The 55422-nt window shown below is 71.8% G+C and carries 52 protein-coding genes and 2 pseudogenes (2 of these 54 only partly in view); 20 read left to right on the top strand and 34 right to left on the bottom strand.

What is annotated here, in order from left to right:
* Together AB0N31_RS08965 and AB0N31_RS08970 are read right to left on the bottom strand one after the other, a co-directional pair.
* Nucleotides 1-588, bottom strand: partial view of an MAB_1171c family putative transporter gene (locus AB0N31_RS08965; RefSeq protein WP_366057787.1) — the 5' end (the start) only. It extends 705 nt beyond the left edge of the window; only the first 588 of its 1293 coding nucleotides appear in the window; it begins with the start codon at nucleotides 586-588; its stop codon lies off the left edge, out of view.
* A gap of 44 nt (nucleotides 589-632) precedes the next feature.
* Nucleotides 633-1241 (bottom strand): toxin-antitoxin system, toxin component family protein, encoded by a 609-nt coding sequence (locus AB0N31_RS08970; RefSeq protein WP_366057710.1) that lies wholly within the window; start codon nucleotides 1239-1241, stop codon nucleotides 633-635.
* A gap of 322 nt (nucleotides 1242-1563) precedes the next feature.
* Between AB0N31_RS08970 and AB0N31_RS08975 the strand changes: the two genes are divergently transcribed.
* The 4 genes from AB0N31_RS08975 to AB0N31_RS08990 are packed head-to-tail and all read left to right on the top strand — an operon-like array spanning nucleotide 1564 to nucleotide 6297.
* Complete coding sequence (locus tag AB0N31_RS08975; RefSeq protein WP_366057711.1) at nucleotides 1564-2922, top strand: extracellular solute-binding protein; 1359 nt, start codon at nucleotides 1564-1566, stop codon at nucleotides 2920-2922.
* Nucleotides 2919-3860 carry a sugar ABC transporter permease gene (locus AB0N31_RS08980; protein ID WP_366057712.1) on the top strand — a complete coding sequence of 314 codons (942 nt, stop codon included), beginning with the start codon at nucleotides 2919-2921 and terminating at the stop codon, nucleotides 3858-3860. Before AB0N31_RS08975 ends, AB0N31_RS08980 begins: the two co-directional genes overlap by 4 nt.
* Nucleotides 3857-4741, top strand: coding sequence for a carbohydrate ABC transporter permease (locus AB0N31_RS08985; protein WP_366057713.1), 885 nt, complete (start codon nucleotides 3857-3859; stop codon nucleotides 4739-4741). Before AB0N31_RS08980 ends, AB0N31_RS08985 begins: the two co-directional genes overlap by 4 nt.
* Before the next feature lie 41 nt (nucleotides 4742-4782).
* On the top strand, nucleotides 4783-6297 hold the full coding sequence (locus AB0N31_RS08990; RefSeq protein ID WP_366057714.1) for an alpha-N-arabinofuranosidase: 1515 nt from the start codon (nucleotides 4783-4785) through the stop codon (nucleotides 6295-6297).
* 62 nt (nucleotides 6298-6359) lie between these two features.
* Here AB0N31_RS08990 and chvE (AB0N31_RS08995) read toward each other — a convergent pair whose 3' ends face one another.
* Nucleotides 6360-7442 (bottom strand): multiple monosaccharide ABC transporter substrate-binding protein, encoded by a 1083-nt coding sequence (chvE, locus tag AB0N31_RS08995; protein WP_366057715.1) that lies wholly within the window; start codon nucleotides 7440-7442, stop codon nucleotides 6360-6362.
* Nucleotides 7443-7998: 556 nt separating this feature from the next.
* On the opposite strand from chvE (AB0N31_RS08995), the gene AB0N31_RS09000 reads away from it, so the two are divergent.
* On the top strand, nucleotides 7999-8658 hold the full coding sequence (locus AB0N31_RS09000) for a DUF4360 domain-containing protein (RefSeq protein WP_366057716.1): 660 nt from the start codon (nucleotides 7999-8001) through the stop codon (nucleotides 8656-8658).
* Nucleotides 8659-8698: 40 nt separating this feature from the next.
* Here the strand turns inward: AB0N31_RS09000 and AB0N31_RS09005 are convergent, their stop codons facing one another.
* Nucleotides 8699-8941, bottom strand: a complete 243-nt coding sequence (locus AB0N31_RS09005) for a DUF397 domain-containing protein (RefSeq protein WP_366057717.1) — start codon at nucleotides 8939-8941, stop codon at nucleotides 8699-8701.
* Nucleotides 8938-9780, bottom strand: coding sequence for a helix-turn-helix transcriptional regulator (locus AB0N31_RS09010; protein ID WP_366057788.1), 843 nt, complete (start codon nucleotides 9778-9780; stop codon nucleotides 8938-8940). The genes AB0N31_RS09005 and AB0N31_RS09010 overlap by 4 nt, the downstream gene beginning before the upstream one ends.
* A gap of 127 nt (nucleotides 9781-9907) precedes the next feature.
* Between AB0N31_RS09010 and AB0N31_RS09015 the strand changes: the two genes are divergently transcribed.
* Entirely contained in the window at nucleotides 9908-10387 is a 480-nt protein-coding gene (locus AB0N31_RS09015) for an ATP-binding protein (RefSeq protein WP_366057718.1), read from the top strand.
* A gap of 33 nt (nucleotides 10388-10420) precedes the next feature.
* Here the strand turns inward: AB0N31_RS09015 and AB0N31_RS09020 are convergent, their stop codons facing one another.
* Nucleotides 10421-11329 carry an NAD(P)-binding domain-containing protein gene (locus AB0N31_RS09020; protein ID WP_366057719.1) on the bottom strand — a complete coding sequence of 303 codons (909 nt, stop codon included), beginning with the start codon at nucleotides 11327-11329 and terminating at the stop codon, nucleotides 10421-10423.
* An 87-nt stretch (nucleotides 11330-11416) separates the two neighbouring features.
* Between AB0N31_RS09020 and AB0N31_RS09025 the strand changes: the two genes are divergently transcribed.
* Nucleotides 11417-11779, top strand: coding sequence for a helix-turn-helix domain-containing protein (locus AB0N31_RS09025; protein ID WP_366057720.1), 363 nt, complete (start codon nucleotides 11417-11419; stop codon nucleotides 11777-11779).
* A gap of 103 nt (nucleotides 11780-11882) precedes the next feature.
* Here AB0N31_RS09025 and AB0N31_RS09030 read toward each other — a convergent pair.
* Nucleotides 11883-12479: pseudogene (locus AB0N31_RS09030) on the bottom strand (DUF6058 family natural product biosynthesis protein); the annotation flags it as partial.
* 138 nt (nucleotides 12480-12617) lie between these two features.
* Here AB0N31_RS09030 and AB0N31_RS09035 point away from each other — a divergent pair.
* Entirely contained in the window at nucleotides 12618-13322 is a 705-nt protein-coding gene (locus AB0N31_RS09035; RefSeq protein ID WP_366057721.1) for an SMI1/KNR4 family protein, read from the top strand.
* 85 nt (nucleotides 13323-13407) lie between these two features.
* On the top strand, nucleotides 13408-13692 hold the full coding sequence (locus tag AB0N31_RS09040; protein ID WP_366057723.1) for a hypothetical protein: 285 nt from the start codon (nucleotides 13408-13410) through the stop codon (nucleotides 13690-13692).
* 140 nt (nucleotides 13693-13832) lie between these two features.
* Here the strand turns inward: AB0N31_RS09040 and AB0N31_RS09045 are convergent, their stop codons facing one another.
* The gene (locus tag AB0N31_RS09045) at nucleotides 13833-14630 is read right to left on the bottom strand and encodes an intradiol ring-cleavage dioxygenase (protein WP_366057724.1); all 798 of its coding nucleotides are present in this window, start codon (nucleotides 14628-14630) and stop codon (nucleotides 13833-13835) included.
* A gap of 242 nt (nucleotides 14631-14872) precedes the next feature.
* Between AB0N31_RS09045 and AB0N31_RS09050 the strand changes: the two genes are divergently transcribed.
* Complete coding sequence (locus AB0N31_RS09050; protein ID WP_366057725.1) at nucleotides 14873-15844, top strand: arabinan endo-1,5-alpha-L-arabinosidase; 972 nt, start codon at nucleotides 14873-14875, stop codon at nucleotides 15842-15844.
* 28 nt (nucleotides 15845-15872) lie between these two features.
* Here the strand turns inward: AB0N31_RS09050 and AB0N31_RS09055 are convergent, their stop codons facing one another.
* The 8 genes from AB0N31_RS09055 to AB0N31_RS09090 all read right to left on the bottom strand — a co-directional run bounded on the left by AB0N31_RS09055 (nucleotide 15873) and on the right by AB0N31_RS09090 (nucleotide 26306).
* Nucleotides 15873-17519, bottom strand: coding sequence for a histidinol-phosphate transaminase (locus AB0N31_RS09055; RefSeq protein ID WP_366057726.1), 1647 nt, complete (start codon nucleotides 17517-17519; stop codon nucleotides 15873-15875).
* Nucleotides 17520-17719: 200 nt separating this feature from the next.
* Nucleotides 17720-18868: an aldose epimerase family protein gene (locus AB0N31_RS09060; RefSeq protein WP_366057727.1), complete on the bottom strand. Its 1149-nt coding sequence runs from the start codon at nucleotides 18866-18868 to the stop codon at nucleotides 17720-17722.
* A 60-nt stretch (nucleotides 18869-18928) separates the two neighbouring features.
* Nucleotides 18929-20173: a multiple monosaccharide ABC transporter permease gene (gene mmsB / locus AB0N31_RS09065; protein ID WP_366057728.1), complete on the bottom strand. Its 1245-nt coding sequence runs from the start codon at nucleotides 20171-20173 to the stop codon at nucleotides 18929-18931.
* Nucleotides 20170-21720, bottom strand: coding sequence for a multiple monosaccharide ABC transporter ATP-binding protein (gene mmsA, locus AB0N31_RS09070; RefSeq protein WP_366057729.1), 1551 nt, complete (start codon nucleotides 21718-21720; stop codon nucleotides 20170-20172). The genes mmsB and mmsA overlap by 4 nt, the downstream gene beginning before the upstream one ends.
* 32 nt (nucleotides 21721-21752) lie before the next feature.
* Nucleotides 21753-22862 (bottom strand): multiple monosaccharide ABC transporter substrate-binding protein, encoded by a 1110-nt coding sequence (gene chvE / locus AB0N31_RS09075; RefSeq protein ID WP_366057730.1) that lies wholly within the window; start codon nucleotides 22860-22862, stop codon nucleotides 21753-21755.
* Between the two features lie 143 nt (nucleotides 22863-23005).
* Nucleotides 23006-23977, bottom strand: coding sequence for a hypothetical protein (locus AB0N31_RS09080; protein WP_366057731.1), 972 nt, complete (start codon nucleotides 23975-23977; stop codon nucleotides 23006-23008).
* 167 nt (nucleotides 23978-24144) lie between these two features.
* The gene (locus AB0N31_RS09085) at nucleotides 24145-25149 is read right to left on the bottom strand and encodes an alcohol dehydrogenase catalytic domain-containing protein (protein WP_366057732.1); all 1005 of its coding nucleotides are present in this window, start codon (nucleotides 25147-25149) and stop codon (nucleotides 24145-24147) included.
* A complete protein-coding gene (locus tag AB0N31_RS09090; RefSeq protein ID WP_366057733.1) occupies nucleotides 25146-26306 on the bottom strand; it encodes a mandelate racemase/muconate lactonizing enzyme family protein in 1161 nt (386 codons plus the stop codon). Before AB0N31_RS09090 ends, AB0N31_RS09085 begins: the two co-directional genes overlap by 4 nt.
* Nucleotides 26307-26575: 269 nt before the next feature.
* Here AB0N31_RS09090 and AB0N31_RS09095 point away from each other — a divergent pair, with 269 nt between their 5' ends.
* Nucleotides 26576-27457 (top strand): hypothetical protein, encoded by an 882-nt coding sequence (locus AB0N31_RS09095; protein WP_366057735.1) that lies wholly within the window; start codon nucleotides 26576-26578, stop codon nucleotides 27455-27457.
* A gap of 96 nt (nucleotides 27458-27553) precedes the next feature.
* Here the strand turns inward: AB0N31_RS09095 and AB0N31_RS09100 are convergent, their stop codons facing one another.
* Nucleotides 27554-28201 (bottom strand): NAD(P)-binding domain-containing protein, encoded by a 648-nt coding sequence (locus AB0N31_RS09100; RefSeq protein ID WP_366057736.1) that lies wholly within the window; start codon nucleotides 28199-28201, stop codon nucleotides 27554-27556.
* A 55-nt stretch (nucleotides 28202-28256) separates the two neighbouring features.
* Nucleotides 28257-29069 (bottom strand): inositol monophosphatase family protein, encoded by an 813-nt coding sequence (locus AB0N31_RS09105; protein ID WP_366057737.1) that lies wholly within the window; start codon nucleotides 29067-29069, stop codon nucleotides 28257-28259.
* Nucleotides 29070-29185: 116 nt separating this feature from the next.
* On the opposite strand from AB0N31_RS09105, the gene AB0N31_RS09110 reads away from it, so the two are divergent.
* Entirely contained in the window at nucleotides 29186-30130 is a 945-nt protein-coding gene (locus AB0N31_RS09110; protein ID WP_366057738.1) for a LysR family transcriptional regulator, read from the top strand.
* 140 nt (nucleotides 30131-30270) lie between these two features.
* Here the strand turns inward: AB0N31_RS09110 and AB0N31_RS09115 are convergent, their stop codons facing one another.
* The gene (locus AB0N31_RS09115; protein WP_366057739.1) at nucleotides 30271-30735 is read right to left on the bottom strand and encodes a MarR family transcriptional regulator; all 465 of its coding nucleotides are present in this window, start codon (nucleotides 30733-30735) and stop codon (nucleotides 30271-30273) included.
* Between the two features lie 143 nt (nucleotides 30736-30878).
* On the opposite strand from AB0N31_RS09115, the gene AB0N31_RS09120 reads away from it, so the two are divergent.
* Nucleotides 30879-31901 (top strand): NADP-dependent oxidoreductase, encoded by a 1023-nt coding sequence (locus AB0N31_RS09120; RefSeq protein WP_366057740.1) that lies wholly within the window; start codon nucleotides 30879-30881, stop codon nucleotides 31899-31901.
* Nucleotides 31902-32021: 120 nt separating this feature from the next.
* Here AB0N31_RS09120 and AB0N31_RS09125 read toward each other — a convergent pair whose 3' ends face one another.
* On the bottom strand, nucleotides 32022-33164 hold the full coding sequence (locus AB0N31_RS09125) for a serine hydrolase domain-containing protein (protein WP_366057741.1): 1143 nt from the start codon (nucleotides 33162-33164) through the stop codon (nucleotides 32022-32024).
* Between the two features lie 236 nt (nucleotides 33165-33400).
* Here AB0N31_RS09125 and AB0N31_RS09130 point away from each other — a divergent pair, with 236 nt between their 5' ends.
* Nucleotides 33401-34204, top strand: a complete 804-nt coding sequence (locus AB0N31_RS09130) for an EI24 domain-containing protein (RefSeq protein ID WP_366057742.1) — start codon at nucleotides 33401-33403, stop codon at nucleotides 34202-34204.
* 63 nt (nucleotides 34205-34267) lie between these two features.
* On the opposite strand, the pseudogene AB0N31_RS09135 reads toward AB0N31_RS09130, so the two are convergent.
* A pseudogene (locus tag AB0N31_RS09135) lies at nucleotides 34268-34853 on the bottom strand (TetR/AcrR family transcriptional regulator).
* Between the two features lie 116 nt (nucleotides 34854-34969).
* Here AB0N31_RS09135 and AB0N31_RS09140 point away from each other — a divergent pair.
* Entirely contained in the window at nucleotides 34970-37399 is a 2430-nt protein-coding gene (locus AB0N31_RS09140; RefSeq protein WP_366057743.1) for a glycoside hydrolase family 3 C-terminal domain-containing protein, read from the top strand.
* Between the two features lie 104 nt (nucleotides 37400-37503).
* Here AB0N31_RS09140 and AB0N31_RS09145 read toward each other — a convergent pair whose 3' ends face one another.
* Nucleotides 37504-38475 carry an aldose epimerase family protein gene (locus AB0N31_RS09145; RefSeq protein WP_366057744.1) on the bottom strand — a complete coding sequence of 324 codons (972 nt, stop codon included), beginning with the start codon at nucleotides 38473-38475 and terminating at the stop codon, nucleotides 37504-37506.
* Between the two features lie 15 nt (nucleotides 38476-38490).
* The gene (locus tag AB0N31_RS09150; RefSeq protein WP_366057745.1) at nucleotides 38491-39387 is read right to left on the bottom strand and encodes an SGNH/GDSL hydrolase family protein; all 897 of its coding nucleotides are present in this window, start codon (nucleotides 39385-39387) and stop codon (nucleotides 38491-38493) included.
* Between the two features lie 282 nt (nucleotides 39388-39669).
* Here AB0N31_RS09150 and AB0N31_RS09155 point away from each other — a divergent pair, with 282 nt between their 5' ends.
* Nucleotides 39670-40164: a DUF3145 domain-containing protein gene (locus tag AB0N31_RS09155; protein ID WP_366057746.1), complete on the top strand. Its 495-nt coding sequence runs from the start codon at nucleotides 39670-39672 to the stop codon at nucleotides 40162-40164.
* Nucleotides 40165-40260: 96 nt separating this feature from the next.
* Here the strand turns inward: AB0N31_RS09155 and AB0N31_RS09160 are convergent, their stop codons facing one another.
* The 5 genes from AB0N31_RS09160 to AB0N31_RS09180 form a co-directional block, all read right to left on the bottom strand.
* Nucleotides 40261-41553: a beta-ketoacyl-[acyl-carrier-protein] synthase family protein gene (locus AB0N31_RS09160; RefSeq protein ID WP_366057747.1), complete on the bottom strand. Its 1293-nt coding sequence runs from the start codon at nucleotides 41551-41553 to the stop codon at nucleotides 40261-40263.
* Between the two features lie 86 nt (nucleotides 41554-41639).
* A complete protein-coding gene (locus tag AB0N31_RS09165; protein ID WP_366057748.1) occupies nucleotides 41640-41888 on the bottom strand; it encodes an acyl carrier protein in 249 nt (82 codons plus the stop codon).
* A gap of 82 nt (nucleotides 41889-41970) precedes the next feature.
* Complete coding sequence (locus AB0N31_RS09170) at nucleotides 41971-42972, bottom strand: ketoacyl-ACP synthase III (RefSeq protein WP_366057749.1); 1002 nt, start codon at nucleotides 42970-42972, stop codon at nucleotides 41971-41973.
* Nucleotides 42973-42988: 16 nt separating this feature from the next.
* Nucleotides 42989-43903 carry an ACP S-malonyltransferase gene (locus AB0N31_RS09175; RefSeq protein WP_366057751.1) on the bottom strand — a complete coding sequence of 305 codons (915 nt, stop codon included), beginning with the start codon at nucleotides 43901-43903 and terminating at the stop codon, nucleotides 42989-42991.
* 89 nt (nucleotides 43904-43992) lie between these two features.
* Complete coding sequence (locus tag AB0N31_RS09180) at nucleotides 43993-45198, bottom strand: helix-turn-helix domain-containing protein (protein ID WP_366057752.1); 1206 nt, start codon at nucleotides 45196-45198, stop codon at nucleotides 43993-43995.
* A 93-nt stretch (nucleotides 45199-45291) separates the two neighbouring features.
* Here AB0N31_RS09180 and AB0N31_RS09185 point away from each other — a divergent pair, with 93 nt between their 5' ends.
* A complete protein-coding gene (locus AB0N31_RS09185; protein ID WP_366057753.1) occupies nucleotides 45292-45951 on the top strand; it encodes a pirin family protein in 660 nt (219 codons plus the stop codon).
* Between the two features lie 6 nt (nucleotides 45952-45957).
* On the opposite strand, the gene AB0N31_RS09190 is transcribed toward AB0N31_RS09185, so the two are convergent.
* The 3 genes from AB0N31_RS09190 to AB0N31_RS09200 are packed head-to-tail and all read right to left on the bottom strand — an operon-like array spanning nucleotide 45958 to nucleotide 49159.
* Nucleotides 45958-47772 (bottom strand): protein kinase, encoded by a 1815-nt coding sequence (locus AB0N31_RS09190; protein WP_366057754.1) that lies wholly within the window; start codon nucleotides 47770-47772, stop codon nucleotides 45958-45960.
* A gap of 60 nt (nucleotides 47773-47832) precedes the next feature.
* Nucleotides 47833-48669, bottom strand: a complete 837-nt coding sequence (locus tag AB0N31_RS09195) for a serine hydrolase domain-containing protein (protein ID WP_366057755.1) — start codon at nucleotides 48667-48669, stop codon at nucleotides 47833-47835.
* 19 nt (nucleotides 48670-48688) lie between these two features.
* A complete protein-coding gene (locus AB0N31_RS09200; RefSeq protein WP_366057756.1) occupies nucleotides 48689-49159 on the bottom strand; it encodes a GNAT family N-acetyltransferase in 471 nt (156 codons plus the stop codon).
* Between the two features lie 96 nt (nucleotides 49160-49255).
* On the opposite strand from AB0N31_RS09200, the gene AB0N31_RS09205 reads away from it, so the two are divergent.
* Entirely contained in the window at nucleotides 49256-49720 is a 465-nt protein-coding gene (locus AB0N31_RS09205; RefSeq protein ID WP_366057757.1) for a MerR family transcriptional regulator, read from the top strand.
* Entirely contained in the window at nucleotides 49717-50742 is a 1026-nt protein-coding gene (locus tag AB0N31_RS09210; RefSeq protein ID WP_366057758.1) for an aldo/keto reductase, read from the top strand. Before AB0N31_RS09205 ends, AB0N31_RS09210 begins: the two co-directional genes overlap by 4 nt.
* 27 nt (nucleotides 50743-50769) lie before the next feature.
* Here AB0N31_RS09210 and AB0N31_RS09215 read toward each other — a convergent pair whose 3' ends face one another.
* From AB0N31_RS09215 to AB0N31_RS09225, 3 genes are all read right to left on the bottom strand, one after another.
* Nucleotides 50770-51621: a DUF4429 domain-containing protein gene (locus AB0N31_RS09215; RefSeq protein WP_366057759.1), complete on the bottom strand. Its 852-nt coding sequence runs from the start codon at nucleotides 51619-51621 to the stop codon at nucleotides 50770-50772.
* A gap of 57 nt (nucleotides 51622-51678) precedes the next feature.
* On the bottom strand, nucleotides 51679-52896 hold the full coding sequence (locus tag AB0N31_RS09220) for an alpha/beta hydrolase (RefSeq protein WP_366057760.1): 1218 nt from the start codon (nucleotides 52894-52896) through the stop codon (nucleotides 51679-51681).
* Between the two features lie 185 nt (nucleotides 52897-53081).
* A complete protein-coding gene (locus tag AB0N31_RS09225) occupies nucleotides 53082-53729 on the bottom strand; it encodes a TetR family transcriptional regulator (RefSeq protein ID WP_366057761.1) in 648 nt (215 codons plus the stop codon).
* 112 nt (nucleotides 53730-53841) lie between these two features.
* Here AB0N31_RS09225 and AB0N31_RS09230 point away from each other — a divergent pair, with 112 nt between their 5' ends.
* Nucleotides 53842-55422, top strand: partial view of an MFS transporter gene (locus AB0N31_RS09230; protein ID WP_366057763.1) — the 5' portion only. 39 nt of this gene lie beyond the right edge of the window; the window shows 1581 of its 1620 coding nt (coding positions 1-1581); its start codon is at nucleotides 53842-53844; the stop codon falls past the right edge of the window.

Consider the following 55422-nt stretch of genomic DNA (forward strand, 5'->3'; position numbering starts at 1 on the left):
GAACTTCAGTCCCCAGCGCAGCAGGGCGTCGAGTCCGTCGGCGCGCACCCAGTTCCAGATCAGCGCGTTGGTGACCAGGGTGGCCGTGGTGTGCGCGAGCAGGTAGAGCACGATCAGTTCGCGGGCGTACGGCGTGTTCGCGTAGTACGTGTCGAGGTCCCGCAGCCGTTCCTCGGGCATCTCGGCGAGGGCGAACAGCACCCACAGCGCGGCGATGACGGCGGCGTAGGTGCCCAGGACCCAGCGCATGGCGGAGCGGGTGCGGGCGGAGCGGTCGGACAGGCCGTTGCGCCAGGTGATGATCAGCAGCAGGCACGAGCCGCAGAACGCGGTGAGCAGCGAGTACACCCAGGGCCCGGAGATGTTGGGCACGCCCGTGACCCGGTTGACCCAGGCGATCGTCGACGGCGCGACGAACACGAACACCGCGCAGGCGAGCAGCAGCAGGCCGCCGACCGCGCGCAGCAGCGGGTCGGTCCACAGCCGGATGATGCTGGGCAGTTTGATCGCCAGGGCGGCCGCGAGGATGCCGGCGGGGATCCACCAGAAGGAGGGGTAGAACTCGTTGACGAAGCTCGCCGGTGTCACGGCCAGCGGTTCGGTGAGCCGTGCCGCCGCGGGGGCCAGGTCGCTCAACGCCGGTCACCGCCCCCGCGTCCCCGGTAGCCCAGGGAGCGCTGCACGGGCTCCAGGGGAGGGGCGGTGCCGCCGCCGTTCAGCAGGGGCCGCAGCGTGGCGGCGAGCCGGTGGCCGAAGTCGTCGGCCTGGGACTCGTCCTGGGCGCGGGAGCCGTTGCGGGCGGCGACCGCGAGGGCCACGTCGCGCCACGCGGGCCGTACGGCGAGGGCGCGGGCGGCCGCCGTGCCGGCGGTGTGGTGGTGATCGTGTCCGGCGTGCAGGTGCCACAACTCGTGTCCGAGGATGACCAGTTGCTGTACCTCCTCGGCGCGTTCCTCCACGATGACGAGGTCGAAGTCCTCGAACTCGACCCACAGGCCGGTCACTTCGATCTCGTCGGGGAACCGCTCGAAGCGCAGCTCGACGGGCCGTCCGCCGCGCAGCGCGGCCATCTCCTCGCACAGCGCGCGGGCGATCTCGCGCACTCCGGCCGGCGTCCGGGGCCGGGCCCGCAGTGCGCCGGCCAGTTGGCCGGCCAGGTGGCGCATGGCGGGGCCGGTTCTCGCGCGCCGCAGCGTCGAGGTGATCCGGGCAGCCGTCGTGCGCACGCCCGCGATGTCCATCCGCTCCCCTTTCCCACCGCCCCGCGGCAGCCGCTCCCGAGGCTACGCGGCGGGACGTGTCCCCGTCACGGAGAACCGGGCGCGGAACGGGCGCGGGCCGGGAACGAGACGGGCGCGGAACAGGAACGAGGCGGGCGTGCGGCGGAGCCGGAGCGGGCGAAGGGCGGGACCGAAGCGCCGCCCCGGCAGAAAGCGCTGTCAGCTCCACGCTAGGAGGTTGCCGTGAGTCCTGTCAGAACCATTGACGCGGGGACACATCGAATTTACGGTCCCGTTCGAAGTTACGGGCACAATTCGAAATATCGAACAGTTAGGGCAGGGCATGGGACGACCTGGCCTCAGTCGCAGGCAACTTCTGTCCGCCGCCGGCGGGTTGACCGTCGCGGGCAGCTTCGGCTTCGCGGCGCTCGGCACCGGAGCCGACGCGCTCGCCTCCGGCGCCGACACCCGGGTGCGGTACTGGAACCTCTTCAGCGGCGGCGACGGATACAACATGATCGCGATGCTGGACGCCTTCCGCGCGGACCACCCCGGCATCGACGTGAAGGACTCCACCCTCCAGTGGGGCAGCCCCTTCTACACCAAGCTCGCCATGGCCGCGGCGGGCAACCGCGCACCGGACCTCGGCGTCATGCACATGGGCCGGGTCACCGGCTTCTCGCCCGGCCGCCTCCTGGACCCCTGGGACGTCGACCTGCTCGCCGAGCACGGCGTGCGCGAGGCGGACTTCAACCCCGCGCTGTGGAAGCGCGGCGTCATCGACGGCGAGCTCTACGCCCTCCCGCTCGACATCCACGTCCAGCTCTGCTTCTACCGCAAGGACGTGCTGAAGAAGGCGGGCCTGCTCGGCGCCGACGGGCGGATGGTGCCCGTGACGTCCACCGACGAGTGGTTCGACGTGCTGAAGGAGGCCAAGCGGGCCACGAAGAAGGGGCTCCAGACCATCGGCCTGTGGCTCAACGACCAGAACTTCCAGTGGTGGTTCTTCGTCGCCTTCTACACCCAGCTCGGCGGCACCTGGTTCGACGCCGCCCACACCCGGGTCACCTTCGACACCGACAAGGCGACCCAGGTCCTCCAGTTCCTGCGCCGGCACATCACCGACGGGTACGCGAACCCCGGTTTCGGCGGGGGCGCGGGCGCCGAACAGTTCGTCAACGGCGCCCCCTTCGCCTGGGAGGGCAACTGGTCGGTGCCGGTGTTCGACGCCGCGAAGCTCGACTACGGCGCCACCCCGCTGCCGCCCGTCTTCGGCAGGCAGGCCACCCACGCCGAGTCGCACGCCTTCGTCCTGCCGCACCGGTCCGGCCGCGGCGGTGCCACGAACGCGGCCGCGCACCGCCTCGCCGCGTACGTCGTCAAGCACGCCCGGCAGTGGGCGGCCGGCGGACACATCCCCGCCTACACACCGACCCTCTCCACGGCCGCGTACCGGGAGCTGAGCCCGCAGAACGAGTACGTCACGGCGATGAACCACCAGGCCACCGAGCCGAAGGTGTGGTTCGCCGGGTCCACCGGCATCCTCGCCCAGCGCGTCGGCCCCGTCGTCGTCTCCTCGACGACGGGCTCCGCCGAGCCGGCCGCCGCCGCCCGCCGCATGAAGAGCACGCTCACCGAACTCCTCGCCTCGAAGAACCCCATGGACGGCAGGACCGCCGCGCAGGGAGGTGCGGCCGCATGACGACGACCGGTGCCGGGACCGTCGTCCGCCCGGCGCGCGCGAGGACCGCCGCAGCGAGCGCCACCCTCCGCCGCAAGCAGGGATTCCAGCACGGCGGCTGGTTCGTCGCCCCCTTCCTGGCCCTCTTCGCGCTCTTCGTGATCTGGCCGCTGCTGCGCGGCGTGTACCTCAGCTTCACGGACGCCAACATCTCCGGCGACGGCACGGGCTTCGTCGGCCTCGACAACTACCGCGAGGCCCTCGACGACCCGCTGGTGTGGGAATCGCTCGGCCACAGCGCGTACTTCACGCTCCTGGTCGTGCCCTGCATCACGGTCCTCGCCTTCCTCCTCGCGATGCTCGCCCACCACATCGACCGCGCCAAGTGGCTGTGGCGGCTGTGCTTCTTCGCCCCGTTCCTGCTGCCGTCCACGGTCGCCGCCAACCTCTGGCAGTGGCTGTTCAACCCCGGCACCGGAATGGTCGACCACGTCCTCGGCATCGACACCCCGTGGCTGACCGACAAGTCGTACGCCCTGCTCGCCGTCGTCGTCTGCACCCTGTGGTGGACGGTCGGCTTCAGCTTCCTGCTCTACCTCGCCGCCCTCCAGGGCATCCCCGCCCACCTCTACGAGGCCGCCCGGCTGGACGGGGCGAACGCCTGGCACCGCATGGTCCACATCACGCTGCCGATGCTGCGCCACATCACCGGACTCGTCGTCGCCCTCCAGGTCCTCGCCTCGCTCCAGGTCTTCGACCAGGCGGTCGTGATGATGGACTTCGGCACCGGTCCCGAGGGATCGACCCGCACCTTCGTGCAGTACACCCTCGAAGAGGGCTTCACCAGCTACCGCGTGGGCTACGCCTCCGCGATCTCCGTCATCTTCTTCGTGCTCGTCGCGGCCGTCGCCCTCGCGCGGATGTGGCTGCTGCGCAACCGTGAGGAGGGCGGCCGATGACCACCGCCGCACAGACCCCCGCACCGGCCCCCGCACCGGTGCCGGGCCGGCCCCGCAGGGCCTGGTCGCCCGGCCAGATCGTGCTCACCGCGCTCGGCGCGGCCGTCTCCGCGGTGTTCCTCTCGCCGCTGGCCTGGGCGCTGTTCACCTCCCTGAAGTCGGAGACCGAGGCCGTCGAGGTGCCGCCGCACTGGCTGCCCGACGACTGGACCGGCCAGGCGTGGTCGGCCGTCTTCGGGACCGGCAACATCACCGACTGGTTCGTGAACTCCCTCGTCGTCTCGGTGTGCGTGACGGCCGTGGTGCTCGTGGTGGCCGCGCTCGCCGGATACGGCTTCGCCCGCACGGAGTTCCGCGGCAAGGGCGTCCTGATGGGCGTGGTGATGGCGGGCCTCATGGTGTCCCCGGCCGTCCTCGGCGTGCCGCTGTTCACCACCGTCCAGCAGATGGGCATGGTCGACACCTACTGGGGCATGATCCTGCCGCAGTGCGCGCCCGCCGCGATGGTCTACATCCTCTACAAGTTCTTCCAGGGCGTCCCGCGCGAACTGGAGGAGGCGGCGTTCATCGACGGCGCCGGCCGCTGGCGGGTCTTCCTCACCATCGTGGTCCCGCTCTCCCGCCCCGCGCTCGCGGCGGTCGGCATCTTCACCTTCATCGCCTCGTGGAACAACTTCCTGTGGCCGTACATGGTGACCAACAACCCCGACCTGATGACCATGCCGAACGGCATCGCGACCGTCATGAACTCCTACGGCATCCAGTGGGCCCAGCTCATGGCCGGCGGCCTCATGGCGGGCCTGCCGCTGATCGTCGTCTTCGTCTTCTTCCAGCGCCAGATCGTGGCCGGTGTCGCGCACACCGGACTCGCGGGCCAGTGAACCCCTCCCCGGACGAAACCGAACCCTTCCGAAAGGACACGATGCGCACCGCCCGCTTCACCCTCGACCCCGCCTTCACCGTCGGCCGGGTCGACCCCCGTATCTTCGGCTCCTTCGTGGAACACCTCGGCCGCTGCGTCTACACCGGAATCCACGAGCCCGGCCACGCCACCGCCGACGAGGCCGGCCTGCGGCAGGACGTCCTGGACCTCGTCCGCGAACTCGGCGTCACCACGATCCGCTATCCCGGCGGCAACTTCGTCTCCGGCTACAAGTGGGAGGACTCCGTCGGCCCGGCCGAGGACCGCCCCCGGCGCCTGGACCTGGCCTGGCACTCGACGGAGACCAACCGCTTCGGCCTCTCCGAGTACATCGCCTTCCTGAGGAAGATCGGCCCGCAGGCCGAGCCCATGATGGCGGTCAACCTCGGCACCCGCGGCGTGGCCGAGGCCCTCGAACTCCAGGAGTACGCCAACCACCCCTCCGGCACGGCGCTCTCGGACCTGCGCGCCGCCCACGGCGACAAGGACCCCTTCGGCATCCGGCTGTGGTGCCTCGGCAACGAGATGGACGGCCCCTGGCAGACCGGCCACAAGACGGCCGAGGAGTACGGCCGGATCGCCGCCGAGACCGCCCGCGCCATGCGCCAGCAGGACCCCGGCGTCGAACTCGTCGCCTGCGGCAGCTCGGGCCAGTCGATGCCGACGTTCGCCGAGTGGGAGGCGACGGTCCTCCAGGAGACGTACGACCTGGTCGACCACATCTCCCTGCACGCCTACTACGAGCCGCACGACGGCGACGTGGACTCCTTCCTCGCGTCCGCCGTCGACATGGAGTCCTTCATCGAGAACGTGGTGGCGACCTGCGACCACGTGGGCGCGCGGCTGAAGTCGAAGAAGAGGATCAACCTCTCCTTCGACGAGTGGAACGTCTGGTACATGTCCCGCTGGCAGGAGCAGGCGACGACGTTCGCGCAGGACGACTGGCCCGAGGCCCCCCGCCTGCTGGAGGACAACTACAGCGTCCTGGACGCCGTGGTCTTCGGCTCCCTCCTGATCGCCCTGCTGCGGCACGCCGACCGCGTCACCGTCGCCTGCCTGGCCCAGCTGGTCAACGTCATCGCGCCGATCATGACCGAGCCGGACGGCCCGGCGTGGCGCCAGACGACGTTCTTCCCGTTCGCGCAGGCGTCGCGGTACGGGCGGGGCGAGGTGCTCGACGTCCGGGTGGACTCACCGACGTACGAGACGCAGAAGTACGGCGAGACGTACCTGCTGCACGCGACCGCCGTCCGCGCGGAGGACGGCTCCGTGACCGTCTTCGCCGTCAACCGCAGCCGCACCGGGGCGCTCCCGCTGGACGTGACCCTGAACGGCCTCGGGGTCTCCCGCCTCGTCGAGCACAGCGCGCTCGCCGACGCCGACCCGGACGCCCGCAACACGCTCGACGACCCCGAGCGGGTCGTCCCGCACGCGGTGGACGGTACGGCGGTCACGGACGGGACGCTGCGGGCGACGCTGGAGCCGCTGTCCTGGAACGTGATCCGGCTGGCCTAGGGACCAACCGGCCCGGAGACGGTCTCCCCGGCCCGGCGGCCGGGGAGAACCGGTGACCGCCGCTACTTCAGCTCGTCGGCGGTGTAGTAACCGGCCAGGACGGAGCTGTAGTTGCTCTTGTCGACGCTCGCCGGCTGGAGCAGGTAGGCGGGCACGGGCTTCACGCCGTTCTCGTAGCCCCTTCGGTTGTTGATCCTCGGCGTCCTGCCCTTGAGGATGTCGTCGGCCATGTTCGCGGCGACCGTGGCCAGTTGGCGGAGGTCCTTGTAGACGGTCTGCGACTGCTCACCCGCGATGATCGACCGCACCGAGGCCAGTTCGGCGTCCTGACCGGTGACGATGGGCAGGCGCTTGCCGCCGGATCCGTAGCCGTACGACTTGAGCGCGGACAGGACGCCCAGGGAGATGCCGTCGTACGGCGACAGGACCGCGTCGACCCTCTCGCCGTTGTACGACGTGGACAGGATGCGCTTCATGCGCGACTCCGCGGTCGTCCCGTCCCAGCGCAGCGTGGTGATCTTGTCGAGCTTGGTCTCGCCGGACCGGACCACCAGCTGCTTGCCGTCCAGGTACGGCTGGAGGAGGTACATCGCCCCCTCGTAGAAGTACTTGGTGTTGTTGTCGTCGGGCGACCCGGCGAACAGCTCGATGGTGAACGGGCCCTTGCCGTCCTCCAGGCCGAGGTGGTCGATGATGTAGAGGGCCTGCTGCCGGCCGACCTGCTCGTTGTCGAAGGAGACGTAGTAGTCGACGTTCTTGCTGCCGAGGATGAGCCGGTCGTAGGAGATCACCGGAATGTCGGCGTCGGCGGCCTGCTGGAGCACGCCGGTCAGCGACTTGTTGTCGATGGCCGCGATGATCAGTGCGTCGACGCGCTGCTTGACCAGGTCCGCGATCTGTGTGACCTGGGCCTGCGGGTCGTCGTCCCCGTAGACCAGCTTGGTCCGGTACCCCTTGGCCTCGAGGTCCTTGACCATGCTCTTGCCGTCGGTGAGCCAGCGCTCGGAGGACTGGGTCGGCATGGCGATCCCGATGGTGCCGCCTTCGGAGCCGGAGCCGGCCGCGCTCTCCTCGCCGCACGCGGCCAGGGTGAGGGCGAGGGAGGCGCCGGTGATGAGGCCGAGAGCGGCTCTTCGAGTGCGCATGGTGATCGTTCCTTGTTCTTCTCGTCGTTGAGGGAGCCAGGTACGCAGGCGTCCTGCGGGGTCCGGGCGCGCTGGACGGACCGGACCGCGGGGAGAGGGCGCGGCGTGAGATCGGGAGACGTGCGGCGGTGTGGCCGGGCATCCGGGTCTGGTCGACGCTCGTGACGCCTCTGCCGGTGTGCACCTGTGGGTACGTGCGACCGCCGCGCTACGGCATTCCGGTCACACAGGTGCTGAGTCCGGTGGTGCTCAGGGTGCTTGCCTTCCGCCGTTCGAAATCTCGACACAGGGTCGGAATGTTTGCGTGACCTTAGGAGGGAGCGTGCGGAGTGTCAACGGTTTGAACAGGAACGGTCACAGAGAAGAAGGGGTTCCAGGCGCGCCGAAGGGCCGGTGTGAACGGCTCGAGGTGAATGGCCGGAGTTCGGCCTGGGCGCGCCCCAGGTGGCTCCCTACGCTGCGAACGCCCCGGCCCTTCACAGCAACTCCATTGACTATTCACAGAGTTGGTGCGGCGGGCGGGCGCAGCCACCCCCCCTCGACCCAGGGAGAGACCATGACAGGTGGGCTCCTTCTGAGCGGTGCCGTCGCCGCTCTCGTCACCTCCGCGCTTCCCGCGCACAACCCGTCCTCGGGGTTCGTCGACCCGCCCCCGGACAAGATCGTCATCAATGTCGCCACCGTGAACGGCTCCGGCTGCCCGGCCGGCACCGCGGCCGTCGCCGTGTCCGAGGACAACACCGCCTTCACCGTGACCTACAGCGACTACCTCGCCCAGGCCGGCGGCAACTCCGACCCCACGGCATTCCGCAAGAACTGCCAGCTCAACCTCGTCGTCCACGTCCCGCAGGGCTTCACCTACGCCATCGCCAGCGCGGACTACCGGGGCTTCGCCCTGCTCCAGCCCGGCGCGAGCGCCGTGCAGCGGGCCTCGTACTACTTCCAGGGCTCGTCCAGCACGGTGTACAAGAACCACACCGTCAGCGGCGCCTACGACGACAACTGGCAGGCGACCGACACCACCGACTGGGCGCAGCTCGTGTGGGCGCCCTGCGGGGTCCAGCGCAACTTCAACATCAACACCGAGCTGCGGGTCAACGCGGGCACCTCGGCGCCGGGCAAGGTCAGCTTCATGACCATGGACTCGACCGACGGCGACATCAGCACGGTGTACCACATGGCCTGGAAGGAGTGCCCGGGCAAGTCGGGCAAGTGAGGTGAGGGGCCGCCCGTGCGGGCGCGGGCGGCCCCCGTGCTCACCTGCCCGCGTGGGCGACGAACTCCGCCCAGGCGGCGGGGGAGAGGGCCAGTCGGGGGCCGTCCTTGTCCTTGGAGTCACGGACGTGGACGTGGTGGGGAAGGGTGGCGACCTCGACGCAGTCGCCAGAACCGCTGCTGCTGTAGCTGGACTTGCGCCAGTCCAGTGCGACCTCGACACAGTCGCCGTCGCCACTGCTGCTGTAACTGCTCTTGAACCAGGCCAGTTCGGACGTGTTCATAGGTCTCCTCGCATCTGCCGCAACAGGCTCGCGGAGTCTTCAATGGAGAGAGCCTGTGAACGCATCCTGGCATAGCGCATGTGCAAGATGCTGACCTCTGTCGGGTCGGAAACGAGCAGACCGCCTCGCTGACCCTCGCAGTAGGCGAAGCACTTGTTCGCCGGTGTTTCCAGCAACTGAATAGGGCCTGCGAGACCCGCATGCGACTCCCGGACCGTCGGCATGACCTGAATCTCGACGTTGCGCAGGTCGCTCAACTCCAGCATGTGCTCGATGAGCGTCCTCGTGATTTCCGCCCCGCCCGTGCATCGCCGAAACAGGTGCTCCTCCAGGATGAAGGTGAACGCTGTGTTCGGCCGGTTTCGCAGCAGCTTCTGCCGTTCCGCCCGTGCCGCCCACTGAATCTCGATCTCCTGGTCGTCCAGAGGTGGAAGCCGCGCATCGAACAGTGCCCGTGCGTACGCCTCCGTCTGCAGCAGTCCCGGGATCACTCGACTCTCGTAGGTATAGAGCGCGATGGCCGTCTTCTCCATCGCCGCCCACCGTCGAAACCATGCCGCCAAACCCGGCTGCCGCCCCAGGAACTCCGCCGCTCGCCGTAAAGCACCCGTGTTTCCCAGTGCCCCCTCCGCCGCCTCGACGAAGTCCACGTCCGGCATGCGCCTGCCCAACTCCACCGAGGCCACGGTGTGCTTGGAGAAGCCCACCAGCCCGCCGAACTCCTCCCGGCTCAGCCCGTTGAACTCGCGCAGGGCCTGGACCACTGCGCCGAACGTCCGCAGACTGTCCGACGACTCCGGCTCGCCGCTGCCCGTGCCCACCTGCCCGTCGACCACCATGGTCACCTCCCGCACCCCATGGTCACGCGCCGTGACGAGTACCGTCCACCCCGTGACCGCGTACGCTCGCGCAGCGTACACGCGTCGGACCTGGTGAACCCCCGGAGGGACCCGTCACATTGGCGGCATGACAGTACGTCCCACCCCCCAACCACTCGTTACCGTACGTGTGTTCACACAGCGGCTCAGTGCCACGCCGAGGGGCGCCCGCCTGGCCAGGCACCTCGCGCTGCACCAGCTGGAGCGCTGGGGCATCCCGCACGGCACGGACGTCTCCGACGCGGTCGCGGTGATCGTGGCGGAGCTGGCGGCGAACGCGGTGACGCACGGCCGCGTACCGGGAAGGGACTTCGAGCTGCGGCTCCTCCTGATCCCGGGGAGCGTCCGGATCGAGGTCACCGACACCCGCACGGGCCCGCGCCCGCCCGGCCCCGGCGCCGTACGCCCGCCGTGTCCGCTCGGCGGGGCGGGACGCGGGCTGCTGCTGGTGGACGCGGTCGCCGCCCGCTGGGAGGTGGTGGACCGCACGCCCGCGCCGGGCAAGACGGTCCGCGCGGAGGTGGACGTACCCGGCTGGCTCGGCATCGCACGGCGGGCGGGCGCCTGACCGGGGTCGAGAACCGGCCGGGCCCGCGTGCCGTCAGCGCGGGCCGCGGATGCTGTCGACGATGCGGGTCCAGTTGTCGCCGCCGTGGCCGTTCTCGATCGCGTGCCGGTAGTGCGCCTGCACGGCGAGGGGGAGCGCGAGGTCGAGTCCGAGGGAGGCGCTGGTCTCGACGATGTGGTCGGACGTCGCGCCCATCATGGTGACGGTGCTGAGGTCGCCGGGGTGCTCTCCGGCGTCCAGCGCGACGCCGGGGTTCTTCTCGCCGGCCCTCAGCATGGCGCCGATCGAGTCGGTGAAGGAGAGCAGTTCCGGCAGCGCCTCCGCGGCCTTCATCCCCGCGGTGCCGAGCATCGAGGTGGCGTGCATCAGGGCGGACAGGGTGGTCAGGAACACCGCGAGCTGGGCCTGGTACATCATCTGGGCGAGGCCCGGATCGTCGCCCAGATACCTGGGTGCGCCGAGCCGTGCCAACGTCGCCCGGTGGTTCTCCATCACCTCGGCGGGGCCGCTGTAGTAGACGTGGGCCGCCTCCGTGCCGACCATCGGCGCCGGAACCATGACGCCGCCGGTGAGGAAGGCGGCGTCGTGGCCCGCCGCCCAGGCCGCCGCCTCGCGGCTGCGGTCGGGCGTGTCCGAGCTGAGGTTGACCAGCGTGCGGCCGGCGAGTGCCGCGGTGGCGCCGTCGAGGATGTCGTACATCGCCCCGTAGTCGGTGAGACTGAGGATCACGAGGCCGCTCGCCTCGACCGCCTCGCCGGGGGTGGCCGCGAGCGTCGCCCCGTCGGCGACGACGCCGTCGGCCCGGGCGGCGGTGCGGTTCCAGACGGTGACGGGGTGGCCGGCGGTGAGGAGCGCGCGGGTCATGGCCCGGCCCATCGGGCCGAGCCCGATCACGGTGACAGGGCTGTTCTGGCTGGTGGGGCGGTGCTGTTGTCCGTTCACCGCTCCATGCTCGGACAGCGCCACTAGGCTCGGAAGTACCCACTATTTTCTGCGGTACTTACCTTTCAGTAAGGGAGGGGAGCGGCGATGGCCAAGGCGCCCAGACGCGGGCCGTACCTCTGCGGCATCGACGCCGCGCTCGACGTGGTGAGCGGCAAGTGGAAGGGGCTGATCCTGTGGGAGCTCGACACCCACGGCGTTCGCCGCTTCGCCGAGTTGCGCCGGGGGCTGGCCGGGGTGAGCGAGAAGATGCTGACCCAGCACCTGCGGGAGATGGAGGAGGACGGCCTCGTCCACCGGAAGGTCTACGCAGAGGTCCCACCACGCGTGGAGTACTCCCTGACCGAACACGGACGCACGCTCAACGAGGCGATCGGCCCGCTCTACGCCTGGGGAAGGGAACGGATACGCCGCGAGGGCTTCGAGGTGGCGACAGCCGAGGTCCCGTAGTGTCAGGCAGTTCCGTTCGGTCCGCCTGCCGGCCTGGGAAGCCTGTGACGGGCGGTGCCTGCAGGCCGCAGGGCACCGGCCCACCGTCCGCGGCCCCGGGCCACGGACGCGGGAAACGGGCGCGCACGGCGTCGACGCAGGTGTCCCGGGACGTGGGCCCGCCGAACCGGAGACGGTCGTAGGCCGTGAACGCCGGTTCCAGGGTGTCGAGTTCGTCGACCAGGGCGTGCAGCCGCCCGGACCACTGCACTGAACCGGCGTTCGGCTCGTTCACGGCGGCATCGATCGCGGCGGTCAGGTGGTCCTTGCGCTGGATGGTGGCCGGGGTCACCGAGCGCAGACAGACGTACTGTCCGCTGAGATACGCGTCCCACTCCGCCTTCCCGGTGACCGGGTCGGCCCAGTGGGCGGTGAACCACGCTTCGAGCAGGTCCACGCCGCCGGCCTCGTCGGCGAGGGCGAACAGGTCGGCCGGCACCATCTCGGCACCGTCGGAGCGCAGATATCCCGGAAGCGGCAGACGCCGCTCCAGCATCAGCCGGCGGACCGCATCGGCTTCGCGGCCGTGGACCGCGCACAGTTTCTCCAGGGCGACGAACTGCGCGCTGACGTACGCGTCGTCCGCACCGGTCATCGGATGGTCGCCGTTGACCTCCCGGAACCGCTCGGCGAGCTGCTGCTTCAGGTCCGTCTCCGGCACGGTGGGCCTCCGGCGTCATCGGCGCGGGCCTCTCCCGCGCAGGACTTCGGACGCTACGGGCCGGACGGTTCGGCACTCACCGAACCGTCGACGGAAAACCCCGTGCCGCTGCGGTGCGCGTCTCTCTAACGTGGGCCCATGAGCGAGTACACGTGGGCGGGAGTGCGGGAGCGGGTGCTTCGGCTCGCCGAACACCCCCGAGCGGGTGAGGTCTTCGGGGCGCGGGGGCACGGCTTTCGCCTCGGCCCGGTCATGGACGAGGAGCAACTCCGGTCGCTGGAGGCGGACCTGGGCGTCGCGCTGCCCGCGCAGTACCGCGGTTTCCTGCTCCATGTCGGGGCAGGGGGAGCCGGCCCCCACTACGGCCTGATGACACCGGTCCTGAACGACGGCGGGTGGCAGTGGCTCGGCGTCGGGCTCGCCTACCGGGGGCAGCCGACCACCGCCGAGTTCGCCGGACGGCCCTTCGTGGCCGAGGCGCTGCAGAGCGAGCTGGACGCGCTCGACACACAGGAGCCCGAGAGGGACGCCTTCACGACCGACGAGGCGTTCCGCCGCGCGCACGCGGCCTGGGACGCGCGCTACGAGGAGCTGTACGACGCCCAGGAGGCGGGCGCGGTGTTCCTCGGCGAGCAGGGCTGCGGCTACACGTCGCTGCTGGTCATGACCGGCCCGCACCGGGGTGCCGTCTGGGAGGACCTGCGACCGATGGACCGGGGGATCGAGCCGACCGGACACGACTTCGCCCGGTGGTACCGAAGCTGGCTCGAGCGCACCGAGCGGCAGCTCGGTGGTGCCGTCGGCCCGGGAGACGCTGATGGTGTCGCCGGCCTCGACCCGTGAGACGTTCTTCATGACGGCCGGACCCCTGGCGGTGTCGAAGTGACCGACGAGGACGGCGGGGCCGGTCTCTCCGGGTGTCACGCCCTTGTCGTACCAGCCGATGCGGTCCGCCTGGGCGACCGAGGGCACCTCGATCGCGCCGTCGGCGGTCGGCCCCAGCGCCGGTACGGGCTGGGTGCCGACGCCCGCGGAGGGGATCCGCACGCGCACGGGTCTGGACGCGGCCATGGGGCGCGGGCCGGCCGCCGACGACGCCGGCGCGGCGGTCGTGGGGCGGACGTTCGCCGGCGGACCGGACGGCTCCGGCCCGTGGCCGCTGCCGCAGCCGAGCGCCACGGCTCCGGCGAGGAGGGTGAAGCATGGCCGGTGACCGAGGACAGGCTGGTGCGCCGGTGGCCTAACCGGTGTCGAAAAACGGTTACCCGTCGCACGGGAAGCGATCTCGCAAGTCCCGGAACGGTGCGGGTCGACCGGGCGCCACCGCGGCCGCGGTGACGCCCGGCGCGGAGGTCAGCGTTCGACGCCCAGGGTGAGGGTTCCCGTGTAGCCCGCGGCGGGGGTGCTGCCCAGGGCGGTGAGGGTGAGCAGGCCCGAGGCGGCGCCTCCCTCGTCGTAGATGGAGTCCTGGGCGAGGGTGGTGCGGGTGACCTTGTTCGTCGAGTACGGCGAGACGCGCGCGACCGAGGCCGTGACCGTCTCGTCGAAGAAGAGCTGGCCGGTGTGGATCTCCTGGCCGCCGGTGAAGTGGCCGTCCGGGGTCACGGTGACGTTCGTGTGGACCTTGACGTGGATGTGGACGCAGCGGCCCCGGTACCAGCCCGGGTAGACGGTCGTGACGGCGGCGACGCCGCGGGCGTCGGTGAGCACGCCGCCGCGCAGGAAGGTGCCGTCGTCGGGCTCGTCGTGGCCGTTGTTGCCGACGAAGCCGGAGTACTCGCCGAGCGCGTCGGCGTGCCACAGCTCGACCAGGGCGCCCGCGAGCGGCACGCAGGTGTCGTCGTCGACGACGGTGAGGGCCAGCTTCAGCGGGATGCCCGCCTTGCCTTCGGTGATGTCGGCGCGGACGTACTGTCCGTCGAGGTGGTAGGGCCCTTCGGTCATCTCCTTCGTGAGGGTGCACACGGCCGCCGCGGCCACGGGGGCGGTGTCCGGCGCGGCCACCGCGGCCACGGGGGCGGTGTCCGGCGCGGCCGGCGCTCCGGGGGCGGCGGCCGCGCCCACGGCCAGGGTGGCCGCGGTGGCGCCGGTGGCGATCAGCACGGTCCGGCGCCCGACGGGGTGATGGGGTGTACCCGAGGTGTCTGTCATGGGCACGGCACCGTAGGGAGCGTTCCTGTCGGGGAGCTGTCGGTTGGGCAAAGTGACGAGTAGTCAAGTTGCTTGCCGGACAAGGGGATCACCGGACCCGTGGCGGCGCGGCGGTTTTCGCGAGGGTTTCGGCGACCGCGCGGACCATTGACGCGCAAGGGGTTCGATTCTACGGTCCCGTCCGACGACGCGACTGCCGTTCGACATCCCGGACGGTGTACCCCCACCGAAGGAGCGTCCGCATGAGCCGCATCCCCCGCAGGGCCACGCTGCTGGCCGTCCCGGCCGCAGTGATGCTCGCCCTGACCCCCACCACCGCCTCCGCCTACCCCGATCCCGGTACGGTCACCGGGTCCACGGTCGTCCACGATCCGACGATGATCCGCACCTCCGCCGGCCGCTACCTCCTCTACGCCACCGGCGGCGGCCTGTCCCACCGCACCTCCACCGACCGCATCGCCTTCGGCGCGGGCGGCGACGCCTTCGCCGTGAAGCCGAGCTGGTGGTCCTCGTACGGGGCGACCGAGGCCTGGGCGCCCGACATCTCCTACCAGGGCGGCAAGTACCTGATGTACTACGCCGTCTCCACCTTCGGCTCCAACAAGTCCGCCATCGGCCTGGCCGGCTCGACCACCGGACTGCCCGGCTCCTGGAGCGACTACGGAACCGTGTACACCTCCACCACCTCCAGCGACCACAACGCCATCGACCCCAACCTCCTCGTCGACGACGACGGCAAGTGGTGGCTTTCCTTCGGCAGTTGGTGGACGGGCCTGAAGATGATCCAGATCAACCCCGCCACGGGGAAGCAGCTGCCGGGCAACACCACCCGCTACTCCCTCGCCTCCCGCCCGACCGGGACCAAGGCCGTCGAGGCGCCGTACATCGTCAAGCGCAACGGCTACTACTACCTCTTCGCCTCCTACGACACCTGCTGCGCCGGCACCGCCTCCACCTACAAGGTCAAGGTCGGCCGCGCCACCAGCGTCACCGGGCCGTACCACGACAAGAACGGCGTCGCGCTCATGAACAACGGCGGCACACCGGTCCTGGAGTCGCACGGACGCTACATCGGCCCCGGCGGTCAGTCGATCATGAAGGACACCGACGGCGACCTGATCGTCTACCACTACTACGACGGCAACGACAACGGCACCCCGAAACTCGGCGTCAACCTCCTGAACTGGAGCAGCGGATGGCCCGTCGCCTACTGACCCGGTGAGGGGAGAACCGAGGGCCGGGTCAGCCCGCCTGGCCCATTCCGGCCGGGCTGGGCCAGCTCTGGGCGTTCGGCCACCCCGTCGTCGCCGCGGGCGACAATCCGTTCGTGCCCCGCACCTGCGCGGCCGTCAGGCCGCCGCGGGCCGGCACCCCCGGCGGGGTCGGCCCACCGGGGCCGCCCATCGGCCCGGCGGCCGGCGCGGTGGGCAGGGGCGCGGCCATGGGCGCCGGAGCCTGCGTCGGCGGCGGCACCGGTGCCATGGAGGCCGCCGCGGCCGCCGCGGGCACGGGCACGGGTGCGGGCATGGGCGCGGGCATCGGCGCCGGCGCCGGAACCGACTGCGGGAACACCTGCGCCGCCGCCGGCACCGGCATCTGCGCAGCGGGCGCGGCCGCCGGCATGGGCATCGGCGCCCCGCTCCCCAACGCCTGCGCCTGCGCCGCGAGCCCCTGCACGCCCGCCCCGTTCGTCGCTCCCACCAGCCGGTCCACCGCCGCCGTACCCGAGCTGTAGCCGCTTCCGTTGCCCGGCTCGGGTACGGCGGTTCCCCTCCTGGTCCCGTAGAGCACCTGTTCCAGGCCGGACACCAGGCGACGCACGTCCACCTGGGGGCGCACCACGAGCCGCAGGAAGCGACTGGAGGAACCGATCTTGTTGCCGCACTCGCGGACCAGGATCCGGTGCTCGGTGAGCAGCCGGTCGCGCACGACCGTCCCCTCGGCGCCCACGGGAAGGCGGACGAAGAGGAAGTTCCCCTGGGAGGGGTAGACGGTCAGACCGGGCAGCGCGGAGAGCTGGCCGGCCATGTCGAGGCGGTCGCTGCGTACCTGCATCAGGCTCTGCGCGTACTCGTGGCCGTGCTCCTTCAGCATGAACACCACGTGTTCGGCGAAGGAGTTGAGGTTCCACTTGGGCAGCATGGAGCGGACGCGGCCGGCCAGGGCCGGGTTGGCGACGAGGTAGCCGAAGCGGATGCCGTGCAGGCCGAAGTTCTTGCCGAGGCTGCGCAGGACGATGACGTTCGTGCGGAGCATCGCCTCCTGGACCACCGAGGGTTCGCTCTCCGCGTCGGCGAACTCCAGGAACGACTCGTCGATGACGATCAGGTCCAGGTCGGCCATCGCGTCCATGAACTGCACGATGGCGTGCTTGTGCAGGAACCCGCCGTCGGGGTTGTTGGGGTTGCAGATGACGGCGACGCGGGTGCCGCGCGCGCGGATGAACTCGGCGTACTGCGCGAGGTCCAGGGCGAAGCCGCTGGACTCCTGGAGCGGGAACATGTCGACCCGCTTGCCGGTCTCCATGGGCTGGTCGGTCCAGCGGCCGAAGGTCGGGACGGGGACGGCGAGGGACTCGCGCACCAGCAGGTGGTCGATCCAGGTGATCAGCTCGGTGGAGCCGTTGCCCATCGCGACGGCCTGCGGCGGGAGCTGGAGCAGGCTGCACAGCTCGGCGGTGATCGTGTCGGCGCTGCTCGGGTAGTACGTGATGATGTCCCGCAGCCGCGCCGACATGTCGTCGAACATCTGCGGCGTGGGGAAGTACGGGTTGCAGGGGATGCAGAAGTCCACCGGGCCGCCCCCGTCGCCACCCTCCCGCGTCAGCGCCGCCATCGACGGGCTGTGCGCGGCGGTGCTGCGGAACAACGAGGTGACGTTGTCGGCCATGGAACCTCCGTATGGGGCGGACCCGGCGGGGACGACCGGGTCCGTCGTCATGTGGGTGGCCCGCGCGGGGGAGCGCGGGCCACCTCTCCATACGGATACTGCGGTGGCGCTGTTCAACCGTCGGGGAATCGGTGAGAAGTCGTGCGCCGGCTGTGAGGGCGCGGTCACCGGTCGGGGGCGGACCGCCGGCGACGGGGGTGTCAGCGGTCGAACGAGTGGACCGTCGTCGTGCGGTACGTCTGCCCGGGGCGCAGCACCGTCGAGGGGAACGACGGCTTGTTCGGCGAGTCGGGGAAGTGCTGCGTCTCCAGGCAGAGCGCGTCGCCCTGGCGGTGGACGGTGCCGCCGCTGCCGACGAGCGTGCCGTCGAGGAAGTTGCCCGAGTAGAACTGGAGACCGGGCTCGGTGGTGGAGATCGTCATCGTGCGGCCCGAGGACGGGTCGCGCAGGGTGGCCACCGGCACGGGAGCGGCCGTGATCCCCTTGTCGAGGACCCAGTTGTGGTCGAAGCCCTGGCCGTACAGCAGCTGCTGGTGGGCGACGCGGATGTCCTCGCCCACGGCCTTGGCGCGGCGGAAGTCGAAGGGGGTGCCGGCCACCCTCGCCAGCTCGCCGGTGGGGATCAGCCCCGAGTCGACGGGCGTGTAGCGGGAGCCGGCGATCTTCAGCTCGTGGTCGTAGATCGAGCCGCTGTCCTCGCCGGCGAGGTTCCAGTAGACGTGGCTGGTCAGGTTGACGACGGTGGCCTTGTCGGTGGTGGCCTCGTAGTCGATGCGCCAGTCGCCGTGCCGGGTGAGGGTGTAGGTGACCTTCACCCGGAGCGTGCCGGGGTAGCCCATCTCCCCGTCGACGCTCGTGTAGTACAGGTGCAGGCCGACGTCCGAGCCCTTGGTGAACGGCTCGACGTCCCACACCCGCTTGTCGAAGCCCTGGGAGCCGCCGTGCAGGGTGTTCTCGCCGTCGTTGACGTCGATCTGGTAGGGCTTGCCGTCCAGTGTGAACCGGCCCTTGCCGATCCGGTTGCCGAAGCGGCCGATCAGCGCGCCGAAGTACGGCGACTTGGCGACGTAGTCCTCGATGTTGTCGAAGCCGAGGGAGACGTTCGCGTGGCGGCCGTGCCGGTCGGGGATCTCCAGCGACTGGACGATGCCGCCGTAGGAGAGGACCTTCAGGCGCGTGCCGCCGTTGGACAGGGACCAGCTGTGCACCTTGGTGCCGTCGGCGAGCGTGCCGAACGGCTTCCGCACCGGCGTCCTGCCGCCGGTGGCGTGTGCCGTTCCGCCGAGTGTGCTCGCGGCGATGCCCGCGGCCGCGGCTCCCGCGATGACCGTGCGTCGGTTCAGTTCCATGTGCGGCTCCCTTGATAAGGGCGGGCCCCGCCGGCTGCTCCGACGGGGCCCGAAACTGACTTACGAACCGGACTTGCGCTTGTTCCACACGTCGAACCCGACCGCGGCCAGCAGGGCGAGGCCCTTGATGACCTGTTGCCAGTCGGTGCCGACGCTCAGGAGGTTCATGCCGTTGTTCAGCACGCCGAGGACGAGACCGCCGATGATCGCGCCGAGGACGGTTCCGACACCGCCGCTCATGGACGCGCCACCGATGAACGCCGAGGCGATGGCCTCGAGTTCGTAGTTCAGGCCCGCCTTCGGAGAGGCCGCGTTGAGGCGGGCGGCGACCACCAGACCCGCCAGGGCCGCGAGCACGCCCATGTTCAGGAAGACGTAGAAGGTGACCTTCTTGTCCTTGACGCCGGACAGCTTCGCGGCCGGCAGGTTGCCGCCGATCGCGTAGATGTGCCGGCCGAAGATCGAGTTGCGCATCACGTAGCCGTAGCCGACCACCAGCAGGCCCAGGATGATCAGCACGATCGGCGCGCCCTTGTAGCTGGCGAGCAGCAGGGTCACGACGAGCAGCGCGGAGACGATCGCGACGAGCTTCAGCAGGAAGATGTTGCGCGGCAGGATCTCCAGCGAGAACTCCTGCTGGCGCTTGCGGTCCCGGATCTCCTGGAGGACCACGAACGCGATCAGGACGATGCCCAGCAGCAGGGTGAGGTTGTGGTAGTTGGTCTCGGGGCCGGTCTCCGGCAGGAACCCGTTGCCGATCTTCTGCAGACCCTGCGGGAACGGGCCGAGGGTCTGCCCCTCCAGCAGGATCTCCGTGACACCGCGGAAGGTCAGCATCCCGGCGAGGGTGACGATGAACGACGGTATGCCGAGGTAGGCGATGAAGAAGCCCTGGACCGAGCCCGCCACGGCGCCCACGACCAGGCACAGCACCACGGCGACGGGCCAGGAGACGTCGTGCTGCACCGTCAGTACGGCCGCGAAGGCGCCGACGAACGCGGTCAGCGAGCCGACCGACAGGTCGATGTGGCCCGCGATGATGACGAGCATCATGCCGATCGCGAGGATCAGGATGTAGCTGTTCTGCAGCACCAGGTTGGAGACGTTGCGCGGCAGCAGCAGGTCGCCGTCGGTCCACACCGCGAACAGCGCCACGATCAGGCCGAGGGCGATCAGCATGCCGTACTGCCGCATGTTGCGGCGCATGCCGTCCAGCACCAGCTGGAGCAGGCCCCCGCCCGCCGCGCCCCCGCTCTTGCCGGGCGGCGCGGGGGCCGGGCTCTTGGCGGTCACATCCGTGCTCATCGGGTTACCTCTTTGTCCTTCGTCATCTGACGCATCAGCGATTCCTGCGTAGCCTCGGCCCGCGGGAACTCACCCGTCAGCCGCCCCGCGGCCATCGTGTAGATGCGGTCGCACATGCCGAGCAGCTCCGGCAGCTCGGAGGAGATGAAGACGACCGCCTTGCCCTCGGCGGCCAGCTTGTCGATGACCGTGTAGATCTCGTACTTGGCGCCCACGTCGATGCCGCGCGTGGGCTCGTCCAGGATCAGCACGTCGGGACCCGCGAAGATCCACTTGCTGAGGACGACCTTCTGCTGGTTGCCGCCCGACAGCTTGCCCACCGGCTCGAAGACGGTCGGCGCCTTGATGTTCATGGACTTGCGGTACCGCTCGGCGACCTGCCGCTCCTCGTGCTCGTCGACCACACCGCGCTTGGCGACCTTGCCCAGCGCGCTGAGCGAGATGTTGCGGTTGATGGTGTCGATGAGGTTGAGGCCGTAGTGCTTGCGGTCCTCGGTGACGTACGCGATCCCGTGCTTGACCGCCTCGGGGACGGTCTTGGTGCGGATCTCCTCGCCGTCCTTGAGGACCGTGCCGGCGGCGTGCCGGCCGTACGTCCGCCCGAAGACGCTCATCGCGAGTTCGGTGCGGCCGGCGCCCATCAGGCCCGCGATGCCGACGATCTCCCCGCGCCGCACGTGGATCGACACGTCGTCGACCACCTTGCGCTGCTGGTCGATCGGGTGGTGCACGGTCCAGTTGCGGATCTCCAGGGCCGGGGCCGCGCCCTGCTCGGCCTCGTGCGGGGTCCGCTCGGGGAAGCGGTGGTCCAGGTCGCGGCCCACCATCCCGGAGATGATCCGGTCCTCGGTGGTGTCCGCGGCCTTCACGTCGAGGGTCTCGATGGACCGCCCGTCGCGGATGATCGTCACCGAGTCGGCGACCTTGCGGATCTCGTTCAGCTTGTGGGAGATGATGATCGAGGTGATGCCCTGATTCTTCAACTCCAGGATCAGGTCGAGGAGTTTGCCGCTGTCCTCGTCGTTGAGAGCCGCGGTCGGCTCGTCGAGGATGAGCAGCTTCACCTCCTTCGACAGCGCCTTCGCGATCTCCACCAGCTGTTGCTTGCCCACGCCGATGTCGGCGACGCGGGTCTCGGGGTGATCGTTCAGACCGACCCGGCGCAGCAGCTCGGAGGCGTGCCGCAGGGTCTGGTTCCAGTCGATCAGCCCGCGCTTGGCGTGCTCGTTGCCGAGGAAGATGTTCTCCGCCAGCGACAGGAACGGCACCAGCGCCAGCTCCTGGTGGATGATCACGATGCCGTGCTGCTCGCTCGCCCTGATGTCCTTGAAGTGGCAGACCTCTCCTTCGAAGAGGATCTCGCCCTCGTAACTTCCGTGCGGATGGACGCCGGAGAGCACCTTCATCAAGGTGGACTTGCCGGCGCCGTTCTCCCCGCAGATGGCGTGGACCTCGCCCTGACGGACGGTCAGTGAGACGTCCGACAGCGCCTTGACACCGGGAAAGGTCTTGACGATCGAGCGCATTTCCAGGACGGGTCCCGCCATGGTCGTGCCTTCCAATCCTTAGGGGGCGGGGCCTACTTGAGCTGGTCGGCCGTGTAGTAGCCGCCGTCGACCAGGACCTTCTGGTAGTTGGCCTTGTCCACGCTGACCGGCTCCAGCAGGTAGGCCGGGACGACCTTGGCGCCGTTGTTGTAGGTCTTGGTGTCGTTGACCTCGGGCTCCTTGTCGTTCAGGACCGCGTCGACCATGTTGGAGGCGACCTTGGCCAGCTCGCGCAGGTCCTTGTAGACGGTCTGCGTCTGCTCGCCGGCGATGATCGACTTCACCGAGGCCAGCTCGGCGTCCTGGCCGGTGAGGACCGGCAGCGGCTTGCTCGCGGAGCCGTAGTTGTCCGACTTCAGCGCCGACAGGATGCCGATGGAGATGCCGTCGTACGGCGACAGGACCGCGTCGACCTTCTCGGTCTTGTACGACTTGGTCAGGATGTCGTCCATGCGGCGCTGGGCGGTGGCGCCGTCCCAGCGCAGGGTGGTCACCTGGGTGAGCTGGGTCTGGCCCGACCGCACCACGAGCTTCTTGCTGTCGATGTACGGCTGGAGCACGCTCATCGCGCCGTTGAAGAAGTACTTGGTGTTGTTGTCGTCGTTGGAGCCGGCGAACAGCTCGATGTTGAAGGGGCCCTTGCCGCTCTTCAGGCCGAGCTTCTCGACGATGTAGTTCGCCTGCAGCTCGCCGACCTTGGAGTTGTCGAAGGAGGCGTAGTAGTCGACGTTCTCGCTGCCGAGGATCAGGCGGTCGTAGGAGATGACCGGGATGTCCGCGTCCTTGGCCTGCTGGAGCACGTTGTCGAGCGACTTGTTGTCGATCGCCGCGACGATCAGCGCCTTGACGCCCTGCGCGATGAGGTTCTCGATCTGCGAGACCTGCTGGTCGGGCTTGTCCTCGCCGTAGACCAGCTTGGTCTTGTAGCCCTTGGCCTGGAGGTCCTTCTCCACGTTCTTGCCGTCGGAGATCCAGCGCTCGGAGGACTTGGTCGGCATCGCGATGCCGATCGTGCCGCCCTTGGCGTCGCCGCTCTTGTTCTCCTCGCTGCCGCCCTCGCCGCTCTGGCCGCAGGCGGACAGGGTCAGGGCGAGGGAGGCGGCGCCGGCGATGGCGGCGAGTGCGGCTCTGCGGTTACCCATGATCATCATCCTTGATGTGTGTGCAGGGTTCGGTCGGTCTCGCGGTGCGACGGCGCTCCCGGCAGGTTCTCCGAAGACCGAGGAGAGGTGTGTGGGATTCTGCGCGCCTGTGTCGTCTTCTGTGAAGCAGGGTTTCCGTAACGTTATGACTGGATGTCGAACCTGTTGAGTTCGCCGGGCAGCCGGGAGCCGAGCGGGGCCATGTCCCCGTCCGCCCCGTGCCGCGCCAGCAGGTCGAGGGCCAGCCGGCCGCGCCGCACCCGCTCACGGGCCGTGGACAGCGTCACCTCGCGCAGGTGGTGGCCGTACGGATAGATGGCGGGGGCCTTGGAGAGGCCGAACTTCAGGTACAGCGGTGCGCCGCGCCGGATCAGCTCGGCGACCTCGTACATCCGGACGTACCCGCCGAGATCGTCGGGGGCCTCGATGTACATGTCCATGGGAGCGCCGGACACCCGCCGGATCTCGGTGAGGTGATCGAGCGTCAGGTCGCTGGGCACGTTGACCGAGTCGGCGCCCAGCCGCTCGTAGACCGCGTAGGCGGCCGGGTTGACGGGGCCGATCAGCGCCGAGACCTTGAGCGTGGTGTCGGCCGGGATGAGGCCGGCCGCCCGCGCCCGGTGCAGCGTCCACAGCACGCCCTCGTCGGCGACGAGGAGGCACTTGACGCCCAACTCCGTCGCCCGCACGGCGTCTTCGACGCATCCGGCGACCGCGTCGTGGCCGCGGGCCCGCAGGCCCCCGCCGCGCGAGTCGGTACGCGTCGAGCCCCCGATGTCCCACGTGCCGCGCGGCCCCGTGAACAGGCACAGTTCGATGTCGCGCTCGTTCGTCGCGTCGACCATCTCGGTGATCTCGGCGTCGGTCAGCATCCACGCGCCGCTGCCCTGGCTGATCCGGTGGATCGGCACGTCGAGCCGCGAGGCCTCCTTCAGGACGACGCCCAGTGCTTCGGGACCCTCGCACGAGGGGATCTCGGTGCGCCAGCGGCCGCCGCCCGGGAAGGAGTGGGTGGAGGTGTCGGCGGGGTCCGGGGCGGGCGCGCCCAGTCCGAGCGCGGTGAGCACCTGCTCACCGGGTCGACGGGCGGCCGTAGCGGAAGCGTCGGTCGTCACAAGCTGTCCTTCGTGTTCGGTATGTCGGACGAGGTTCGCGGCTCAAGGCGTGGGGGACGGGGGTGTACGCCGGTGCGAAGGCCGTCAGGTCGCCCCGCACCGGCGTACGGCTGGGGTCTTTCGTTCGGGCCGGGTTTGCGGGCCCGGCCGGGTCCGAACGGCAGACGCTAGGGGCGGAGCAGCACCTTGCCCACCTTCGGATCGCCGGAGCCGACCAGCCTGATCGCCTCGGAGAACTCGGCGAGCGGCAGCTCGTGGGTGACCAGCGGCAGCGGATCGAGCAGGCCGGCCCCGAACACCCGCACCGTGTGCGACCAGGCGTCGGGCGGCGCTCCGAAGACGGTGTGCACCTCCAGCTGCCGCACGACCAGGTCCGTCGGGTCCAGGCCGTCGGCGCCCGGACCGGGGATGCCCGTCAGGACCAGCCGGCCGCCGCGCCTCAGCAGGGAGGCGGCGGTGCGGGCGGCCGAGGCGGACCCGGCGGTCTCGATCACCACGTCGAAGTCGTCCGGCAGGTCCTGGTCCCTGGTGCGGAAGTCGGTGGCGCCGAACCGCCGGGACAGCGCCTCCCGGTCGCCCCGGGTGCCGACCACCAGCAGCTCGGCCGGCGAGCCCGCCCGCAGGAACTGCACGGCGAACATGCCCAGCGTCCCGGTGCCGACCACGGCGACCCGCTCGCCCGGCAGGGCGTGCGCCTTGATCGCGGCGGCCGCGATGCAGGCGGCCGGCTCCAGCAGGGCCGCCGCCGTGAGGTCGGCGTCCTGAGCCAGCACGTGCAGCAGCCGGGCCGGCAGGGTCAGCGTGGCCGCCATCGCGCCCGGCTGGGTGAAACCGGTCTCCTCGTACCCGTCCGAGCACAGCGTCGTCTCACCCGCGTGGCAACGGTCGCACACCTGGCAGTTGCGGAAGCCCTCTCCGACCACCTTGCGGCCGACGAGCGAGACCGGCACCCCGGCGCCCACCGCCTCGACCGTCCCGGACCACTCGTGGCCGGGCGTGAGCGGGTAACGGACGTACCCCTCGGGCCGGTTGCCCTGGTACACCTCGCGGTCGCTGCCGCAGATGCCCACGGCGTGCACCCGCACCAGCGCCTCACCGGGCTCCGGCCGGCGGGGCGTGTGCGCGGTGAGCCGGTGCTCGCCGGGCGCCTCGACGACGACGGCGGTGCTCACTGCCCGGTGCCCTTCGGCTTGCGCTGCTCCCAGCCGTCGGCCCACAGGTCGAAGCGGGCCTGCTGCTGGGGGAACTCGGCGGCGGCGTCCACGTCCAGCTCGACCCCGAGACCGGGGGCGTCGGAGAGGTGGAAGTAACCGTCGACGACCTGCGGGGCCCCCTTGACGACCTTCTTGATCTCCGAGTCCGCGAAGTCGTTGAAGTGCTCGAGGATCTTGAAGTTCGGGGAGCTGAACCCGACCTGGAGGGAGGCCGCGGTCAGCACCGGCCCGCCCACGTTGTGCGGGGCGACCAGCATGTAGTGCGTCTCGGCGGTCGCGGCGAGCTTGCGCGTCTCCCAGATGCCACCGATGTGGCCGACGTCCGGCTGGATGATGTCGACCGCCTGGCTCTCGAACAGCTCGCGGAACTCGATCCGGTCGTGGATGCGCTCACCGGTGGCCATGGGGATGTCCACCTTGGCGGCGACCTTCTCCAGCGCCTTGAGGTTCTCCGGCGGGACCGGCTCCTCCAGCCAGGCCGGCTTGAAGGGCGCCAGCTCGTTCGCCAGCCGGACCGCGGTCGACGGCGAGAACCTGCCGTGCATCTCCAGCATCAGCTCCGCGTCCGGCCCGATGGCGTCGCGCACGGCCTCGATGAGGGAGACGGCGTACAGGGTCTGCTCGTGGTCCAGCTCGAAGTGCCCGGTGCCGAAGGGGTCGATCTTCAGCGCCTTGTACCCGCGCTCCATGACCCCCTGGGCGGCCTTGTGGTACGCCTCCGGCGTGCGCTCGGTGGTGTACCAGCCGTTGGCGTACGCCTTGACCTTGTCGGTGACCTTGCCGCCGAGCAGCTGCCAGACGGGGACGCCGAGGGCCTTGCCCTTGATGTCCCAGCACGCCATCTCGACGACGGCGATACCGGACATCACGATCTCGCCCGCCCGGCCGTAGTCGCCGTACTTCATGCGGCGCACGAGGTCCTCGACAGCGAACGGGTCGGAGCCGAGAATGTGGTTGACCTCGGCCTCTTTCAGGTAACCGAGCAGCGCGTCGGTGTGGCCCAGCATGCGGGTCTCACCCACACCCGTGATGCCCTCGTCGGTGTGCACCTGGACGTAGGTCAGGTTGCGCCAAGGCGTCCCCACCACGTGGGTGCTGATTCCGGTGATGCGCACGGAAGTTGCCCTTCAGCTGTTCGAGATTTCGTCACACGTTCGAAATGCTGGCGTGACAGTAAGGACGCGGCGAGGGGGGTGTCAATGGGGTGGACGCAGAGAGGTTTCGACAGTTTCGGGCGGGACTTTCGATACGGGGCGCGGCGGGCGGCTCCGGCCGGTCGAGGGTGATAGCTCAAGGTAGCCGCACCGGAACGGTCGGTTTCCCACACAACCTTCACAGGCGGCCCTAGGAACGTCACGCGCCGGGAACTTAGTCTTCCCGCGTCATGGATTACTGCCACCCGTGCCGTCGGCACCTCAACGGCGCCCTCGCCTGCCCGGGATGCGGCACCCCTGCCGACCGGCTGCCCGCGCACCAGCAGGAGACGTACGAGCCGGAGCCGTACACGCCGCCGTACGCCGCTCAGGAGCCCGCACGGGAGGAACGCGACCCCGGTGCGGACCGAGGTGCCCCCGAGGCCGCCGAGGCGCCCGAGACCGGGCCCGAGTCCGGGGCCGGGCCCGACGCCGAGGGCGATTCCGCGACCCCCGCCGCCGGACGCGCCCGCCGCCGCCGTGAGCAGAGCCGCGGCCGGGGCGGCAGGGAACGCGGGCCGGCCGGTGAGGGCCCCGCCGAGGGCGAGGCGAGCCGTCGCGATCGCAAGGCCGCCGCGCACCGCCGTCGCCGTCGCCGCACGCTCCTCGTCACGGCCGGTTTCCTGCTCGCCGCGGGCGGCCTGAGCCTGGCCGAACTCGGCATCGACGCACCGGGGTTCGGCTCCTCCTCGAACCCGGCGGCGGCGGGCGGGGAGTCCGCGCGGATCGAGTCCGAGGAGTCGCCGGGCACCACGGTCGAGCCCGTCGGCGACGCGGAGGGAAGCGGCGAGGCGTCGGCCTCCCCGTCCGCCGACCCGTCCGCCTCGGCCTCCGCTTCGGCCTCCGCCTCGGCGTCACCGTCGGCATCGCCCGACGAGTCGGAGACGCCGCAGGGCGACGAGGAGCAGGATCCCCGGACGGCACCCGCCCCCGGCACGCCCCCCGCGGCCTCCACCCCGGCGGACTCCGGTCCCGGCACCCCCACGGCCGGCCCGACCACCTCCGCCCCGGAGCCGGCACCGTCACCGTCACCGTCGGAAACCTGCAACCGTTTCCTGTGGTGGTGCACCTAGGCGTGCTGTCCGGACAGCACACCTGGCCCCACCCGTTTCCGGGCCGGGGCCGGCCCCCGCTCCGCGGTGCGGACCGGTGGGTGGCGTCCTGCGGGGTCAGCGGGTCAGGGAGACGGCGAAGGGCCTGAAGCCGTGCCGACGCAGGACATGGGGCACCACCAGGATCATCGCCTCGGTGGCGCGTGCCGTGCCGATGTCCCCGAGGTCCTCGATCCACGCGGGTTGCCAGCCCAGGTCGCCGAGGAGCCTCGTGACGGCCCGCTTCGCGTGGGCGTCGTCGCCCGAGACGAAGACGGTCGGCGGGGTGGCCAGACTCTCCGGGGCGGTCATCACCGTGAACACCATGGTGTTGAGGGTCTTGACCACCCGGGTGTCGGGGAGGGCGGCCTGCAGTCGCTCGGCGAGGCTGCCGCCGGGATAACACAGCTCGCCGGGCAGACCGTCGGCGTCGCGGGTGGCGTTGGAGACGTCGACGAGGATCTTTCCGGCGAGTTCGGCGCGCAGGCCGCCGAGGCGTTCCAGGGAGCTGTCGCCGGGCGTCGCGTTGATCACGACGTCCGCGGTGCGGGCGGCGGTCTGCTGGTCGGCGTGGGAGATGCGGGGGGAGCCGACGTCTTCGGGGGGCGCCGCGGTCCGCTCCTGCGGACTCCGGCTGCCGAGGACGACCTGGTGTCCGGCCGCGGCGAGCCGGCCGGCGAGACGGGTGCCGACGCGGCCGGCGCCGAGGATGCCGATGCTGGTCATGGGGTGTTGCTCCTTGCGGTGAGGGGCGGAGGGCCGTGGGCCGTTCGGCCCGCGGTCAGGCGATCGGCGACAGCACGTCGAGGGCGGCGGCGTGGATGCCGGGGGCGGCGGCCAGGAAGTCCCGGCTGCCCGCGCGCCAGGGCTCGCCCGTCAGGTCGGTGACGGCGCCGCCGGCCTCGGAGACCAGCAGGGCACCGGCGACCAGGCCGGAGCGGACGTCGGAGAACTGCCAGAACGCGTCCATGCGTCCGGCGGCGACGTGGATGAGCTGCATCGTGGCGGGAACGGACACGCGCGTGACGAGTGCGCCGTCGAGCATGGCGGTGACCGACTCGCCGATCCGCCGGTGGGTGGCCTCGTCCTCGCCGGGCCTGGCCTGACCGGTGCCGACGAGCGCGGCACCCAGGTCGGTCTTGGCGGACACCTCCAGGGGGCGGCCGTCGAGACGGGCACCGCCGCCGACGACAGCGGTGTACGTGTCGCCGGTCAGCGGCAGGTGGACGACGGTGAGCACCGGCCGGTCGTCGCGGACCAGGGTCGCGGTGACGGCCCATTCCGACATGGCGTGGACGTGGTTGATGTTGCCCTCGACGGGGTCGACGACCCACCACTCCCCGGCCGGGAGCGGGCCGCCCTCCAGCTCGTCCTCGGCCCACCCCGATCCGGGCCGGGCCTTCAGCAGCGGTTCCCGCAGCACGGCCAGCGCCGCGGCGTCGTTGGCGTGGATCTCGTCGACGATCTCGCTCGCGCTCACGCCCCGGGCGTACGGCGTGCAGCGGTCGCGCAACGTGCGGCCGGCGGCCTCCACCGCGGCCGTCACCTCGGACAGGAGGGTGCCGTCGGTGGCGAAGGGCATGGCTGAACTCATTTCGGAATCCTTGGAGTCGGGGATCGCGGGGCGGCTCGTCCGGCTCCCGCACCTCGAACGTAGGCCGCTCGCCGATTAACAACAAGTGCATGCTTTTCACTCGTAGAGTTACTCGGATGCAATTGGATCTGAACCTGCTCACGGCGCTGGACGCCCTGCTCGAAGAGGGCAGCGTCGCCGGTGCCGCGGCCCGCCTGCACGTCACCCCGCCGGCGATGAGCCGCTCCCTGGGCCGCATCCGCAGGGCCACCGGGGACCAGATCCTGGTCCGCACCGGCCGCGGCATGGTCCCCACCCCCCGCGCGCTGGCCCTGCGCGCCCAGGTCCACGCGCTCGTGCAGCAGGCCCACCACCTCCTGTCCGCACAACAGGAACTGGACCTGGCGGCCCTGGAACGGGTGTTCACCGTGCGCTGGCACGACGCCCTGACCGCCGCCTGCGGGGCGGCCCTGATCGCCGCCGTCCATCGCCGGGCCCCCGGCGTCCAGCTGCGCCTGCCCGCCGAGTCCGGCACGGACACCCCCGAGCTACGGCGGGGCGAGGTGGACCTCGAGTCCAGCTCCAGCAGGCCGACGCTCCCCGACATCCGGCACCGGCTCGTCGGCCGCGACCGGCTCGTCGTCGCCGTCCGGCCCGGGCACCCGCTCACCGAAGGCCCGCTGACCGTCGAGCGCTACGCGGCCGCCGAACACCTCACCGTGTCGCGGCGCGGACGCCTGCGCGACCCGGTCGACGACGCCCTGGCCGCCCTCGGGCACGAACGCCGCGTCGTCGCCGCCGGGCCCACCGCCGCCTTCGCGCTGCAACTCGCCCCCGAAACCGACCTGGTGCTCACCCTGCCCGACGCGGTCACCCGCGACGCCCGGGAGAGGCTCGGCCTGATCGCCCTGCCCCTGCCCGTGCGGATGCCGGCCGTCCCGCTGTACCTGCTGTGGCACCGGCGCTACGACGACGACCGCGCCCATGCCTGGCTGCGCGACCTGGCCACCGAGACCGTCCGGGCACTCTCCGGCCCACCGGCTGCCGAAGGGGCCACCCCCGCCTCCCGAAGCGGACGGTGAGCGGGGAAATCCCGCGAAGCCCGCCTCCCGTCCGGAGCACGCCGACGCGGCGGCGGACCACCCTGTCCCGGCCGGGCGGCGGCCGGCCGCTCCCGCCCCGGACGGGCAGTGGCCGGCCACGCCGTCCCGGCCGGCAGCGGTCAGCCGGCCGCCCCCGGCCCGGCCTCGTCCGTGCCCAGCATGCCGCGCAGCAGGCCCCGCAGCGCCAGTCGCTCCTCCTCGGCCAGTCCGGCGAGCGGCTCGCGGGCGAACCGCAGGTTTTCCCGCAGGTGCTTGGCCGTCCGGCGCCCCTCGTCCGTCGCCGCGGCCAGCTTCACCCGGCGGTCGGCCGGGTCGGGCCGGCGTTCCACCAGGCCCCGGGCCTCCAGGCGGTCGACGATGCCCGTCACGTTGGACGGCTCGCACTTCAGCTTCACCGCCAGCTTCCGCATCGGCATCGGCTCCAGGGAGAGCAGGCTGAGCAGCCGGGCCTGCGCGCCGGTGAGGGAGTGCCCGGCGGCGGCCTCCTCGTAGTCCTGGTGGAACCGCGCCACGACCTCGCCGATCAACTCGACGACCTCCAGGGTCAGGGGGTCGGGCCGACGGGTCTTCTGGGGTGTGGACATGGTTTCCAGGGTACCCGCTTACTTGACATCATGAAATATCCAGGCGCATGGTTGTTTCAGGTACTGAAGTATTTGCGTCGTGTGCGCCCGCAGCGCCCGCGCCGCTCCGGCGCACGCCGCACCACCCCACAAGGAAGGGCTCCATGTCCGACACCCCCGCGCTCCCGTCCGTCAGCCGCGAATGGCGCCTGCTCAGCCGCCCCGTCGGCTGGCCCAAGGCCGAGGACTTCGAGCTGGCCGAGGCGGAGATCCGGCAGCCCGGCCCCGGCGAGGTGCTCGTCCGCAACGCCTACCTCTCCGTCGACCCGTACATGCGCGGCCGGATGAGCGCCGCCAAGTCCTACACGGCCCCCTACGAGCTGGGCAGGGCCATGCTGGGCGGCGCGGTCGGCGAGGTCGTCGTCTCGCACGCCGAGGGCATCGCCGCGGGCGACCACGTGCTGCACTTCGGCGGCTGGCGCGAGTACGCCACGTTCAACGCCGCGCAGGCCGTCAAGGTCGACCCCGAGGCCGCCCCGCTCTCCACCTACCTGGGCGTCCTCGGCATGACCGGCCTCACCGCCTACGCCGGCCTGCTGCGCACCGCCGCCCTCAAGGAGGGGGACGTGGTCTTCGTCTCCGGTGCGGCCGGCGCGGTCGGCAGCCAGGTCGGCCAGATCGCCAAGCTCAAGGGCGCCTCGCGGGTGATCGGCTCGGCCGGCTCCGACGACAAGGTCAAGCTCCTGGTCGAGGAGTACGGCTTCGACGCGGCGTTCAACTACAAGAACGGTTCCGTGAGCGAGCAGCTGCGCGAGGCCGCCCCGGACGGCATCGACGTCTACTTCGACAACGTCGGCGGCGACCACCTGGAGGCCGCGATCGGCTCCCTGAACGAGGGCGGCCGCATCGCCGTCTGCGGCATGATCTCGGTCTACAACAACACCGAGCCCGCCCCCGGCCCGCGCAACCTCGCCCGCCTCATCCAGACCCGCGGCCGCATCGAGGGCTTCCTCGTCGGCGACCACTACGACCTCCAGCCCCGGTTCGTCCAGGAGGTCGGCCCCTGGGTCGCCTCGGGCGCCCTGAAGTACCGCGAGACGGTCGTCGAGGGCATCGAGAACAACCTGGAGGCGTTCCTCGGAGTACTGCGGGGCGACAACACGGGCAAGATGATCGTCAAGCTGTAACCGTCCGCTCCGCCCCCGACCGGGTCGGACGGTGTGCGGACGAAGGACCGGGGGCCGGGGCGCGGCCCCCGGTCCGGGACGGGAAGGGGCGGCGGGGCGGACCGCCCCCACCCCGCCCCCTCAGCCCAGGGCCGTCGCGGCCCCGTGCACCGCGGCGACGAACCTCTCGTTCTCCGCCCCCGGCCCGCCCGGGAACGCGAACCGCCGCCGCGTGTAGCCGTAGGCGATCCCGCTCCGCGGATCCGCGAAGCCCTGGCTGCCCGCCGCCCCGCTGTGCCCGAAGGCCCCCGCCCCCAGCACCGGATACCAGGTGTCCGCGGTCGCCTGGAACCCCAGCCCGTACGACCTGTGCGCCCGCGCCACCAGGTCGTACCCCACGGAGTGGAACTGCGCGAACTCCGCCGCCGTGTCCTCCTTCAGCAGCGGCGCCTTCCCGCCGACCTCGCTGATCGCCGCCGCGTACATCGCGGCCAGCCCGCGCGCGGAGGCGACGCCGCCGACGGACGCCGGCCCCTTCGCCCGGACGAGCGGATCGTTCGGCAGCGTCCCGAGGCCGGTCGGCTCGGCGGCGTGCCGGTTGAAGGCGATGCCGGCAAGGGTGTGCGGCCCGTCCGGCAGCGCCCGCTGCTCCTCGGCCGGCGCCATGGCCTGCGCCGACCGGAACCGCGGCTCGTGCGCCCCTGGCAGTCCCAGGAAGAGGTCGAGTCCGTACGGCGCCCGCACCCGCTCCTCGTACACCTCCTGGAGCGTACGGCCGGTCGCCCGCCGTACGACCTCGCCGCTGAGCGCCCCGATGACCAGCGCGTGGTAGCCGAACGCGGTGCCCGGCCGCCAGAACGGCCGCTGGTCGGCGAGCCGTTCGGCGATCTGCCGGTCGTCCGCCAGTTCCTGCCGGGAGAACCCGGAGTCGGTGCCGACCACCCCGGCCCGGTGCGCGAGCAGGTCGCGCAGGGTCAGCGCGCCCTTGCCCTCGGACGCGAACTCGGGCCAGTAGTAGGTGACTTTGCGGTCCAGCTCCAGCGTCCCCTCCTGCACCAGGAGCGCCACCACCAGATGGGCGGCACCCTTGGACGACGAGAACACGCCGTAGAGGGAGTCGGCGTCCGCGTCCTCCCCGGCCCACAGGTCGACGACCCGCCGGCCGTGCACGTACACGCACAACTGGCCCTCGTAGTCGGACCGTTCGGTCGCCACGAACGCGACGAACTCGTCCCGTACCGTCTCGAAGCCCGCCGCGACGGTGCCATGGATCTCCTGGGTCATCCGCTCTCCTCCACCAGACCGCTGCTCGCGTGTGCCGTGGTCAACCGTGCTTCCGGGTGCTCCCGGGTGCTTCCGTCGATCGGTACGGCGAGGTCTACCCGTTCGACTCAACGGCGGCGGGCAGGTGTTTGGTGTCGTGGGTAGCCCGGACGGCGTAGGGGCGGCCGGGCGCGGGACCGGTGCGCGCGATCCTCGGCGGCTCTGATGTCATGCTCGCGCCCCGATAGAATCCGGCCATGCGCGATCTTGGGGCGGGATTCGGATACCTCCTGAAGGGCCACCGCTGGGTGGCCCGGAACGGGAAGCAGTACGGGTTCGGGCTCGTGCCCGGCCTGATCACCCTCGTCCTGTACGGGGGCGCGCTGGTGGCGCTCGGCGTGTGGGGCGAGGACTTCGTGGGCTGGGCGACCCCCTTCGCCGACGACTGGTCGAGCCCCTGGGGCGGACTGTTCCGCGGGTTCCTGACGGCCGTGCTGTTCGCGCTCGGCCTGCTGCTCGCCGTGGTGACCTTCACCGCGGTCACGCTGCTGATCGGCCAGCCCTTCTACGAGAGCCTCTCCGAGCGGGTCGACCGCGACGTCTCGCCCGACGGCTCGGCCCCGGTGTCCGGACTGCCGCTCTGGCGCGAGCTGTGGATCTCGGCCCGCGACAGCCTGTGGGTCCTGCTGCGCGCGCTGCTGTGGGGCGTGCTGCTCTTCGCGCTCGGCTTCGTCCCGTTCCTCGGCCAGACCGTCGTGCCGGTGATCGGCCTTTTCGTCACCGGCTTCTTCCTGACCGAGGAACTGACCTCCGTCGCCCTCCAGCGCCGGACCGTCGACGCCCGGTCCCGGCTGGCCCTGCTCCGCTCCCGCAGGACCCTCGTCTGGGGCTTCGGCACGCCCCTCGCGGTCGCGTTCCTGGTCCCCTTCGTCGCGGTGTTCCTGATGCCGGGCGCGGTGGCGGGCGCGACGCTCATGGCGCGGGACCTGCTGGGCGAGGAGACCGCGGGCGACGACGACCGCGAGGAGCCGGACGCCGCCGTGCCGCGGCCGCCGCACTGACCGCCGCAGCCGCAGCCGCAGCCGCAGCCCCGCAGCCTCAGCCGCGGCCGCCCGGACCGGCCGTCAGTCCACGTCCTCGCCCAGCAGGCGCAGGAAGTCGCGGAAGGCGCCCGGCATGTCCACCGCCTCCGGGTCCAGGAGCCACTGGTACTGGAGGCCGTCCATCACCGCCACCAGCAGCGGAGCGGTCCGCTCCGGGGTGAGCCCGTTGGGCAGGCGGTCGCCGTACTCGGCGCGCAGGACCGCCGCCGTGTTCGCCCGCACCTGCCGGTACCGGTCGGTGAAGTACTCCCGCGCGGGATGCCCCTCGGTGACGCTCTCGCCGAGGAGGGCGGAGAAGGTCTGGATGACGCCGGGCCGCATCGCGTTGTACTCGACCAGCGAGCACAGCAGGTCGATCCGCCACCGGGTGTGCGGCATCGCGTCCCACTGGTCGCGTTCCTCCAGCACCGCGACCAGCAGCGCGTCCTTCGTGGGGAAGTGGTGCAGCAGCCCCTGCTGGGTCAGCCCGACCCGCTCGGCCACCGCCGCCAGGCTCGCGCCCCGGTAACCGCGTTCGGCGATCACCTCCAGGGCCGCCCGCACGATCTCCGCGCGCCGCTCCTCACTCCTGGTCGTCCTGGCGTTCATGCCGGTCACCGTACGACATCACCGCCCGCGAAGGTAACGGCAGCGTCTCGAAACCTACCGCTCCACAGGCGGTCGATGCACGATGGGGAACAACACCGCACAGCACCGCACAGGAATTCAACGAGGAGGCCCGCGATGGCGGACATCGAGGCGGACATCGAGGCGGCCGTCGAGGCGGCCCTCGGCAAGCTCGACCTGGACGCGAAGACCCGGCTGCTGGCCGGCCAGGACATGTGGTCCCTGCCCGCCCTCCCCGAGATCGGCCTCGCGTCCCTCGTGATGTCCGACGGCCCGATCGGTGTCCGGGGCGTGCGCTGGACCGCCGACGACCCGTCCGTCGCGCTGCCGTCCCCGACCGCCCTCGCCGCCACCTGGGACCCCGGCCTCGCCCGCCGCGCCGGGGTGCTCCTCGCCCAGGAGGCCCGCCGCAAGGGCGTCCACGTCCTGCTCGCCCCGACCGTCAACCTGCACCGCTCCCCGCTCGGCGGCCGCCACTTCGAGGCCTACAGCGAGGACCCCCACCTGACGGGACGGATCGGGAGCGGGTACGTGACCGGCGTGCAGGAAGGCGGCGTCGGCACCACCGTCAAGCACTTCGTCGCCAACGACGCCGAGACCGACCGCTTCACCGTGAACAACCTGGTCGGCGAGCGCGCCCTGCGCGAGCTGTACCTGGCCCCCTTCGAGGCCATCGTCGCCGACGCCCGCCCGTGGGGCGTCATGACCGCCTACAACACGGTCAACGGCACCACGATGACCGAACACCACCACCTCGTGAACGAGGTCCTGCGCGGCGAATGGGGCTTCGACGGCTTCAACGTCTCCGACTGGACGGCCGCCCGTGACACCGTCGGCGCCCTCCGCGGCGGCCTCGACGTGGCGATGCCCGGCCCCGCGACCGTCTACGGCGAGGCCCTCGCCCGGGCGGTGCGCGACGGCCGCCTCGACGAGCCCGAGGTCGACGACGCCGTACGCCGCGTCCTGCGCCTCGCCGCCCGCGTGGGCGCCCTCGCGGACGTCGAACCCGCCGTCCCCGTGCCGCCCGCGCCCGTCCACGGCGAGTCCCTGGCCCGCGAACTCGCCCGCCGCTCCTTCGTCCTGGTCCGCAACGAGCGCGCCGTGCTGCCCCTGCGGCCCGGCCGCACCGTCGCCCTCATCGGCGCCGCCGCCCGCGACGCCCGCGTCCTCGGCGGCGGCTCCGCCACCGTCTTCCCCGCCCGCGTCGTCTCCCCGCTCGACGGCCTCACCGCCGCCCTCCCCGAGGGCGCCCTCAGCTACGCCGTCGGCGCCGACCCGACCACCGAACTCGCCTTCGCCGACAAGGGGTTCACGCTGCGGGCCGTCTGCCGCGACGCCGCCGGAACCGTCCTCGGCACCGGCTCGGCCCCGAGCGGGCAGATCCAGTGGATGGGCAACGACCTCCCGGACGGCGTCACCTCCGACACCCTTCACACCGTGGAGCTGACCGGCACCTTCACCCCGCGCGCGAGCGGCCGGCACACCTTCGGCGTCAAGGGCGTCGGCGCCTTCACCCTCACCGTCGCCGGCACCACGTACTTCGACGACACCCAGGAGCCGGCCGACGTCAGCGACCCCTTCGAGGCGGCCTTCGGCTCCCCGGTGCCCCGCGCCGAGACCGAACTGACCGCCGGGGAGACGGTCGACGTCTCCCTCACCTACGTCGTCCGCTTCCCCGAGCGCCTGCCGCTGAAGGTCGTCGCCTTCGCGCTCGCCCACCAGGAGCCCGCGCGGGACCCGGAAGCGCTGATCGCCGAGGCGGTCGCGGCAGCCCGCGCCGCCGACACCGCCGTGGTCGTCGTCGCCACCACCGAACGCGTCGAGTCCGAGGGCTTCGACCGCACCGACCTGCGCCTGCCCGGCCGCCAGGACGACCTGGTGCGGGCCGTGGCCGCCGCCAACCCGGACACCGTCGTGGTCGTCAACTCCGGCTCCCCGGTGGAACTCCCGTGGCGCGAGGACGTCGCCGCCGTGCTGCTGAGCTGGTTCCCCGGCCAGGAGGGCGGCGCCGCCCTCGCCGACGTCCTCACCGGCGCCCACGAGCCCGGCGGGCGTCTGCCCACCACCTGGGGCTCCCTCGCCGACGCCCCGGTCACCCGGGTCGTCCCGACCGACGGTGAACTCCCCTACGACGAGGGCGTCTTCATCGGCTACCGCGCCTGGGAGAAGGAAGGCCGCACCCCGGCCTACCCCTTCGGCCACGGCCTCGGCTACACCGACTGGACGTACGACTCGGTCGAGACGGACGGCACGAACGTCGCCGTCCGCCTGCGCAACACCGGCGGACGGGCGGGCCGCGAGGTCGTCCAGGTCTACCTCGCGCCCACCGAACCCGACGCCGGCCGCCCGGTCCGCTGGCTGGCCGGCTTCGCCGGCGTCGAGGCCGGCCCGGGGGAGAGTGCCGAGGCCGTCGTCACCCTCCCGCGCCGCGCGTTCGAGATCTGGGACGAGGCCGCCCGGCGGTGGTCCTTTGTGAAGGGTTCGTACGAAATCCAGGTGGGTAGGTCTCTCGCGGACCGCAGGATCACCGCGACGATTAACGTCTGACGCGGGCCCCGCGCCCCAAGAGCAGCCCCGGTCCGGGACCTGACCCCTGGACCGGGGCTATGCACGTCCCGACGCCGTGCCCGCCGGGCCGGGAACCCGTGCCCCTACCGCGCCGAGAACCCGTACACCGTCTCCGACCGGTACACCTCGCCCGGCCGCAGCTCGGTGCTCGGGAACTCCGGCCGGTTCGGGGAGTCCGGGAAGTGCTGGGTCTCCAGCGCGACGCCCTCGCCGGGCCCGAACGGCTCGCCCAGGTGGTCGGCGGTGTACACCTGGATGCCCGGCTCGGTCGTGGCCACCGTCAGCACCCGGCCGGACGCCGGGTCGTACAGCTCGGCCACCTCCACCGGCCCGTCCGTGACGCCCTTGTCGAGCACGAAGTTGTGGTCGAGGCCCCCGCCGACCGCGCGGGCCGTACGGAAGTCGAAGCGGGTGTCCGCCACGTCCGCCTGCTCACCGGTGGGGATCAGGCCGTCGTCGACCGGCGTGTACCGGGAGGCGGCCAGCCGCAGTTCGTGCCCGCCCGCGCTGCCCGAGCCGCTCAGGTTGAAGTAGCTGTGGTTGGTCAGGTTCACCACCGTCGGCTCGTCCGTGACCGCCTCGTACACCAGCCGCAGCGCCCCCGACGCGTCCAGCGTGTAGGTGGCCGTGACCTCCAGCCGGCCCGGGAAGCCCTCCTCGCCGTGCGGGCTGACCCGGCTCAGCCGCAGCCCGTGCTCGACCGGCTCCACGTCCCACACCCGCTTGTCGAAACCGTGCGCACCACCGTGCAGCGAGTTCGGCCCGTCGTTCGGCTCGAGGGCGTAGGTCACCTCGCCCAACGGGAAGCGGGCCCGGGCGATCCGGTTCGCGTACCGCCCGACCAGCGCGCCGAGAAAGGGCTCCGGATGCGTGACGTAGCCGTCCAGGTCCGCGAACCCCAGCACCACGTCCGCACCGCGCCCTTCCCGGTCCGGGACCTCCACCGACTGCACGATCCCGCCGTAGGACAGGACCCGCACCCGGACGCCCGCCCGCTCCAGGGTCCAGCGGTGTACGGGGGTGCCGTCGGAAAGTGTTCCGAAGTGTTCGCTCATGGGGGAAACCCTAAGTCACGCGCCGCGAGCGGTGATCCGACGGTAGGCGATCTCGGCCAGCCTGGCCTGCCCGTTCGTGCTCGGGTGGAACCAGTCCCAGTGGCTCAACTGGTCGGTCCCGAAGCGGAACGCGTGCACCGCGCCGCCGTCGAACCGGCACCGCGCGTCCTCGGCGCAGACCTCCTCCAGCACCGTGTTGTAGTCCTCCACCCGCTGCCGCACGGTCTCCCGCCGCAGATTCGCCGCCGAGTCCAGCGCGTCCGCGTCCCCCAGCATCGACGGACAGATCCCCAGCTTCCACACCTGCTTGCCCAGCACGTTCGTCCGCCCCTGCGACCACAGCCGCTTCAGGTCCGGCACGCTCGCCACGTACACCTGCGCCTTCGGCGCGGTCCGGCGCAGGGTGCGCAGGGCCTCCTCGAACCCCGCCCGGAAGTCGGCCACCGGCGTCATCGCCTCCGCCGTCACCCGGCAGGCGTCGTTGGCCCCCGCCATCACCGTCACCAGTGTGGGCCTGCGTGCCGCCGCCCGCGCCATCTGCGCCGGCAGATCCGCCATCCGCGCCCCGGTCACCGCGTAGTTCCAGCTGTGCGTGGCCGCCTTCGCCCCCAGCAGCCGCACGGCCACACTGTTCACCTCGCCGCTGTCGCCGGTCGCCCAGGACACCTCGGGGCAGTCCGTCAGCACCGAGCACGCGTCGAAGCCACGGGTGATGGAGTCGCCCACGGCGGCCAGCGAGGCGGGGCTGGTGTCCCACACCGGGGTCGGCGACGCCGAGGGCCTCGCCTTCCGCTCCCGCGCACCCGACCCGCCCGGCCCGTCCCCGCCCAGCGCGTCGCAGCCGGCCGCGCCCAGCACGACCGCGGCCGTCACCGCGGCCACGGCCCGCGAGCGGTGGCTTCGCTTCCGCATCCTTCGGTGTCCCCTCGGTCGTCCCGCTCGTCCGGCCGGTCCCCGGCCGGACGTTCCGCCGGCCCACCCATGACAACGTCCGGGGGTTCCCGAGCCGACCGGAAGCAACGGATCAGGCCCGTACAGGCGTCCTGCCGGGTGAATGGAGGCCTTTCGGCGGCCCGGGACCGACGGTACGTCACACTCCTTGCGCCGTCGCACGGTAGCCTCGCCATCAACGTGGCTGCCGCCACAGCCGCCATGCCAGCCAGCAAGACTGTCCCGCTCTGTCCGGAGGTACCGGTGACGACACGTGGAGTTCTGTACGTGCACTCCGCGCCGCGCGCGCTGTGCCCGCACGTCGAGTGGGCCGTCGCCGGGGTGCTCGGCACACGCGTCAGCCTCGACTGGATCCGGCAGCCCGCCGCGCCCGGCACCTGGCGCTCGGAGTTCTCCTGGCAGGGCGAGGCCGGCACCGCCTCCAAGCTCGCCTCCGCCCTGCGCGGCTGGCACCTGATGCGCTTCGAGGTCACCGCCGAGCCGTGCGCCACCGCCGAGGGCGAGCGCTACAGCTGCACCCCCGACCTCGGCATCTTCCACGCCGTCACCGGCATCCACGGTGACATCCTCATCCCCGAGGACCGCCTGCGCGCCGCCCTGACCCGCTCCCAGCGCGGCGAGACGGACCTGGAGGCGGAGGTCGCCAAGCTCCTGGGCAAGCCCTGGGACGACGAACTGGAGCCGTTCCGCTACGCCGGCGAGGGCGCCCCGGTGAGGTGGCTCCACCAGGTCGTGTGACACGCGACGCCCCGGGCCGGGGCACCGAGCGCGAAGAACGCGAAGAAGGGGCCCCACCTCTCGGGTGGGGCCCCTTCACACACGTACAGGCGGTTCTCAGACCGTCCGGAACGCCAGCACCACGTTGTGCCCGCCGAACCCGAACGAGTCGTTCAGCGCGGCGATACGGCCCTCCACGGGCAGCTTGCGCGCCTCGCCGCGGACGATGTCCGCGTTCGCCTCGGCCTCGGGGTCGAGGTTCTCGACGTTGATGGTCGGCGGAGCCACCCGGTGGTACAGCGCGAGGACCGTCGCCACCGACTCCACACCGCCGGCGCCGCCGAGCAGGTGACCGGTCATCGACTTCGTCGCCGAGACCGCCATGTGGTCGGCGTCGTCGCCGAACACCTTGCGCAGCGCCTTCAGTTCGGCCACGTCACCGGCGGGCGTCGACGTCGCGTGCGCGTTGACGTGCACGATCTCCGCCGGGTCGAGGTCGGTGCGGTCCAGCAGGTTCTGCAGGGCGTGCGCGATGCCGCGGCCCTCCGGCTCCGGCTGCACGATGTCGTGGGCGTCGGCGGAGATGCCCTGGCCGACCGCCTCGGCGTACACCCGCGCCCCGCGCTTGGCGGCGTGCTCGGCGGACTCCAGGACGATCACACCGGCGCCCTCACCGAGCACGAAGCCGTCGCGCGCGGTGTCGTAGGGACGCGAGGCGCCCTGCGGGTCGTCGTTGTTCTTGGACATCGCCATCATGTTGCCGAACGCGGCGATCGGCAGCGGGTGGATCGCCGCCTCCGTACCGCCGGCGACGACGACGTCGGCGCGGCCCGTACGGATCATCTCGATGGCGTAGCCGATGGCCTCGGCACCCGACGCGCACGCCGAGACCGGCGTGTGCACACCCGCGCGGGCGCCCACGAGCAGACCCACGTTGGCGGACGGGCTGTTCGGCATCAGCATGGGCACGGTGTGCGGGGAGACGCGGCGGACGCCCTTCTCCTTCAGCACGTCGTACTGGTCCAGCAGGGTCGTCACACCGCCGATGCCGGAGGCGATGACCGCGCCGAGCCGGTCCGGGTCCACGGTGGCACCCGACGCGGCGTCGGACGTCCCGTCGGCCGTCCTCGGCGCGAAACCGGCGTCCTTCCAGGCCTCCTGAGCCGCGATCAGCGCGAACTGCGCCGAGCGGTCCAGCTTGCGGGCCTGCGGCCGCGGGATGACCTCGGTGGGCTCCACGGCGATCTGCGCCGCGATACGGACGGCCTGGTCGGCCGCCCAGTCCTGCTCCAGGGGCGTGACGCCGGACTTGCCGGCGACCAGACCCTCCCAGGTAGAGGCTGCGTCGCCACCCAGCGGTGTGGTTGCGCCGATACCGGTGACGACCACGGTGCGATTGGTCGGGCTCACGGGAATTCTTTCTCCAACGATCGGGATTCAGCGGCGCCACCGCCGGGTGGCGGGGCAGGCCGGATCATCCGGCCCCAGCAGTGGCTCTAGTCCTGGTGCTTGAGGATGTAGTTCGTCGCGTCGCCGACCGTCTTGAGGTCCTTGACGTCCTCGTCGGGGATCTTGACGTCGAAGCGCTCCTCGGCGGCGACGACGACCTCGACCATGGACAGCGAGTCGACGTCCAGGTCGTCGGTGAAGGACTTGTCCAGCTGGACGTCCTCGACCGGGATACCGGCGATCTCGTTCACGATCTCCGCGAGACCGGCGACGATCTCTTCCTGAGTGGCGGCCATGTCGGCGCTCCTTCGTTGGTGTTCCAGAGGGTGTGGCATTGGGTGTCTTCCGTTCCGGACCGCATGATCCGGCACGGAGTGCCTAGGGGAGGGTAACGACCGTCGCGGCGTACACGAGACCCGCCCCGAATCCGATGACGAGCGCGGTGTCGCCGCTCTTGGCCTCGCCGGTCGCCAGGAGCCGCTCCATGGCGAGCGGGATCGAGGCGGCCGAGGTGTTTCCGGTGGTCCGCACGTCACGCGCGACCGTGACGGACTCCGGCAGCTTGAGGGTCTTCACCATCGAGTCGATGATCCGCTCGTTGGCCTGGTGCGGGATGAAGACGTCCAGGTCGGCGGAGCTTATCCCGGCGGCGTCCAGCGCCTGCTGGGCGACCTTCGCCATCTCGAACACGGCCCAGCGGAACACCGCCTGGCCTTCCTGGGTGATGGCCGGGAACTTCGCGACCTCGCCGTCGCGGTAGTCCGTCCACGGCACGGTCTGCTTGATGGTCTCCGACTTGTCGCCCTCGGAGCCCCACACCGTCGGGCCGATCGCCGGCTCCTTCGACGGGCCGACCACGACCGCGCCCGCGCCGTCACCGAACAGGAAGGCGGTGGCCCGGTCCTCCAGGTCGGTCAGGTCGGACAGCCGCTCCACGCCGATGACCAGGACGTACTCGGCGGAGCCCTCGACGATCATGCCCTTGGCGAGCGTCAGGCCGTAGCCGAAGCCCGCGCAGCCCGCCGAGATGTCGAAGGCGGCGGCCTTGTCCGTGCCGAGCTTGTCGGCGATCTCGGTGGCCACGGCCGGGGTCTGCTTGAAGTGCGACACGGTCGAGACGACCACGGCGCCGATCTGCGAGGCGGTGATCCCGGCGTCGGCGATCGCCTTGCCGGACGCCTCGACCGACATGGCGGCGACGGTCTCCTCGTCGTTCGCCCAGTGCCGCGTCTCGATGCCGGAGCGCGAGCGGATCCACTCGTCGGACGAGTCGATCGTCTCGAGGATCACCTCGTTGGGCACCACCCGGGTGGGCCGGTAGCCGCCCACGCCGAGGATGCGCGCGTACGGGGCGCCCTTGCTGGGCTTGATCTTCGCCATGCTCGTCGGCTCCTTGTCAGGCACTGTGCTCGGCGATGACCTCGCGGGCCGCGTCGAGATCGTCGGGGGTCTTCAGCGCCAGCGTCTTCACGCCGGGCAGGGCGCGCTTGGCCAGACCGGTGAGCGTACCGCCGGGGCACACCTCGATCAGCGCCGTCACGCCGAGCTGCCGGAAGGTATCCATGCACAGGTCCCAGCGGACCGGGTTGGCGACCTGGCCGACCAGCCGGTCGAGGACCTCGGCGCCGGTGGCCACCGTGCGCCCGTCCTTGTTGGAGACGTAGGCGGTCCTCGGGTCGGCGGGGGACAGCTCCTTGGCGGCGGCGGCCAGCGTCTCGACCGCGGGGGCCATGTGGTGCGTGTGGAACGCGCCCGCGACCTTCAGCGGAACGACCTTGCGGACGCCCTCCGGCTTGTCCTCGTTCAGCACGGCGAGCTGCTCCAGCGTGCCCGCGGCGACGATCTGGCCGGCGCCGTTGACGTTCGCCGGGGTCAGCCCCAGCTTCTCCAGGTGCGCCACGGAGACCTCGGGGTCGCCGCCGAGCAGCGCCGACATGCCGGTCGCGGTGATCGCGGCGGCCTCGGCCATGGCCAGGCCCCGCTTGCGGACGAGGGTCAGCGCCGCGGTGTCGTCGAGGACGCCCGCGAAGGTGGCGGCGGTGATCTCGCCGACGCTGTGACCCGCGACCGCGCCGGGGGCCACGTCGCCGAGCGCCGCGGCCGACAGGATTCCGGCCGCGACCAGCAGCGGCTGCGCCACGGCGGTGTCACGGATCTGGTCCGCGTCGGCCTGGGTGCCGTAGTGGGCGAGGTCCAGTCCGATGGCGTCCGACCACGCGCCGACACGGTCGGCGGCGCCGGGCAGTTCGAGCCAGGGGGTCAGGAAGCCGGGCGTCTGTGCGCCCTGGCCGGGAGCGACGAGTACGAGCACTCTCACACTCTCTCTTGGGGACGGGCACGGCCGCCCGTGGGGACAGGGACGAAGAACGGCAGGGGGTTTTGTGGGCCCCCGACAAAACGCTAGCTCTTGGGGTCTCCGTCGACGAGACGCCCCAGGATCAGCGCGATGCGCAAGGTGAACGCAGAGCGTACATCCGACGGTGACCAGCCGGTGACGTCAGTCACACGTCGAAGCCGGTAGCGCACGGTGTTGGGGTGGACGAACAGCATCCTCGCCGCGCCCTCCAGACTGGACGCCTGTTCCAGGTAGACGGCGAGCGTCTCCAGGAGCGCCGAGCCCGCCTCCTCCAGCGGTCTGTAGATCTCCTCCACCAACTGCTCGCGCGCGCCGGGATCACCGGCGATGGCGCGTTCCGGCAGCAGATCGTCCGCCAGCACCGGGCGCGGCGCGTCCTGCCAGGCGGAACACGCCTTGAGCCCCGCCGCGGCGGCCTGCGCGGACCGGGTCGCGGCCAGCAGGTCGGGCACCACGGGGCCCGCGACGACCGGCCCCGCCGCGAACGGCCCGATCAGGGACTTGGCCACGGCCATCGGATCGTCGCTGCCGCCGGCGATGACGACGAGACGGGAGCCGAGCACCCCGGTGAGCACCTGGAGCTTGGCGTGTCGCGAAGCCCGCCGGATCGCCTCCACCGTCAGCTCGGAGTCCCCGTCCGGCGCCGTTCCGAGGACCACGCACACGTGCTCGGGCGCGTTCCAGCCGAGGGCGGCGGCCCGGCTGACGGCACCCTCGTCGGCCTCCCCGCTGAGCACGGCGTTCACGACGAGCGACTCCAGCCGCGCGTCCCACGCGCCGCGCGCCTCGGCGGCCTGGGCGTAGACCTGGGCGGTGGCGAACGCGATCTCGCGGGCGTACACCAGGAGCGCCTCGCGCAGCACGTTCTCGTCGCCGGGGGCGGCGACCTCGTCGATCGCGCTCTCCATCACCTCGATGGTGGTGCGCACCATCTCGACGGTCTGACGCAGCGTGATGGCCCGGGTCAGCTCGCGCGGCGCGGTCCCGAACACGTCGGTGGAGATGGCCTGCGGGGCGTCGGGACGCCGGAACCACTCCGTGAACGCGGCGATGCCCGCCTGGGCCACCAGCCCGATCCAGGAACGGTTCTCCGGGGGCATGGCCCGGTACCACGGCAGCGTCTCGTCCATGCGCGTGATGGCCTGGGCGGCGAGGCTCCCGGAGGACTTCTCCAGCCGCTTCAGGGTCGCGAGGTGCGTGTGGGCTGCGGGTGCTGCGGCTCGGTTGTCGTGGATTTCGGGTTCGGGCACGTGCACAAGACTGCCTCATCGGGACCCGCGCGTGCGTGGGCGGGTCACGGGTGCGGTCACCGCCCGGCCGGCGGCGGGTCTACCGTGGTCGGCGTGATGGACGTACGCCGCGCCGACGAGCGCTACCCCGGCGGGGACCCGGCGGCCGGCATCGAGACCCGGCACGCCTTCTCCTTCGGCCCCCACTACGACCCCGGCAACCTCCGCTTCGGCGCCCTGATCGCCTGCAACGAGGAGCGTCTGGCGCCCGGCGCCGGCTTCGCCGAACACCCCCACAGCCACACCGAGATCGTGACGTGGGTGGTCGAGGGCGAGCTGACCCACCGCGACTCGGCCGGGCACGAGACGCGGGTGCGCCCCGGCGACGTGCAGCGGCTCAGCTCGGCGGCCGGGGTGCGGCACGTCGAACGCAACGACGGCACCGGGCCGCTGACCTTCGTGCAGATGTGGCTGGCCCCGTCGGCGCCGGGCGGCGAGCCGGCCTACGACCTCGTCCGCGGCATCGCCGACGCCACGCCGTACGCCGTCCCGGAGGCGGGCGCGATGCTGCACGTACGGCGGCTGGCGGCGGGGGAGCGGACCGCCGTGCCGGACGCGCCGCTGGTCCACGTCCACGTCGTCGGCGGCGCCGTCCGGCTCGGCCCGCACGAGCTGGGACCGGGGGACGCGGTGCGCGCCACCGACGAGAAGGACCTGGACCTGGTGGCCGGGGCGGGCCCGGCCGAGGTGCTGATCTGGGCGATGGAGGCCTGAGCGGGCCTACTCCTCGGCGCCGGGGTCCTCCGCGTTGCGCCACACCGTGATGTCCACCGACACGTAGTCGCTGGGGTCGTTCTCCGGTGCGCTGCCCTTGAAGGTGACCAGGGCGATGTGGCCGGAGGAGCTGTGCACGCACATCTGCGATCCCTTGGACACCTGGGAGAGCTTGATCTCCTTGGTGTACCGGGTCTCGGCGCGGCAGGTCGCCAGCGAGCCCTTCTGGGCGTTGTTCAGCAGGACGACCTTCTCGCCGCTGCTGCCCAGCAGGGGGTCGTTGTCCCAGCCGCCGGCGTCGTAGTAGTAGAGGTCGCTGTCCGACTCGTAGCGGGGGCTGCTGCCGTCGGGGGCCTCGAACGGCTTCGGCGGCGAGTCCGCGAACCGCACGGAGTAGCTCTCGGGGATGTTGACGCCCCGGTAGGTGACGGGAGTGGGGTCGGGCTGTGTCCGGGTGCTCTCCGAGCCGGTGCCGCTGCCGGTGCCTCTGCTGGTGCCGCCGCTGGTGGCGGAGCTGTCCCCGTAGGAATCCGACGAGTCTCCGAGGTCGCCGAGGGCCGACGCGCAGCTGCCGAGCCAGAACAGGCCCATCACCACCCCGGCGGCGATCGCGATCCACTTGCCGGCCTGGTTCCGCTTCGGCGGCAGCGGCAGCGGCCGCCAGGCGGGCTGCTGGTGGGCGAAGGGCGGCCGCGGCGCGGTCGGCGGGCCGTACGACGGCGGGAACGGGGCCTGCGGCCCGGGCAGCGGGACGACGGGGCCGAACGAGGGCGTCGCCGGCACCTGCGGGGCGGCGGTCGTGGGGGCCGCGTGCACGGGCGTGGACGCCGGGGTGTGCGTGGCCGGGTCGGCCCGGGTGACCGGCGCCGTGGGCACGGGCGCGGCCGGGGCGGCGGTCGGGGCCGACGCCAGCGCGGCCGACGCCGACACCCGCTGGGTGATCTGCGCGGCGATGGCCTCCGGCAGCCACGAGCCGGACTGGCGCAGCGGCGTCGGCGACGCCTCCTGGCACAGGGCGATGATCTCGGCGGGGGAAGGGCGTTCGGCCGGGTCCTTGGCCAGGCAGCGGGCGATGAAGCCGAGCTGCTCGGCGAGCCCGTCGAGATCGGGTTCCTCGTGGACGATCCGGTACAGCACCGCGTGCGAGGGCCCGTCCCCGTACGCCCCGGTGCCGCGCGCCGCGAACACGGCCACCTGACCGAGCGCGAACACGTCCGAGGCGGCCGTGACCTTCTTGCCGGCGGCCTGCTCGGGCGACATGAACGCGGGGGTGCCGATGGAGACGCCGGTACCGGTCAGCGCGGTGGCGTCGGCGGCGCGGGCGATGCCGAAGTCGATGACCCGCGGACCGTCCGAGGCGAGCAGCACGTTGGACGGCTTGAGGTCGCGGTGGACGATGCCCGCCCGGTGGATCACCGACAGCGCCTCGGCCATCCCCGCGAGCAGCAGCAAAACCGAGCCCGCCGGCAGCGGCCCGTGCTCGCCGACCGCCGAGGCCAGCGACGGCCCGGCCACGTAGGCGGTGGCCAGCCAGGGCCGGTCGCCCTCGGTGTCGTAGTCGATGACCGGTGCGGTGTAGAGGCCCTGCACGCGCTGCGCCGCCTGCACCTCCTGGCGGAACCGGCGGCGGAACTCGGGGTCCTCGCTCAGTTCCGGACGGATCGTCTTGAGCGCGATCGGGTGCCCGCCGGGCGTGTACGACAGGTACACCGTGCCCATGCCGCCCGCGCCGAGCCGTGCCGCCAGCCGGTAGCTCGCCACCGACGTCGGGTCACCGCTCTCCAACGGGCGGAAGTGACCGCCCGGTTGAACGCCTGTCATTGCTCTCCCCCGAGATCCGCGCAGTGGGTGCTGTCCGCAGAGGGAGGTTAGCGGAGGGGGTCAGCGTCCGGGACCGGAGCCCCGCACCTCGCCGAGCACCGCGTCGGTGAACGCGGGCCACGCCTGGACCGCCCACGGTCCGAACGCCCGGTCCGTCAACGCCACCGCGGCGGCCCGGACTTCGGGATCGACCCACAGGAACGTGCCGGACTGCCCGAAGTGCCCGAACGTCCTCGGTGAGGACGAACCACCGGTCCAGTGCGGCGACTTGGCGTCCCGGATCTCGAAGCCGAGTCCCCAGTCGTTGGGGTTCTGGTGGCCGTACCCCGGCAACACCCCCTTGGTGCCGGGGTATTGGACGGTCATCGCCGCCGCCACCGTCCGCGGGTCCAGCAGCCGCGGCGCCTGCACCTCGGCGGCGAACCGCAGCAGGTCCTCGACCGTCGACACGCCGTCCTTCGCGGGCGAGCCCTCCAGCGAGGTCGCGGTCATCCCCAGCGGCTCCAGCACCGCCTGCCGCAGGTACTCCGCGAACGGGATGTCCGTCGCCTCGGCGATGTGGTCCCCGAGCTGCTCGAAGCCGGCGTTGGAGTACAGCCGCCGGTCCCCGGGCGGCGCGGTCACCCGGTGCTCGTCGAAGGCCAGCCCGGAGGTGTGCGCGAGGAGGTGGCGGACGGTCGCCCCGGGCGGCCCGGCCGGCTCGTCCAGCTCGATCGCCCCCTCCTCGTACGCGACGAGGGCGGCGTACGCGGCCAGCGGCTTGGTCACGGAGGCCAGCGGGAAACGCCGGCCGACCGGGCCGTGTGTGCCCAGGACCGTACCGTCGGCCCGGACGACACCCGCCGCGGCGGTCTCCACCGGCCAGTTCTCGATCGACGCCAAGCTCTTCAAGGACATGACGTCGAGACTAAGCGGCTCACAGCGACAGCCGCATCGAGGGGTCGGTGTCCCGGGTGAACCCCAGGGACGCGTACAGCGGCTCGGCCGCGGGCGACGCGTTGAGCAGCACGTGGCCGGCGTCCCGCTCCCGGAACCACTCCAGCAGCGTCGCCATGCACGCGCGGGCGTACCCCCGGCGCCGGGCGTCCGGGTCGGTGGCGACGCTGAAGACGTAGCCGACCGCGCCGTGCGGATTGTCGGCCCGCCCGATCCGGTAGTCGATCGTCCCGGCCACCAGCGCGGCGAGCGCGCCCGGCCGCTCCGGGTGGTCGACGACGAACGCGGCGAAGTCCCCGTCGGGCTCGGCGAGCCGGGCCCGCACGGTGGGCAGGGACTCGGCGTGCCACCCGGCGGAGGTGGGCGCGGACGCCGTCGAGTCGATCATCACCTGGCGCAGCCGAAGCAGTTCCGGGGCGTCCTCGGGAAGGGCGCGGCGTACGGAGTCCATGCCCCGCACGATAACCACCGCGCCCCGGCGCGTCCTGTCGATTTCTCACCGGGTTCGCTTGCTTCGAGTGCGCTCCAAGGCCCTAGTTTTGAGGTCATGACGGTGATGGAGACCACGGGTACCAGGACCGACAGCTGCGCCGCCACGCCCCGGGCCGCCCGGCGCCCGGACGGCCGGGACAGCTACACGATCAGCGAGGTCGTCGCCTTCACCGGCCTGACGGCGCACACCCTGCGCTGGTACGAGCGGATCGGCCTGATGCCGCACGTCGACCGCTCCCACACCGGCCAGCGCCGCTACAGCAACCGCGACCTGAACTGGCTCGACCTCGTCGGGAAGCTCCGGCTCACCGGCATGCCGGTCGCCGACATGGTGCGGTACGCGGAACTGGTGCGCGAGGGCGACCACACGTTCACCGAGCGCTTCGAGCTTCTGGAGGCGACCCGCCGGGACGTGCGGGCGCGGATCGCCGAGCTCCAGGACACGCTCGCCGTACTCGACCGGAAGATCACGTTCTACTCGGACGCCACCCAGGCGTACGAAGCGGAGAGGACCCGATGACCGACAGCAGGATCCCCACGGCACGACTCGGCGACGCGGGCCCCCGGGTGGGCGTCCAGGGCCTGGGCTGCATGGGCATGAGCTTCGCCTACGGCCCCTCGGACGCGAAGGAGTCACGGGCCGCCCTGGACCGCGCCCTGGAGCTGGGCGTCACCCTGTACGACACCGCGGACGCGTACGGCGCCGGCTCCAACGAGGAGTTCCTCGCCCCGTTCTTCAGGGCGCACCGCGACGAGGTCGTCATCGCCACCAAGTTCGCCCTGTCGATCCCCGCGGACGACCCGACCCGCCGGGTCGTCCGCAACGACGCGCCCTACGTCCGCCGGGCCGTCGAGGCCAGCCTGAAGCGCCTGGACGTCGACGTCATCGACCTCTACTACATGCACCGGCGTGATCCGCGGGTGCCGATCGAGGACACCGTCGGCGTGATGGCCGAGCTGGTGAGCGAGGGCAAGGTCAGGCACCTGGGCCTGAGCGAGGTCACGGCCGACGAGCTGCGGGCCGCGCAGGGCGTGCACCCGATCGCCGCCGTGCAGTCGGAGTGGTCCCTGTTCAGCCGGGACATCGAGGACCGGGTGGTGCCGGCCGCCCGTGAGCTGGGCGTCGCGCTCGTGCCGTACTCCCCGCTCGGCCGGGGCTTCCTCACCGGCTCCTTCGCCGACGCCGACAAGGACCTCACCGCCGACGACTTCCGCCGTCAGCAGCCCCGCTTCACCGGCGAGAACGCGGCGGCCAACGCGGCCCTGCTGGAGCCGGTCCGCGCGGTCGCCCGGGCCCACGACGCCACCCCGGCCCAGATAGCGCTGGCCTGGGTCCAGCACCGGGCCGGCGTCCACGGCCTGCCGGTGATCCCGATCCCGGGGACGCGGAAGGCGGGCCGGGTGGAGGAGAACCTCCGGGCGACGGCCCTCGAACTGACCGCGGACGAGCTGGCGCTCCTGGAGCCGATCGCGGGCAAGGTCGCGGGCGACCGGTACGCGGACATGACGTTCACCTCGGCCGGCCGGGAGGCCCGCTCCTGACGGAGGCCCGCTCCTGACGGAGGCCCGTCACAGCTCCGCGAGCAGCTCCGCCTTCTTCGCGGAGAACTCCTCGTCGGTGACCAGCCCGGCCCGGTGGAGTTCGCCGAGGTGACGGATCCGCTCGGCCACGTCCGCCGGGCCGCGGCGCGGGCCCGGGGCCGCCACCGCGGCCCCGGGCCGGCGCTCGCGCACCGCGGCCAGCACGGCCGCCGCGAACGGCAGCGACTCGTGCACCGCGCCGTAGCCCAGCCCGAACACCACGGCGGCCGGGTCCTGGTCCGGCTGCGCCGGCGGGTCCTCCGCACGCAGCAGCCGCAGGTACCCCTCGAAGACCTCGGGGGAGCGCCACTCCACCCCGCTCAGCTCGGACGCGGCGAAACTCTGGTCGCCGGCCTTCCACTTCGCGGACGAGGCGCCCGTCCAGAACCAGCGGAACCGCACGGTCCGCCCGTCGAAGGACGCCTTCGCGTCGTACGCCTTGAACGACAGCGGCACCTCCGGCGCGGCCACCAGGAACCTCTCGGCCGGCCCGGACTCCGTCAGCCCCGCGCGCAGCTCGTCGGCGTAGTACTCCGCGAGCGCGTCCCGCTCGGCGGGCAGCACCAGCCGGTACGGGTCCGAAGGCTCCTTCAGCTGCCCCGCCGCGGCCTCGGTCAGCGGATCGGCGCCGGACCGCGGCGTGATGCGCAGCACCACCGTCCCGCGCTTCCCCGGTTCGAGCGTGACCGCCTCGACGGCCGCCAGCGGGATGCGGCGCTCGCCCAGCGCGGAGAACAGCTTGGGTGTGCGGATACCCCGTTCGTAGCGGATGAGGACGGAGTCGGACTCGAACTCCCAGGCGGCATGAAATCCGGCCAGTACGTCACCCATGCGGCTCATCGTATGCGGCACCCGCTCCTTCGTCCCCTCCCCGCGCGCACCGCAATTCCTGCGTCTCTACGCGCGTCCGGCCGTCGTCGTGCCGGACAGATCCTCCCGGCACGCGTCGTTCTCGTCGGCGCACCGCACCGCGTCGTAGGCGCCGGTGCCGATGTCCGCGAAGTTGCGCAGGCTGTCCGTGCCGGGCACGAAGTAGCCTCCGTGACCCTCGGCCTCGCGGGCCGACAGCACCCGCGCGCCGAACCCGGCCGCCACCGGATCCTCGCCGTGCCCCAGACCGCCGAGTTCCAGGTAGGGCACGTCCTGCACCCAGTCGTCGGAGTCCCGCATCGCCCACACCCGGGCGTCGGTGTCCAGCTGTGCGGCGTTCTCCACCCGCATCCCGGGGCTGCCGGCGACGGCGATGTCGGCCACCCGGCCCGGCAGGGTGCGCGCGGCGACCCCGCACACCACGGAGCCGTAGCTGTGGCAGAACAGGGAGACGGGGGAGCTGCCGGGCAGCCCGCGCACCAGGGCGTCCAGCCGTACGGCGCCGCGCTCGGCGCGCATCGCGGTGGCCGAGTCGATGCCGAGCCCGGCCGGCGAGGTGTAGTCGGCCCAGGCGATGACGGCCGTCCGCGTCGTGGGGCGCACCTCGCGCTCGGCCGCGTACAGCGCCTCGGCCATGCCGACGGGCGCCGAGTACCTGCGGTTGGTGCGCTGGAAGGTGAGCAGCGCCGTGTCCACGCCGGGGACGACGACGGAGATGCGTTCGGCGCGGTCGAGGTCGCCGAACACCTCGGCGACCCGGCCGGTGCCCTCCGGGTCGAAGGCGAGGATCTGGCGGTCGGCGTCGGTCATCGACTCGAAGCGGTGCATGCGCCGCCCGGCCTCGTACTGCCCGGCGGGCGAGAGCCGCGTGTCCCGCATCCGGGCCCGCTCCACCCCGATCTGCTCCTGGAGCGCGATGCGGTTGGCGCGGTAGCGCAGCCCGGCGGGGGCGCCGTTCATGTTGCCGACGGCGAGGGGGTAGCGCTCGGCGAGCCCGGCGCGCTGGCCTGCGGTCAGCGAGGCGAAGAACGCCGAGAGCCGGTCCGGGGCCGCCTGCGGGTCGGGCAGCCGGCGCCCGGCGACCCGGCCGTGCTCCCATGCGGTGAGCGAGGCCTTGAGTGCGGGGGTTCCCCCGTGCCGGTGCACGGCGGTCCAGCCGGTGGTCGCCAGCATCACGAACACCACGGCCAGTGCGAGCAGCGCGCGCCATGCCGTCAGTTGTGGGGAGGTGTGGAAGGAAGTCACTGGGAGGACACACTAGGAGAACGAGAAGGTCTCGGGCGACATGAGTGACGCGGATCACGTTTTGCCCGGGGTGTCGACGGGGCACGCGACCCCTCAGGCTCTGTGTCCTTCGCCGGTCGGGCGGGGTCCTCGCGCGACGGCGCGCATCGGCGGCGGACCGCCCCCGCGCACCGGCGGGCCGTGCCTCACGATCCGGCGCGCCAGCCGCCCAGCAGGGCCGGCCCCACCTGGTCGAGGTACCGGGACGTGAGATCGCGCATCCCCTCCAGGCCGGAGTCCCCGCCCGCGGCCCACTGCCGTTCCGTCACCCGCATCACCGCGCCGAAGAGGGCCACCGCCAGCCGCGGCCGGGGGTCGGCGTCCACGTCGAGCCCCTCCCGTTCCGCGAGCACCCGCGCGATCGCCTCCTCGGTCTCCGCGGAGCGCCGCAGATGGGCGGCGAGCAGGACCGGGGTCGACTCGATCACCCGGTACATGCGCAGGTACAGCTCGACGGGCACGATCGACTCGACGGCCTCGCTGAGGGAGCTCCAGCCCTCCAGGACCGCCTGCCGCAGGGCCTCCATCGGCGCCTCGTGGGCCGGGCGGGCCCGCACCCCCTCGACGAAGCGCGCCACCGTGATGCCCTCCAGGGCGAGGGCGGCCTCCTCCTTGCCGGCGAAGTAGCGGAAGAAGGTGCGCTGCGAGACGTCCACGGCCTGCGCGATCTCGTCCACGGTCGTCCGCTCGTACCCCTGCGAGGTGAACAGACCGACGGCCGCCCGCAGCAGCTCGTCACGGGTGCGGCGCTTCTTCATCTCCCGCAGCCCCGGCCGCGGCGCGGTGGTCTCCATGCGCCCTTCTCCTTCCGCCGGCCGCCCTTCGGGCGAGGGGCGGGTGACGTGTCAGTTGCCGACTTGTGAATCAGTTTGTCATCTGTCAGCGGCTGTCATTAGCCTCGAACACATGACTAGTCAGACCACCATCGACACGACGGGACCGGCGGACGAGTCGCCCTCCACCCCGTCGGACCAGCCACCGGCCAAGGGGCTGCGCGGCCACCCGTGGTTCACGCTCATCACCGTCGCCGTCGGGGTCATGATGGTGGCCCTCGACGGCACGATCGTGGCCATCGCCAACCCGGCCATCGCCAAGGACCTCGGCGCCACCTTCGCCGAGGTGCAGTGGATCACCAACGCCTACTTCCTCGCCCTCGCGGTCTCCCTCATCACCGCCGGCAAGCTCGGTGACCGCTTCGGCCACCGCCAGACCTTCCTGATAGGCGTCGTCGGCTTCGCCGCCGCCTCGGGCGCGATCGGCCTGTCCGACAGCATCGCGCTCGTCGTCGCCTTCCGCGTCCTGCAGGGCCTGTTCGGCGCCCTGCTCATGCCGGCCGCGCTCGGTCTGCTCCGCGCCACCTTCCCGGCCGAGAAGCTCAACATGGCCATCGGCATCTGGGGCATGGTCATCGGCGCCTCCACCGCCGGCGGCCCGATCCTCGGCGGCGTCCTCGTCGAGCACGTCAACTGGCAGTCGGTGTTCTTCATCAACGTGCCCGTCGGCGTCCTCGCCGTCGCACTGGGCGCGGTGATGCTGCTCGACCACCGTGCCGAGAACGCCCCCCGCTCCTTCGACATCCTCGGCATCGTGCTGCTCTCCGGCGCGATGTTCTGCCTCGTGTGGGCCCTCATCAAGGCCCCGGAGTGGGGCTGGGGAGACGGCCTGACCTGGGCGTTCATCGGCGGCTCCGCGGTCTTGTTCGCGGGCTTCGCCGTCTGGGAGAACTTCGTGGCGGAACCGCTCATTCCGCTGGGTCTGTTCCGTTCGGTGCCGCTGTCCGCCGGTGTCGTCCTCATGGTCATGATGGCCATCGCCTTCATGGGCGGCCTCTTCTTCGTGACGTTCTACCTCCAGAACGTGCACGGCATGAGCCCGATCGACGCCGGCCTGCACCTGCTCCCGCTCACCGGGATGATGATCGTCGGTTCCCCGCTCGCGGGCGCGATGATCACCAAGGTCGGTCCGCGCATCCCGCTGGCCGGCGGCATGCTCTGCGTGGCGGTCGCCATGTTCGGCATGTCCACCCTGGAGAAGGGGACCGGCAGCCTGGCGATGTCCGTCTGGTTCGCCCTGCTCGGCCTCGGCCTCGCCCCCGTCATGGTCGGCGCCACCGAGGTCATCGTCGGCAACGCCCCCATGGAGCTGTCCGGAGTCGCCGGCGGCCTCCAGCAGGCGGCCATGCAGATCGGCGGCAGCCTCGGTACGGCCGTCCTCGGTGCCGTCATGGCCTCCAAGGTCGACAGCGACCTGGCCGGCAACTGGACCGACGCCGGCCTGCCCGCCCTCACCCCGGACCAGCTGGGCCGGGCCTCCGAGGCGGTCCAGGTGGGTGTGCCCCCGGTGGCGAAGGGCACGCCCCCGGGGATCGCCGCGAAGATCACGGACGTCGCCCACGACACCTTCATCTCCGGGATGAGCCTCGCGTCGCTCGTCGCGGCCGGGGTCGCGGCGGTCGCCGTGTTCGTCGCGCTGCTCACCAAGCGGGGC

The organism is Streptomyces sp. NPDC051051 (assembly GCF_040682975.1).
Taxonomy (GTDB): domain Bacteria; phylum Actinomycetota; class Actinomycetes; order Streptomycetales; family Streptomycetaceae; genus Streptomyces.

Bases quoted from the DNA above. Each gene is read 5' to 3' on its own strand.
- AB0N31_RS08970 (WP_366057710.1), bottom strand. From the start codon at position 1,241: ATGGACATCGCGGGCGTGCGCACGACGGCTGCCCGGATCACCTCGACG.
- AB0N31_RS08975 (WP_366057711.1), top strand. From the start codon at position 1,564: ATGGGACGACCTGGCCTCAGTCGCAGGCAACTTCTGTCCGCCGCCGGC.
- AB0N31_RS08980 (WP_366057712.1), top strand. From the start codon at position 2,919: ATGACGACGACCGGTGCCGGGACCGTCGTCCGCCCGGCGCGCGCGAGG.
- AB0N31_RS08985 (WP_366057713.1), top strand. From the start codon at position 3,857: ATGACCACCGCCGCACAGACCCCCGCACCGGCCCCCGCACCGGTGCCG.
- AB0N31_RS08990 (WP_366057714.1), top strand. From the start codon at position 4,783: ATGCGCACCGCCCGCTTCACCCTCGACCCCGCCTTCACCGTCGGCCGG.
- chvE (WP_366057715.1), bottom strand. From the start codon at position 7,442: ATGCGCACTCGAAGAGCCGCTCTCGGCCTCATCACCGGCGCCTCCCTC.
- AB0N31_RS09000 (WP_366057716.1), top strand. From the start codon at position 7,999: ATGACAGGTGGGCTCCTTCTGAGCGGTGCCGTCGCCGCTCTCGTCACC.
- AB0N31_RS09005 (WP_366057717.1), bottom strand. From the start codon at position 8,941: ATGAACACGTCCGAACTGGCCTGGTTCAAGAGCAGTTACAGCAGCAGT.
- AB0N31_RS09010 (WP_366057788.1), bottom strand. From the start codon at position 9,780: ATGGTGGTCGACGGGCAGGTGGGCACGGGCAGCGGCGAGCCGGAGTCG.
- AB0N31_RS09015 (WP_366057718.1), top strand. From the start codon at position 9,908: ATGACAGTACGTCCCACCCCCCAACCACTCGTTACCGTACGTGTGTTC.
- AB0N31_RS09025 (WP_366057720.1), top strand. From the start codon at position 11,417: ATGGCCAAGGCGCCCAGACGCGGGCCGTACCTCTGCGGCATCGACGCC.
- AB0N31_RS09035 (WP_366057721.1), top strand. From the start codon at position 12,618: ATGAGCGAGTACACGTGGGCGGGAGTGCGGGAGCGGGTGCTTCGGCTC.
- AB0N31_RS09045 (WP_366057724.1), bottom strand. From the start codon at position 14,630: ATGACAGACACCTCGGGTACACCCCATCACCCCGTCGGGCGCCGGACC.
- AB0N31_RS09050 (WP_366057725.1), top strand. From the start codon at position 14,873: ATGAGCCGCATCCCCCGCAGGGCCACGCTGCTGGCCGTCCCGGCCGCA.
- AB0N31_RS09055 (WP_366057726.1), bottom strand. From the start codon at position 17,519: ATGGCCGACAACGTCACCTCGTTGTTCCGCAGCACCGCCGCGCACAGC.
- AB0N31_RS09060 (WP_366057727.1), bottom strand. From the start codon at position 18,868: ATGGAACTGAACCGACGCACGGTCATCGCGGGAGCCGCGGCCGCGGGC.
- mmsB (WP_366057728.1), bottom strand. From the start codon at position 20,173: ATGAGCACGGATGTGACCGCCAAGAGCCCGGCCCCCGCGCCGCCCGGC.
- mmsA (WP_366057729.1), bottom strand. From the start codon at position 21,720: ATGGCGGGACCCGTCCTGGAAATGCGCTCGATCGTCAAGACCTTTCCC.
- chvE (WP_366057730.1), bottom strand. From the start codon at position 22,862: ATGGGTAACCGCAGAGCCGCACTCGCCGCCATCGCCGGCGCCGCCTCC.
- AB0N31_RS09095 (WP_366057735.1), top strand. From the start codon at position 26,576: ATGGATTACTGCCACCCGTGCCGTCGGCACCTCAACGGCGCCCTCGCC.
- AB0N31_RS09100 (WP_366057736.1), bottom strand. From the start codon at position 28,201: ATGACCAGCATCGGCATCCTCGGCGCCGGCCGCGTCGGCACCCGTCTC.
- AB0N31_RS09105 (WP_366057737.1), bottom strand. From the start codon at position 29,069: ATGAGTTCAGCCATGCCCTTCGCCACCGACGGCACCCTCCTGTCCGAG.
- AB0N31_RS09110 (WP_366057738.1), top strand. From the start codon at position 29,186: ATGCAATTGGATCTGAACCTGCTCACGGCGCTGGACGCCCTGCTCGAA.
- AB0N31_RS09115 (WP_366057739.1), bottom strand. From the start codon at position 30,735: ATGTCCACACCCCAGAAGACCCGTCGGCCCGACCCCCTGACCCTGGAG.
- AB0N31_RS09120 (WP_366057740.1), top strand. From the start codon at position 30,879: ATGTCCGACACCCCCGCGCTCCCGTCCGTCAGCCGCGAATGGCGCCTG.
- AB0N31_RS09125 (WP_366057741.1), bottom strand. From the start codon at position 33,164: ATGACCCAGGAGATCCATGGCACCGTCGCGGCGGGCTTCGAGACGGTA.
- AB0N31_RS09130 (WP_366057742.1), top strand. From the start codon at position 33,401: ATGCGCGATCTTGGGGCGGGATTCGGATACCTCCTGAAGGGCCACCGC.
- AB0N31_RS09140 (WP_366057743.1), top strand. From the start codon at position 34,970: ATGGCGGACATCGAGGCGGACATCGAGGCGGCCGTCGAGGCGGCCCTC.
- AB0N31_RS09145 (WP_366057744.1), bottom strand. From the start codon at position 38,475: ATGAGCGAACACTTCGGAACACTTTCCGACGGCACCCCCGTACACCGC.
- AB0N31_RS09150 (WP_366057745.1), bottom strand. From the start codon at position 39,387: ATGCGGAAGCGAAGCCACCGCTCGCGGGCCGTGGCCGCGGTGACGGCC.
- AB0N31_RS09165 (WP_366057748.1), bottom strand. From the start codon at position 41,888: ATGGCCGCCACTCAGGAAGAGATCGTCGCCGGTCTCGCGGAGATCGTG.
- AB0N31_RS09170 (WP_366057749.1), bottom strand. From the start codon at position 42,972: ATGGCGAAGATCAAGCCCAGCAAGGGCGCCCCGTACGCGCGCATCCTC.
- AB0N31_RS09190 (WP_366057754.1), bottom strand. From the start codon at position 47,772: ATGACAGGCGTTCAACCGGGCGGTCACTTCCGCCCGTTGGAGAGCGGT.
- AB0N31_RS09195 (WP_366057755.1), bottom strand. From the start codon at position 48,669: ATGTCCTTGAAGAGCTTGGCGTCGATCGAGAACTGGCCGGTGGAGACC.
- AB0N31_RS09200 (WP_366057756.1), bottom strand. From the start codon at position 49,159: ATGGACTCCGTACGCCGCGCCCTTCCCGAGGACGCCCCGGAACTGCTT.
- AB0N31_RS09205 (WP_366057757.1), top strand. From the start codon at position 49,256: ATGACGGTGATGGAGACCACGGGTACCAGGACCGACAGCTGCGCCGCC.
- AB0N31_RS09210 (WP_366057758.1), top strand. From the start codon at position 49,717: ATGACCGACAGCAGGATCCCCACGGCACGACTCGGCGACGCGGGCCCC.
- AB0N31_RS09215 (WP_366057759.1), bottom strand. From the start codon at position 51,621: ATGAGCCGCATGGGTGACGTACTGGCCGGATTTCATGCCGCCTGGGAG.
- AB0N31_RS09225 (WP_366057761.1), bottom strand. From the start codon at position 53,729: ATGGAGACCACCGCGCCGCGGCCGGGGCTGCGGGAGATGAAGAAGCGC.